The 56,522-nt window shown below is 59.5% G+C and carries 55 protein-coding genes and 1 tRNA gene (1 of these 56 running past the window's edge); 30 read left to right on the forward strand and 26 right to left on the reverse strand.

Annotated elements, in window-relative coordinates; translation table 11 throughout:
• Positions 1-174: 174 nt before the first annotated feature.
• From PMI38_RS06435 to PMI38_RS06445, 3 genes are all read right to left on the reverse strand, one after another.
• A complete protein-coding gene (locus PMI38_RS06435) occupies positions 175-1,470 on the reverse strand; it encodes an NAD(P)/FAD-dependent oxidoreductase (RefSeq protein ID WP_008091950.1) in 1,296 nt (431 codons plus the stop codon).
• A gap of 84 nt (positions 1,471-1,554) precedes the next feature.
• The gene (locus tag PMI38_RS06440; RefSeq protein ID WP_008091951.1) at positions 1,555-1,728 is read right to left on the reverse strand and encodes a DUF3094 domain-containing protein; all 174 of its coding nucleotides are present in this window, start codon (positions 1,726-1,728) and stop codon (positions 1,555-1,557) included.
• Between the two features lie 132 nt (positions 1,729-1,860).
• Positions 1,861-2,490, reverse strand: a complete 630-nt coding sequence (locus PMI38_RS06445) for a DUF1780 domain-containing protein (protein WP_008091953.1) — start codon at positions 2,488-2,490, stop codon at positions 1,861-1,863.
• Between the two features lie 74 nt (positions 2,491-2,564).
• Between PMI38_RS06445 and PMI38_RS06450 the strand changes: the two genes are divergently transcribed.
• Positions 2,565-3,272, forward strand: coding sequence for an energy-coupling factor ABC transporter permease (locus tag PMI38_RS06450; protein WP_008091955.1), 708 nt, complete (start codon positions 2,565-2,567; stop codon positions 3,270-3,272).
• Positions 3,273-3,401: 129 nt separating this feature from the next.
• Here the strand turns inward: PMI38_RS06450 and yacG are convergent, their stop codons facing one another.
• Genes yacG through PMI38_RS06470 form a run of 4 tightly spaced genes read right to left on the reverse strand, consistent with a single transcriptional unit; the run spans position 3,402 to position 6,296 of the window.
• Positions 3,402-3,602, reverse strand: a complete 201-nt coding sequence (gene yacG / locus PMI38_RS06455; RefSeq protein WP_008091956.1) for a DNA gyrase inhibitor YacG — start codon at positions 3,600-3,602, stop codon at positions 3,402-3,404.
• Complete coding sequence (coaE, locus tag PMI38_RS06460; RefSeq protein WP_008091958.1) at positions 3,599-4,222, reverse strand: dephospho-CoA kinase; 624 nt, start codon at positions 4,220-4,222, stop codon at positions 3,599-3,601. Before coaE ends, yacG begins: the two co-directional genes overlap by 4 nt.
• Complete coding sequence (locus PMI38_RS06465) at positions 4,222-5,088, reverse strand: prepilin peptidase (protein ID WP_008091960.1); 867 nt, start codon at positions 5,086-5,088, stop codon at positions 4,222-4,224. Before PMI38_RS06465 ends, coaE begins: the two co-directional genes overlap by 1 nt.
• Entirely contained in the window at positions 5,088-6,296 is a 1,209-nt protein-coding gene (locus PMI38_RS06470) for a type II secretion system F family protein (protein WP_008091963.1), read from the reverse strand. The genes PMI38_RS06465 and PMI38_RS06470 overlap by 1 nt, the downstream gene beginning before the upstream one ends.
• Positions 6,297-6,512: 216 nt before the next feature.
• On the opposite strand from PMI38_RS06470, the gene PMI38_RS06475 reads away from it, so the two are divergent.
• From PMI38_RS06475 to trfA, 6 genes are all read left to right on the forward strand, one after another.
• A complete protein-coding gene (locus PMI38_RS06475; protein ID WP_008091964.1) occupies positions 6,513-6,923 on the forward strand; it encodes a pilin in 411 nt (136 codons plus the stop codon).
• A 70-nt stretch (positions 6,924-6,993) separates the two neighbouring features.
• A tRNA-Thr gene (locus PMI38_RS06480) sits at positions 6,994-7,069 on the forward strand.
• A 165-nt stretch (positions 7,070-7,234) separates the two neighbouring features.
• Complete coding sequence (locus PMI38_RS06485) at positions 7,235-8,452, forward strand: tyrosine-type recombinase/integrase (RefSeq protein ID WP_050548574.1); 1,218 nt, start codon at positions 7,235-7,237, stop codon at positions 8,450-8,452.
• On the forward strand, positions 8,449-9,195 hold the full coding sequence (locus PMI38_RS27050; protein WP_157214854.1) for a hypothetical protein: 747 nt from the start codon (positions 8,449-8,451) through the stop codon (positions 9,193-9,195). Before PMI38_RS06485 ends, PMI38_RS27050 begins: the two co-directional genes overlap by 4 nt.
• 117 nt (positions 9,196-9,312) lie before the next feature.
• Positions 9,313-9,516 (forward strand): helix-turn-helix transcriptional regulator, encoded by a 204-nt coding sequence (locus tag PMI38_RS26470; protein WP_081502512.1) that lies wholly within the window; start codon positions 9,313-9,315, stop codon positions 9,514-9,516.
• 2 nt (positions 9,517-9,518) lie between these two features.
• Complete coding sequence (gene trfA, locus PMI38_RS26475; RefSeq protein ID WP_008091971.1) at positions 9,519-10,424, forward strand: plasmid replication initiator TrfA; 906 nt, start codon at positions 9,519-9,521, stop codon at positions 10,422-10,424.
• 526 nt (positions 10,425-10,950) lie between these two features.
• On the opposite strand, the gene PMI38_RS06490 is transcribed toward trfA, so the two are convergent.
• From PMI38_RS06490 to PMI38_RS26480, 3 genes are read right to left on the reverse strand one after another with little or no spacing between them, the layout of a single operon-like run.
• Positions 10,951-11,415 (reverse strand): hypothetical protein, encoded by a 465-nt coding sequence (locus PMI38_RS06490; RefSeq protein ID WP_043273157.1) that lies wholly within the window; start codon positions 11,413-11,415, stop codon positions 10,951-10,953.
• Positions 11,412-12,338: a site-specific integrase gene (locus PMI38_RS06495; protein WP_043273159.1), complete on the reverse strand. Its 927-nt coding sequence runs from the start codon at positions 12,336-12,338 to the stop codon at positions 11,412-11,414. Before PMI38_RS06495 ends, PMI38_RS06490 begins: the two co-directional genes overlap by 4 nt.
• Complete coding sequence (locus tag PMI38_RS26480) at positions 12,331-12,573, reverse strand: hypothetical protein (protein ID WP_008091975.1); 243 nt, start codon at positions 12,571-12,573, stop codon at positions 12,331-12,333. The genes PMI38_RS06495 and PMI38_RS26480 overlap by 8 nt, the downstream gene beginning before the upstream one ends.
• Before the next feature lie 951 nt (positions 12,574-13,524).
• Here PMI38_RS26480 and PMI38_RS06505 point away from each other — a divergent pair.
• The 6 genes from PMI38_RS06505 (at position 13,525) to PMI38_RS06525 (ending at position 20,149) form a co-directional block, all read left to right on the forward strand.
• Entirely contained in the window at positions 13,525-15,381 is a 1,857-nt protein-coding gene (locus PMI38_RS06505; protein WP_008091976.1) for a hypothetical protein, read from the forward strand.
• A 934-nt stretch (positions 15,382-16,315) separates the two neighbouring features.
• Positions 16,316-16,834, forward strand: coding sequence for a hypothetical protein (locus PMI38_RS06515; RefSeq protein ID WP_008091977.1), 519 nt, complete (start codon positions 16,316-16,318; stop codon positions 16,832-16,834).
• Between the two features lie 474 nt (positions 16,835-17,308).
• Positions 17,309-18,184: an ATP-binding protein gene (locus PMI38_RS06520; protein ID WP_008091978.1), complete on the forward strand. Its 876-nt coding sequence runs from the start codon at positions 17,309-17,311 to the stop codon at positions 18,182-18,184.
• Positions 18,185-18,195: 11 nt separating this feature from the next.
• Positions 18,196-18,546: an STAS-like domain-containing protein gene (locus PMI38_RS26485; protein ID WP_081502513.1), complete on the forward strand. Its 351-nt coding sequence runs from the start codon at positions 18,196-18,198 to the stop codon at positions 18,544-18,546.
• 1 nt (position 18,547) lies between these two features.
• Positions 18,548-19,165, forward strand: a complete 618-nt coding sequence (locus PMI38_RS26490; RefSeq protein ID WP_008091979.1) for a PIN domain-containing protein — start codon at positions 18,548-18,550, stop codon at positions 19,163-19,165.
• A gap of 147 nt (positions 19,166-19,312) precedes the next feature.
• On the forward strand, positions 19,313-20,149 hold the full coding sequence (locus PMI38_RS06525) for a hypothetical protein (protein ID WP_008091980.1): 837 nt from the start codon (positions 19,313-19,315) through the stop codon (positions 20,147-20,149).
• Positions 20,150-21,542: 1,393 nt separating this feature from the next.
• Here the strand turns inward: PMI38_RS06525 and hxsC are convergent.
• The 4 genes from hxsC to hxsA2 are packed head-to-tail and all read right to left on the reverse strand — an operon-like array spanning position 21,543 to position 24,736.
• Positions 21,543-22,706 (reverse strand): His-Xaa-Ser system radical SAM maturase HxsC, encoded by a 1,164-nt coding sequence (hxsC, locus tag PMI38_RS06535; protein WP_008091983.1) that lies wholly within the window; start codon positions 22,704-22,706, stop codon positions 21,543-21,545.
• Positions 22,700-24,157: a His-Xaa-Ser system radical SAM maturase HxsB gene (gene hxsB / locus PMI38_RS06540; protein ID WP_008091984.1), complete on the reverse strand. Its 1,458-nt coding sequence runs from the start codon at positions 24,155-24,157 to the stop codon at positions 22,700-22,702. Before hxsB ends, hxsC begins: the two co-directional genes overlap by 7 nt.
• Positions 24,150-24,452 carry a hypothetical protein gene (locus tag PMI38_RS06545; protein ID WP_008091985.1) on the reverse strand — a complete coding sequence of 101 codons (303 nt, stop codon included), beginning with the start codon at positions 24,450-24,452 and terminating at the stop codon, positions 24,150-24,152. The genes hxsB and PMI38_RS06545 overlap by 8 nt, the downstream gene beginning before the upstream one ends.
• A complete protein-coding gene (gene hxsA2, locus PMI38_RS27860; protein WP_081502514.1) occupies positions 24,452-24,736 on the reverse strand; it encodes a His-Xaa-Ser repeat protein HxsA2 in 285 nt (94 codons plus the stop codon). The genes PMI38_RS06545 and hxsA2 overlap by 1 nt, the downstream gene beginning before the upstream one ends.
• Before the next feature lie 486 nt (positions 24,737-25,222).
• Between hxsA2 and PMI38_RS27055 the strand changes: the two genes are divergently transcribed.
• The gene (locus tag PMI38_RS27055) at positions 25,223-25,360 is read left to right on the forward strand and encodes a hypothetical protein (RefSeq protein WP_008091986.1); all 138 of its coding nucleotides are present in this window, start codon (positions 25,223-25,225) and stop codon (positions 25,358-25,360) included.
• Positions 25,353-25,583 (forward strand): hypothetical protein, encoded by a 231-nt coding sequence (locus PMI38_RS06550; protein ID WP_008091988.1) that lies wholly within the window; start codon positions 25,353-25,355, stop codon positions 25,581-25,583. Before PMI38_RS27055 ends, PMI38_RS06550 begins: the two co-directional genes overlap by 8 nt.
• A 44-nt stretch (positions 25,584-25,627) precedes the next feature.
• Here PMI38_RS06550 and PMI38_RS06555 read toward each other — a convergent pair whose 3' ends face one another.
• A complete protein-coding gene (locus tag PMI38_RS06555; RefSeq protein ID WP_008091989.1) occupies positions 25,628-26,548 on the reverse strand; it encodes a LysR family transcriptional regulator in 921 nt (306 codons plus the stop codon).
• Positions 26,549-26,674: 126 nt separating this feature from the next.
• Between PMI38_RS06555 and PMI38_RS06560 the strand changes: the two genes are divergently transcribed.
• Both PMI38_RS06560 and PMI38_RS06565 read left to right on the forward strand, forming a co-directional pair.
• Positions 26,675-27,799, forward strand: coding sequence for a M20 family metallopeptidase (locus PMI38_RS06560; protein ID WP_008091990.1), 1,125 nt, complete (start codon positions 26,675-26,677; stop codon positions 27,797-27,799).
• Positions 27,800-27,828: 29 nt separating this feature from the next.
• Positions 27,829-29,235, forward strand: coding sequence for a YfcC family protein (locus tag PMI38_RS06565; protein WP_008091991.1), 1,407 nt, complete (start codon positions 27,829-27,831; stop codon positions 29,233-29,235).
• 203 nt (positions 29,236-29,438) lie between these two features.
• Here the strand turns inward: PMI38_RS06565 and PMI38_RS06570 are convergent, their stop codons facing one another.
• The 3 genes from PMI38_RS06570 to PMI38_RS06580 all read right to left on the reverse strand — a co-directional run bounded on the left by PMI38_RS06570 (position 29,439) and on the right by PMI38_RS06580 (position 35,869).
• The gene (locus tag PMI38_RS06570; protein ID WP_008091992.1) at positions 29,439-30,395 is read right to left on the reverse strand and encodes an arsenic resistance protein; all 957 of its coding nucleotides are present in this window, start codon (positions 30,393-30,395) and stop codon (positions 29,439-29,441) included.
• 114 nt (positions 30,396-30,509) lie between these two features.
• Positions 30,510-31,763, reverse strand: a complete 1,254-nt coding sequence (gene glyA, locus PMI38_RS06575) for a serine hydroxymethyltransferase (protein ID WP_008091993.1) — start codon at positions 31,761-31,763, stop codon at positions 30,510-30,512.
• 275 nt (positions 31,764-32,038) lie between these two features.
• A complete protein-coding gene (locus PMI38_RS06580; RefSeq protein ID WP_008091994.1) occupies positions 32,039-35,869 on the reverse strand; it encodes a sensor domain-containing protein in 3,831 nt (1,276 codons plus the stop codon).
• Between the two features lie 251 nt (positions 35,870-36,120).
• On the opposite strand from PMI38_RS06580, the gene PMI38_RS06585 reads away from it, so the two are divergent.
• The 3 genes from PMI38_RS06585 to gdhA all read left to right on the forward strand — a co-directional run bounded on the left by PMI38_RS06585 (position 36,121) and on the right by gdhA (position 40,129).
• Positions 36,121-36,516: a hypothetical protein gene (locus PMI38_RS06585; protein WP_008091995.1), complete on the forward strand. Its 396-nt coding sequence runs from the start codon at positions 36,121-36,123 to the stop codon at positions 36,514-36,516.
• A 279-nt stretch (positions 36,517-36,795) separates the two neighbouring features.
• Positions 36,796-38,463 (forward strand): energy-dependent translational throttle protein EttA, encoded by a 1,668-nt coding sequence (gene ettA, locus PMI38_RS06590; protein WP_008091996.1) that lies wholly within the window; start codon positions 36,796-36,798, stop codon positions 38,461-38,463.
• Positions 38,464-38,788: 325 nt separating this feature from the next.
• Positions 38,789-40,129: an NADP-specific glutamate dehydrogenase gene (gdhA, locus tag PMI38_RS06595; protein ID WP_008091997.1), complete on the forward strand. Its 1,341-nt coding sequence runs from the start codon at positions 38,789-38,791 to the stop codon at positions 40,127-40,129.
• Between the two features lie 138 nt (positions 40,130-40,267).
• On the opposite strand, the gene PMI38_RS06600 is transcribed toward gdhA, so the two are convergent.
• The 4 genes from PMI38_RS06600 to PMI38_RS06615 all read right to left on the reverse strand — a co-directional run bounded on the left by PMI38_RS06600 (position 40,268) and on the right by PMI38_RS06615 (position 43,816).
• Positions 40,268-40,765, reverse strand: coding sequence for a GreA/GreB family elongation factor (locus PMI38_RS06600; RefSeq protein ID WP_008091998.1), 498 nt, complete (start codon positions 40,763-40,765; stop codon positions 40,268-40,270).
• A 68-nt stretch (positions 40,766-40,833) separates the two neighbouring features.
• Positions 40,834-41,190, reverse strand: a complete 357-nt coding sequence (locus tag PMI38_RS06605; RefSeq protein WP_008091999.1) for a hypothetical protein — start codon at positions 41,188-41,190, stop codon at positions 40,834-40,836.
• Positions 41,191-41,401: 211 nt separating this feature from the next.
• Positions 41,402-43,255, reverse strand: a complete 1,854-nt coding sequence (locus tag PMI38_RS06610; protein ID WP_008092000.1) for an Lnb N-terminal periplasmic domain-containing protein — start codon at positions 43,253-43,255, stop codon at positions 41,402-41,404.
• A gap of 72 nt (positions 43,256-43,327) precedes the next feature.
• A complete protein-coding gene (locus tag PMI38_RS06615) occupies positions 43,328-43,816 on the reverse strand; it encodes a DUF3015 domain-containing protein (protein ID WP_008092003.1) in 489 nt (162 codons plus the stop codon).
• A 254-nt stretch (positions 43,817-44,070) separates the two neighbouring features.
• On the opposite strand from PMI38_RS06615, the gene PMI38_RS06620 reads away from it, so the two are divergent.
• The 5 genes from PMI38_RS06620 to PMI38_RS06640 all read left to right on the forward strand — a co-directional run bounded on the left by PMI38_RS06620 (position 44,071) and on the right by PMI38_RS06640 (position 48,896).
• A complete protein-coding gene (locus PMI38_RS06620) occupies positions 44,071-46,509 on the forward strand; it encodes a Lon protease family protein (RefSeq protein WP_008092005.1) in 2,439 nt (812 codons plus the stop codon).
• 163 nt (positions 46,510-46,672) lie between these two features.
• Positions 46,673-47,011: a PA4575 family protein gene (locus PMI38_RS06625; RefSeq protein WP_008092007.1), complete on the forward strand. Its 339-nt coding sequence runs from the start codon at positions 46,673-46,675 to the stop codon at positions 47,009-47,011.
• 149 nt (positions 47,012-47,160) lie between these two features.
• Positions 47,161-47,649 (forward strand): TIGR00645 family protein, encoded by a 489-nt coding sequence (locus PMI38_RS06630; protein ID WP_008092009.1) that lies wholly within the window; start codon positions 47,161-47,163, stop codon positions 47,647-47,649.
• A 238-nt stretch (positions 47,650-47,887) separates the two neighbouring features.
• The gene (locus tag PMI38_RS06635; protein ID WP_008092011.1) at positions 47,888-48,193 is read left to right on the forward strand and encodes a DUF6482 family protein; all 306 of its coding nucleotides are present in this window, start codon (positions 47,888-47,890) and stop codon (positions 48,191-48,193) included.
• A gap of 85 nt (positions 48,194-48,278) precedes the next feature.
• A complete protein-coding gene (locus PMI38_RS06640; protein ID WP_008092012.1) occupies positions 48,279-48,896 on the forward strand; it encodes an FKBP-type peptidyl-prolyl cis-trans isomerase in 618 nt (205 codons plus the stop codon).
• Positions 48,897-49,025: 129 nt separating this feature from the next.
• On the opposite strand, the gene PMI38_RS06645 is transcribed toward PMI38_RS06640, so the two are convergent.
• The 3 genes from PMI38_RS06645 to PMI38_RS06655 form a co-directional block, all read right to left on the reverse strand.
• Positions 49,026-49,271, reverse strand: coding sequence for a PA4570 family protein (locus PMI38_RS06645; RefSeq protein ID WP_008092014.1), 246 nt, complete (start codon positions 49,269-49,271; stop codon positions 49,026-49,028).
• A gap of 83 nt (positions 49,272-49,354) precedes the next feature.
• Positions 49,355-49,696 (reverse strand): zinc ribbon domain-containing protein YjdM, encoded by a 342-nt coding sequence (locus PMI38_RS06650; protein ID WP_008092017.1) that lies wholly within the window; start codon positions 49,694-49,696, stop codon positions 49,355-49,357.
• Positions 49,697-49,860: 164 nt separating this feature from the next.
• Entirely contained in the window at positions 49,861-50,829 is a 969-nt protein-coding gene (locus PMI38_RS06655; RefSeq protein ID WP_008092019.1) for a polyprenyl synthetase family protein, read from the reverse strand.
• Between the two features lie 245 nt (positions 50,830-51,074).
• Here PMI38_RS06655 and rplU point away from each other — a divergent pair, with 245 nt between their 5' ends.
• From rplU to PMI38_RS06680, 5 genes are all read left to right on the forward strand, one after another.
• Positions 51,075-51,389: a 50S ribosomal protein L21 gene (gene rplU, locus PMI38_RS06660; RefSeq protein WP_008092021.1), complete on the forward strand. Its 315-nt coding sequence runs from the start codon at positions 51,075-51,077 to the stop codon at positions 51,387-51,389.
• A 38-nt stretch (positions 51,390-51,427) separates the two neighbouring features.
• Positions 51,428-51,685, forward strand: a complete 258-nt coding sequence (rpmA, locus tag PMI38_RS06665) for a 50S ribosomal protein L27 (protein WP_008092023.1) — start codon at positions 51,428-51,430, stop codon at positions 51,683-51,685.
• 190 nt (positions 51,686-51,875) lie between these two features.
• Complete coding sequence (cgtA, locus tag PMI38_RS06670; protein ID WP_008092024.1) at positions 51,876-53,102, forward strand: Obg family GTPase CgtA; 1,227 nt, start codon at positions 51,876-51,878, stop codon at positions 53,100-53,102.
• Between the two features lie 87 nt (positions 53,103-53,189).
• Positions 53,190-54,308 (forward strand): glutamate 5-kinase, encoded by a 1,119-nt coding sequence (proB, locus tag PMI38_RS06675; protein ID WP_008092025.1) that lies wholly within the window; start codon positions 53,190-53,192, stop codon positions 54,306-54,308.
• A gap of 17 nt (positions 54,309-54,325) precedes the next feature.
• Positions 54,326-54,766 (forward strand): CreA family protein, encoded by a 441-nt coding sequence (locus tag PMI38_RS06680; protein WP_177324902.1) that lies wholly within the window; start codon positions 54,326-54,328, stop codon positions 54,764-54,766.
• 164 nt (positions 54,767-54,930) lie between these two features.
• On the opposite strand, the gene mksF is transcribed toward PMI38_RS06680, so the two are convergent.
• Positions 54,931-56,522: the 3' portion of an Mks condensin complex protein MksF gene (mksF, locus tag PMI38_RS06685; protein WP_008092027.1), read on the reverse strand. The gene runs 1,240 nt beyond the window's last position; only the last 1,592 of its 2,832 coding nucleotides appear in the window; its start codon lies off the right edge, out of view; it ends in the stop codon at positions 54,931-54,933.

Below are 56,522 nucleotides of genomic sequence, written 5' to 3' on the forward strand. Positions count from 1 at the left end.
TACACGACGCTCTAAGCCGGCTCCCACAGGTGTTTCACAAGCCTTGAATGCTGTGCGCTCCCTGTGGGAGCAACTGTCTTGCTCAATTTCTGATAGTTGACGCGATTCCTGTGGGAGCCGGCTTGCCGGCGATGAGGCCAGTGCAATCAACCTGACCTCAAGCCACTTCCGAAATCAGTGCAGCTTCAACCGCGGCTCAGTGCCCCGCCCAATCTTGCTACCCAGCATCATCAGCGCCGTGCGGAAGAACCCATAAAGCGCCATCTGGTGCATCCGGTACAGCGACACATAGAACATCCGCGCCAGCCAGCCCTCCAGCTTCACGCTGCCCATCAGGTTACCCATCAAGTTGCCCACCGCCGAGAAGCGCGACAGCGACACGAGCGAGCCGTAATCCTTGTACTCGTAAGTCGGCAGCGCTTTGTTCTCCAGCCGCGCCTTCAAGCTCTGCGCCAGCATCGAAGCCTGCTGGTGCGCCGCCTGGGCCCGTGGCGGCACGTTACGGTCGCTGCCCGGTTGCGGGCACGCGGCGCAGTCACCGAAGGCGAAGATGTTGTCGTCGCGGGTGGTCTGCAGAGTAGGGCGCACCACCAACTGGTTGATACGGTTGGTTTCCAGCCCATCGATGTCCTTCAGGAAGCCCGGCGCACGGATACCCGCCGCCCACACCTTCAGGCTGGCCTGGATTACTTCACCGTCTTTGGTCTTCAGCCCGTCTTCGGTCACTTCGCTGACCGCAGCATTGGTCATCACCTTCACCCCGAGTTTTTCCAGGGTCTTGTGCACCGGCACACTGATGCGCTCAGGCAGGGCAGGCAGTACCCGCGGGCCGGCCTCGATCAGGGTGATGTGCATGTCCTGGGGCTGGATGCGATCCAGGCCATAGGCCGCCAGTTCGTGGGCCGCGTGGTGCAGCTCGGCCGCCAGTTCCACACCGGTGGCACCGGCGCCGACGATGGCCACACTGATCTTCTCGCTGGCCACGTCGCCAGCATGGGCGCGCAGGTAGTGATTGAGCAGCTGCTGGTGGAAGCGTTCCGCCTGCTTGCGGGTATCCAGGAACAGGCAGTGCTGCGCCGCGCCCAGAGTGCCGAAGTCGTTGGTGTTGCTGCCCACGGCGATCACCAGGGTGTCGTACGCCAGGGTGCGCGCAGGCAACAGCTCGCGGCCCTCTTCGTCGAGGGTGGCGGCCAGTTGGATCTGCTTGCCTTCACGGTCCAGCCCGCTCATGCGCCCCAGCTGGAAATTGAAGTGATTCCACTTGGCCTGGGCCACGTAGTTCAGTTCGTCATCCGAGGAGTTCAGCGAGCCGGCGGCCACTTCGTGCAGCAACGGCTTCCAGATGTGCGTGAGGTTGGCGTCGACCAGGGTGATTTCGGCCTGCTTGCGCTTGCCCAGGCTTTTACCCAGGCGGGTCGCCAGTTCCAGGCCGCCGGCGCCGCCGCCGACAATCACGATGCGATGAGTCATGGGGATATCTCATAAGGTTTACGGAATTCGTGGCCATGGCGGCCGGCCGCAAACTGCACGAGGGGAGGGCGAGCGCGAAGCAGCTCATAGCACCAGTCCACTCAACAGGCGGCTGATGAGACCCAACCCGATGGTCACCGCCAGCACCAGCACAAGGAGCAACCAAGGCCGGAATGGCCTGCGCTCGACTTGGTGCTGGGGGGCTCGCAGATACTCATCGACACGACGCTGATCTTCCGGATTCAGTCGGCTGGTCATGGTGGGCCTCGTCAGGTAGACGTATGTGACTGCATGGACGCTACAGCGTTCATGCAAGCGCTTGAATCAAATGATAATGCTTTCTATCCCTGGCGCCGAGTGTACGCCATCGCAAAGACTCTCGGCACTGGATCAAAGACTGATGCCCACGTCGAAAACGATGCTGCGCCCCAGGTTGCCGCGCAGGAAATCCGGCGCGTCGGGGTGGGCAAACAGCACCCGGGCAAACGTCGGCCCGACCAGCGACAGCGAGCGCCAGCCCTGGCGCAGGTATTCGGTGGGCGGCGGAAAGTGGGTGTTCAGGTCGAGCACTTCGCGCTTGAGGCTGGCGAAGGCGATGATGTCCAGCTCGTTCAGGTCCAGCCCACGTTCACGGTAGTTATGCGCCTTCTTGCGCAAGGTCGGTGCCAGCCGTGCCAGCAGCTCGCTGGCGGCGATCCGCCTGGGCCGCGCCTCGCGGCGTACCAGCTGGGCCAGGGAAAAGGCGCTGCGCCGACGCTGCAGTTCTTCGCGCCATTCGTCATTGAGCCGGCGCCCTTCATCCAGCACGAAAAACACCTCGAATGCGGCATCGCGGAACAGCACGTCCGGCGGCTCCTGGCCGGCCGGGGTGAAGTCCTCGCTGCGATAGGGAATGTTCAGCCCCTGCAGCAGACGCTGGCATACCCAACGTTCCCGCTCCCACTTGCGTGCATTGGAGAGGAAAGCATTGGCTTGTTCGGCCTGGATGGTGAGCAGGCGCAGGTAGTCTGAGTCATCCATGGAGACAAGCTTAGTCGCTAAACCATGACGATAAGATGCTGTTTTCCAATGGGTGTAGACTCAGGCATATCCACATGGCAGCAAGGGGCATGCGTCAGGTGATCAGTGCGCAGGTGTTGTCCGACACCAGCCTCAGCGTCGGCTGGCTGGTTTACGTTCCTTTGTTGCTGTGGGCAGCCAGTCGCACCCGCTGGGTGGAACTGTTCGCCGACAGGCGCAGGCAGCACCTGCTTTTCGGCACGGTGTTCTGCCTGTTTGCCCTGTGGCTGGTGCGGCGAGACTTCGATACCGGCGTGTCGTATCACTTCATTGGCATGACCGCGGTGACCTTGCTGCTGGATTGGCCGCTGGCGATTCTGGGGGGATTCTTCGCCCAGCTCGGGTTGCTGGCGCTTGGGCGGCAGGACCTGGCGGCGCTGGGCGTGAACGGGTTGTTGCTGGTGGGGCTGCCGGTGCTGATTACCGAGGTGTGCGCCATCCTGGTCGAGCGTGCGCAGCCGCGTAACCTGTTCGTCTATATCTTCTGTTCGGGTTTTTTCCCGGCCGCGCTTACGGTGTTGGTGTGCCTGTTGGCGGCGCTGGGTTTGCTGTGGCTGGACGGGCGCTTCGCCATGCCGGAGTGGCTGAGCGACTTTGTGGGCTACCTGTGGTTGATGATGTTCCCGGAGGCGTTCATCAACGGCATGGTGATCAGTGCCTTGGTGGTGTTTTGCCCGGAATGGCTGGAAACGTTCAACCGCACCCGATATCTGCAGGCGCCGTGGAAGGATGATGAGCGATAATTTTGTAGTGGCTTGGCTGGCCTCTTCGCGGGACAAGCCCGCTCCCACAGGATGACCACAGCTTCCAGAATCTGAGGTGTACCTGTGGGAGCGGGCTTGTCCCGCGAAGAGGCCGCAACAGGCAGCTGCTTAGTGCCGCGGCTCCAGATCCCCCGAATACAGCTCATCCTCAGACTCTTCAGCCCCCGGAATCTTGTGCTCCTCAGCCGCCCAGGCCCCCAGATCGATCAACTTGCAACGATCAGAACAGAACGGCCGGAACGCGTTCTTCTCGTTCCATTCCACAGGTGCGCCACAGGTCGGGCAATCGACGGTCAATGGCTTGCTCATGGCTGGCCTCCTCGTAAAGTCAGGTAAAAGTGGTGCAATCGGTCGATCTGCCCATGCAACGCGGCCAGGTCGCTGTCGTTGACCACCACATCATCGGCATGGCGCAGGCGCTCCTCGCGGGCCAGCTGGGCCTTGAGAATCGCCTGCACCTGCTCGGCGCTGGTGTTGTCGCGCTGCAAGGTGCGTGACACCTGCAACGCCTGCGGCGCATCGATCACCAGCACGCGCTGGGTCTTAAGGTGCTGGCCAGACTCGATCAGCAGCGGCGACACATACACCGCATAAGGCGATTCGGCCTTGGCCAGGTAGCTGAAGATCTCCTGCCCGATCAGCGGGTGCAGCAGCTGCTCCAGCCATTTGCGCTGAGCCGGGTCGGCAAAGATCAGCTGGCGCAAGGCCGCACGGTCGAGCTGGCCGTCTTCCAGCAATACGCCAGGGCCGAAGCGCTCGACGATGCTGGCCAGGGCCGGGCGGCCAGGCTCGACGACCCAGCGCGCCGCCTGGTCGGCATCGACCAGGTGCACGCCAAGCTCGACGAAGCGTTCGGCGGCAGCGCTCTTGCCGCTGCCAATGCCGCCTGTAAGGCCGAGAATCCAGGGTGTGAAGGCTGGAGTGGTCATCAGAATCCAAGCAGTTGCAGGTATGAGGCGTATATTTCATCACCCCAGAGCACAGCAATCCACCCCGCAATGGCCAGATAAGGGCCAAAGGGTATCGCCACGCTCACCGGACGATGTCGCAGGCGCAGCAGGCACAGGCCGATAATCGCGCCCAGCAGCGACGACAGCAGCAGGGTCAAAGGCAATATCTGCCAACCTGCCCAGGCACCGATCAGCGCCAGCAGCTTGAAGTCGCCGTACCCCATGCCTTCCTTGCCGGTCACCAGCTTGAACAGCCAGTACACCGTCCACAGGCTGAGGTACCCGGCCACCGCGCCCCACAGGGCCTCGGTCAATGGCACGAAGATGCCGAAGGCATTGACGATCAGCCCCAGCCACAGCATCGGCAGCACCAGCACGTCCGGCAACAGGCCGTGGTCGGCATCGATCAGGCTCAGGGCCAGCAGGCACCAGGTCAAGGGCAGCGCCAGCAAGGCTTCGAGCGAGGCGCCGAAACGCCAGGCCACCACCAGAGACAGCAACGCGCAGGCAACTTCCACCAGTGGATAACGCAGGCGGATCGCGCCTTTGCAGGCCGAGCAGCGTCCGCGCAGCGCCAGGTAGCTCAGCAGCGGGATGTTCTCCCACGCGCGAATGCGGTGCCCGCAATGCGGGCAATGGGAGGCGGGCAGGCACAGATCGAAGCGCGCGTGCTCATCGGGTACCAGCCCCAGCACCTCCTGGGCTTCACGCTGCCATTGCCGGTTCAGCATGATCGGCAGGCGATACACCAGCACGTTGAGAAAGCTGCCCACCAACAGGCCGAGCAAGGTCGCCAAGGTGATGAAGTACGCCGGCTGCTCAGCCAGGAAAGTCGATAAAGTCATCAGATCAAACTACCCAACTGGAAGATCGGCAGGTACATCGCCACTACCAGGCCGCCTACCAGCACGCCCAGGATCGCCACGATGGCCGGCTCCAGCAGGCTGGTCAACTGGTCCAGCGACTGGCTGACCTGTTCCTCGTAATGGCTGGCGGCTTTATCCAGCATCTGGTCCAGGGTGCCGCTGGATTCGCCGATGGCCGTGAGCTGAATCAGCAGCGGTGGAAACATCGGTTCTGCCGCCATCGCCTGGTGTAGTCCCTGACCATTGGCCATGCCCTGGCGCAGGCGCAGCACCGCCTGTTGCTGCAGGTCGCCACCACAGGCACCGGCCACAGTGCCCAACGCATCCAGCAACGGCACCCCGGCGGCATACGCCGTCCCCAGGCTGCGGGCAAAGCGCGCCAGCGCGGCCTGCCCAATCAACCGGCCGAACACCGGTAAACGCAGCACCTGTCGAGATATCCACAGGCGTGCTGGCGCATGCTTGCGATACAGCGCATTCACACCCAGGCACAGCGCCACGGAAGTTATCAACAACAGCGGCGCATGGCGCCCCAGCCCTGTGGATAAATCGATGACCCATTGGGTGAAGGCCGGCAATGCCGCATCGAAGCCGGCGAAAAGGCTCTGAAAACGTGGAATCACTTCCAGCAACAAGATCGCCGATACGCCCAGGCCGGTGAGCAACAGCAGCAGGGGATAGAGCATCGCCTTGCGCACTTTCTTGAACAGCGCCTGACGTTGCTCCAGCATGCCCGCCAGCTGTTCCAGTTGCCGGTCCAGCGTGCCGGACTGCTCACCCACCCGCACCAGGTTGCAGTACAACCCATCGAACCAGCTCGGCTGGCGCTGCATCGCATCCGCCATCCCCAGCCCCGCGCCTACATCCTGTTGCAACCGCTGCAGCAACGCCGCTTGCCCGGCATCGCAGCCGCTGCGGCCCATCACCTCAAATGCTTGCAGCAGCGGCACGCCCGCCTTGAGCAACGTCGCCAACTGCCGGCTGAAACCCGCCGGGTCACGTTTCTCCCGCGCCTTCGGCCAGCGCCAGTCCAGCCCCCCGGCCGGCCGCAAGCGCGCAACGCGAATGCCCTGGCGCTGCAGCCCGGCACGCACATACGCCGGGCTGCGCCCGCTCATCTGGCCACTGACGGCTGCGCCACTGGCATCGGTGCCGTGCCAGGCGTAACGCTGAGTCGAATGCTTCATGCAAAAGGTCCTTTTTTGCCCGTGCGACAAGCCTGGAAACAGCTTGCCGAGTCCCTGAAGGGGCGCACTTCCCTGATGCTCACTAGAGTAGTTCAGCGACGCTGACGCCCGGACGGGCAGGGGTGACAAAAGGTGTCTGTTCAGGCCTACTGCGCCGCTGCCAGCCGGGGTCGAGCCTGACCTCACCGAGTATGCGAATCAAAAAGGAAAACGTTCATGAAAGGGCAACGCGGTATCACCCTGATCGAACTGATGATCGTCGTGGCGATCATCGGCATTCTGGCGACCATCGCCATCCCGATGTACACCAACCACCAGGCCCGCGCCAAGGCCGCTGCCGGGTTGCTGGAGATTTCCGCGCTGAAGACCGCGATGGACCTGCGCTTGAACGAAGGCAAGGACGTTGCCGACGTAGCGGCGTTGGGCGGGCAGGCTGCCACTTCCCATTGCGCCATTACTGCACGCGGCACCGCCGCCACCGGCAGCGCCACTATCGATTGCACCCTGGCCGATGCGCCGGCCATTGTGCTCGGCAAGACCCTGACGCTGACCCGTTCGGCCACGGGGTGGAGTTGCACGACCAACATCGAGGAAGACCTGGCGCCGAACGGCTGCAAGGCATCTTGAGGGCGGGGTAATTAGTCAGGGGAAACAGGGGTTTGCGTAACGGCTGCGGCAGTGGTACGTTGCGCTACACGCCGGTGTAGCTCAGTCGGTAGAGCAGCGCACTCGTAACGCGAAGGTCGCAGGTTCGATTCCTGTCTCCGGCACCAGTCAATAGGTTCATGCAGTGCCAAGCAGTTGCATGAAACCCCTCAGAAGCCCGCCTATTGCGGGCTTTCTGTTTCATGCGGTGCCATCCGATCCCATCCCAGCCCTTGCTATCTGAGTACCCCAGCGAGTACCTTTGCGCTGTTCAATAATCTATGGGTACTCGCATGCCTTTGACAGTGCTGCAAGTGAAGAACGCTGCACCCCGCGAAAAGGACTTTGGCCTTCCTGACGGAGGTGGCTTATTCCTCTGGATTCGAGCCGGCGGCGGCAAGTCTTGGCGCTTCCGTTTCAGGCTGGACGGTAAGCAGTCACACATTTCTTTGGGCACTATCGACAACGTTACGTTGGCGCAGGCTCGCCAGCTTGCATTTGATGCACGCCAGCTGGTTTCACAGGGGCGGCATCCGGGCCTTGAGAGAAAGGTCGCTCGGGCCCAGGCGGCAATTTCTCGTGCCAATACCTTCAAAAGTCTCGCATTGGAGTGGCATCAGCATAAGTCTGCACGCTGGTCAGAAGGGTATGCGACTGACGTCATCGAGGCTTTTGAGCTGGACATCTTTCCGCAGGTTGGAAGCTTGCCTCTGTCTGAGATCAAGCCTATGCAGTGGTTACAGGTCTTCCGGCGAATAGAGTCACGTGGGGCTTTGGAAAAGCTACGCAAGGTTCGACAGCGCTGCCAAGAGGTGTACCGCTTTGCGATTGCCACCGGCAGGGTCGAGTACAACCCCATTGCAGATATCGGAGGGGCACTTCAAACGCCTACCTCACGGCACTACCCCTTCCTTCCTATCGCGGAAATCCCAGATCTGATTCGAGGCTTCCAGGCGTGCCCAGGGCATGACGTGGTAAAAATTGCTACCCGTTTGCTGATTCTCACTGGTGTACGGACTGCTGAGCTCAGAGGGGCGCCGTGGTCTGAGTTTGACCTCGAAAATGCCCTTTGGACGATTCCGGCTCAGCGGATGAAAATGCGCCGGGCCCATCTAGTTCCTCTGCCGAAACAAGCTGTGTCTGCACTGCGTGAGCTAGAAAGCATCACCGGTGGCTACACGCTCGCATTTCCTGGTCGGAATGACCCCGCTAAGCCGATGAGCGAGGCCGCCATCAATCAGCTGCTGAAACGCTCGGGTTACGACGGCAGAGCCACAGGGCATGGATTCCGTCACACAATGTCCACCACCCTGCATGAGCAGGGGTACCGCAGCGAGTGGGTGGAAACCCAACTGGCGCATGTGGACAAGAACAGTATTCGAGGAACCTATAATCACGCTCAGTACCTTGAAGGGCGTCGTGAAATGCTTCAGTGGTATGCCAACCATTTAGATGCTTTGTCGTGTGGGGCTGCCGAGATTTCTATTAAAGGAAGAGAGTGTGCACAGTGAGTGATGATTTTATGCGCCTGTGTGATCTGGTGCCGAGATACGCTCGATTCCACAAAATTAGACCGCAAGAAGCTGCATACGCGCTGTATGAACTGATTGAGAGATTATATGTCGAGTACGGTGTAAATCGGTTTCTTCCCAATTCGGTTAATGATGTTTTTTGGGTTGGTTGTTTTGGAAGTCATGACCGATCCCCCAGAACTCATGTGATCTATTTTCAGGAGTTGAGCAAGTATTTCTACGAGCTTTTTTGCTCGCCGAGCAAAGGTGATAAAAATAAACTGAGCTGCTATTGTGAGGAGGCACAGCGGTCGATAGATGTTCCTGATAGTGTAGTTTATTTTTCAGGGTCCGTCTTAGTAGAGTGGATTTTGAATGCAGGGTTTGAAAGTCCAGATTTTCTGTTAAGTACTAATTTAGCTGAGAAAGCTAAGGGTAGGAGCGATGGCGGGCTCAACGAGCAGGAGTTGGGTACTGTCATCAAGATTGTAAATGGTCTGGTTGATATAATAAAGGCAGTTGATAAGGCTCATCGCGAGTCGCCGACTAATTATGATGATAAGGTTAGCTCAAGTAATATCAAACGTTATGCCTGTACGCTCAGTAACCCGCCGCGTAAGAATTCTGATGTGTGCTCTACCTTGATAGCTCTCGCGGAGGAGGCTGGAGTTGACATGCCTTCATATCATGGAACCATGCGAAAATATATGGGTATCCAGTCCAAGTCCGATACAAAGGCGTGACTTATCCATAGCGAAAATCTTGAGGAACCCTATGAGAATTTGAGGTTCCTCATGACTCCTCTACTGCGGTGCCATTGAATGCCTAGCCATCCAATCCGGCCTCAGGAGGCCCTATAGATGGCTAACCAATCTGTTTCACCTTTGTTGCTTCGCCTGCCGGGAGTCTGTGCCCTAGTAGGGCTAAGCAAGTCTCAGATCTACCGTTTGATTCGAGCCGGCGAGTTTCCTCCTGGAATCTCTCTCGGAGCGAATTCTGTAGCATGGCCTGCCGAGCAGGTACAGGCTTGGGTAGCGGATAAAATCAGTTCCTCTGTTCGTTAACGATGGCTACAAATCCGCCACTTCCACCACGCGTAAATATCAAGATAGAGGAGCTTAGAAAGAGCTCTATTGCTAGGCGTAAAGAAAAAGATAAGTACGTTGAGGTCGAGCTTGAAGCCAAGCGAGAATCACTACCAAACTGGTCCGACTCAGTTAGGCGTGTACCTAATGTGGCTCTTAGATCGGCGTTGTTTGGGGCCATGAGGAAGGGGGCGCGTCCTTATGTTGAACAAATGGAGGTCAATGCGCTAGGTAGTGTCAGTATCCTCTATACAGGTGCTCTCCTTGATCAAGGTGATTTGGACGTTTGGGCAGCAGTTCTACATTTGGCGCGAATGCAAGAGTTGGGAGTGGAGTGCAGAATTACTGCCTACCGCATTTTAAAAGTTTTGGGGAAAACCGATTCGGGTAAAAATCGTCGTGTCTTGGACCTGAGCATCAGCCGCTTGAAAGCCACGGCTTTGCAGGTTAAGGTTGGTCGGTACGCATATGAAGGCAGCTTGATTCATGAGGTTTATCGCGATCATCATGAGCGTAGTGAACGAATTTATGTCGTACGATTAAATCCGAAGCTCGGAGTGTTCTTTCGTGAAGATCAATTCACCGATGTAGATTTGTCAATAAGGTATGCGCTGCGCGGTAAGCCGCTTGCACAGTGGCTACATGGGTTTTATTCCAGTCACGCACGGCCATATGATCTTAAAGTCGAAACTTTGCATAGGTTGTGCAGAAGTCGTGCAAGCTCCTTGATTGATTTTAAAAAGGACTTGCTGAAGTCTCTTGAGGCAGTAAAGCAAGCAAGTGCCAATGTTGGTAGACCGTTTAGCTATCTTGTTGAAGCTCATTTGGTCCAAGTTAAGACGACTCCTAGCGCCTCTCAAAAGCGGCACCTAGATAAGAAACGCTGATACCGTCCCAGTCCCGCTGGTACCGTTTCAGCACTCCTGCTCGTAACGTACCAGCCTTCTACTTATAAAGTTCCAGCACTCCTGCCGATGCCGTTCCAGTGCTCCTGTCGATACCGTTCCAGCACTCCTGCCGATGCCGTTCCAGCACCCCTGTCGATACCGTTCCAGCGCTCCTGCCGATACCGTTCCAGCGCTCCTGTCGATACCGTTCCAGCACCCCTGCCGATACCGTTCCAGCACTCCTGCCGATACCGTTCCAGCACCCCTGCCGATACCGTTCCAGCGCTCCTGTCGATACCGTTCCAGCACCCCTGCCGATGCCGTTCCAGCACCCCTGAATACCGTTCTAGCACCCTTAGAATACCGTTCTGACACCCCCGCCATTACCGTTCCAGCACCCCTTGGACGACTTGAAAAATCGCGCTCCAGCCCAGTAGGAATAGGGTGTCGGCCGTACCACGGGAGGCTGCTAATCTCTTACTAATCAAATCTAATCGCTGCTTTGCAGTTGGGTTCTAGTAACTGACTATGAGAAGAGATTGCGATCCCTCTGGAGGGCTTGTTTCACGACTGCGGCCGTCGCATCGTCGCCAGTAGCCCATGTCTCCATCAGCACGTTTAGGTAAGCGATGCGGTCGTGCATCAACTTGACCTGTCTCTGATCGTCAGAGGCGGCCTTAATCGCGGCGTCTCGCTCTTGGTCTGCGATACCGAGAATCTGCATAAGGCTAGCTACCTCACGTCGATGATGCGTTGCAGTTGCAGCTAAGCGCTCAAGGTGCAGCTGTTCGAGAGCTTCAATTTCTTCGCCTTGTTCTCTGTGCAGAGCTAGCTGTCGCTGAGTGCTGGCATCCAGCAATGTTTCAGTTTGCGATATAGCTTTTTTGCTCTCGATAAGTAGGAGGAGGAGCACGACAATTAGAATGAGCGAAGCACCTAAAACGAAGAGAAGGCAGCTGTGAATCAGGGTTGGATCGACGGGGGTGCTCAACGTAGATAGACCTCGGTAATCTCAGGGCGGAAGTGGCCCAGTTCCTGTGAGACCACCTCCAAGGCTTGTTTCCGTGGGAGATGACGTTGTAGTGAAGCCATTCGCTCTTGAGCGTACGTGTGCCGTAATCCATGTGCGCCATTTGACCAGCCGAGAGCTTCCTTCGAGGCAGTGCTGACGCTTTTGCTCCAAGGCTGGCCGCCGCCTATTGCATAGAATTGCTGGTAGTTGATGCCGCGATCCGTTACGACCCGTGGTGCCGCCAGCCGGGTCCTCTCTAATCGTTGAGCCAGCGGAATCGGGATACGCACCTCACGAACCAGTCCACCTTTGCCGTGAACGGTGTAGCTGATCGTGGTTTCCCGAATTCCCGTAAATTTCATCGCGTGCGTTGGACGTTCATCCGCTACACGGCGATGAGTTCTTTGGAGGCTCAGCAATTCATGAGCACGGAGACCCGCTGCGTATGCAATCTCTGTCGCGAGCGAGTTGTGAGGAGCTTGCCGAGAGGCGATCAGCGTCATCTGCTCGCGGTTATATGCTCGTGTTTGGTTGGCCAAACGGCGACCCAAAGTCGGGTGCTCTTTCGTGCTAGTACGAGCGGTCGCGCTGCTCTTGATTACTTCTAGAGTCTGGCCTAGCGGCAGTTTTAGGGTGACGTGCTGCATCATGGCCTGGAGAGCCTGACGCTCCATATCCAATGTTTTCTGGCCCACGGTCGTCGCTCTTTGCTGCAGGTAGCTAATAGCGCGATCAGGAGTCATTTCACGAAGGCTGCCTAAGCGATGCTCCTGTAGGTAAGCGGTGATGCGTACCAACCGCTGCTCGTAGTTACGGACAGTGCCCACGGATCGAATGTGGGTGCCCTGGAGCTTTTTCATCACGGATGCAGCTTGCTTTGTAGGCTTGGCAAACTTAGCCACTCAGGCGATTCCGATGTAGCCATCGGTGCACTGTAGAGCGCTGAATCTTGATACCTTTTTCTGCTATCCAGCGTTGCAGTTCAGTGCCATTGCAGCCTGCGGAATCAAGCTGCAACAGCTCGTACTTATAGTTATCCAGCAATGAGCGACGTTGGGCATAGGTTCGGGGTTTTCTCCGAATCCTAGATTCGGCCTTGAGGCGTGCAGTAATGCTCTGCGCATCGAATTCGCTCATGGGATTCTCTCTATCAGGTGTAAGAACTCCTGACCGTTGCCGGTTCAGCGACACACCATCCGTAGATGGTTCGTTGTGTGCCTGTTCGCCCCCCTTAGTATGAGATGCAGGCGGGGACTGTTCACGCCTACTCGGATTCTCCGAGTGAGTTCCTGAGTGTCCGCTCAGGTTCGGCTGCCATTGGGTCTGGCTGACCATGTTGGGTTGTCTTCTCTCCTCAAGTGATTGGCCGTTGATGGTCCCGATATGTAGTCGGCGTTGGGCCGGGCACACACGCGATGACGCAAGTGTGGCCGATGGGCTAATGCCCGCGATGACGCAGGCCGAGCCCCCTGCCACTGTCCCAACCCATGAATCACATGGGTAACGAGACTGCCGGGCAGTGCGGTTTGGTTCGTGATCAGCTTACGAAAATGGGGGAGGGCAAACAACGCAACTGCGCTGCGTTGTATTTGTTGCGCGAAATCAAACCGTTCGATGGGGCCCGCTATGTGGCGCGACGTTTAGGAGCGTTACATAGCGGGCACGGGGCGCGAGCAGAACCAGTAGCAGTAACTACATAGGGTTCGGTAGAACCGCAGCCAGTGGATTCATAGGATCGATACGTATCCTTTATCACTGGAGTGATGTGACGATGAAAATCGCGATTTTCTTGGACTGGGTTCAGATGCGTATGCCATTCCTTACCAGGTGGGCGGGGCGGCTGGGATTGCTCCTAGGCCCCGTTCTTTGCGTTCTACATCTGATCGCCGCATCAATTTTTCCACCATATGGGAAACTCGTACTCGCCCAATATGATGCGGTCCAGCTCACCGGAAGCCTCCTAGCCGCTCCGACTGCGCAGTATTTCATTCTGTTGGGCGCGGTCTTCGGTGTCCTCTGGGTGTTCCTTTGGGCTGTCCGGTGTGGCTTGGCTCTGCGTAGTTGGATCATCTGTCGGCGGGCGGCCTGATGAGCATTGGCACGGCTGAGGATTTCGCCGGATTCAATTGGGTATTCGGGCTGTGGGAAAACGTTGCGTTGACGATCCTGACTGCCACCGAGCCGCTATTTGTCGCATTCAACGAAACCAGCAACGCGCTTATCGTTGCGGTTGGATTTGGATGGATGCTGCTCGTTGCATTGCGCGTGGGGCAAGGAGCTGCGCGAACGGTGTTGTCAGGAATTATGATTTTCCTGGTTGTGGCGTACGGAATGAGACCCGTGACCGTGACTCTTCCAAGCGGAGCAACGGTCCGGCTGGTCGAAGCTCAGGCGGTGCCGCTCAGTTTCGTGATGACGATTCACAAAATCTACAGAGAGGCTTTTGATCAGGTCCTGAGTGATCAAACAGTGGCCGGGACAATCGTCCCTGCGCAGTCCGCGATTGACAACATGGTAGGTCGATCAGCCGAAGTGTTTGCCGGCAGTGATTTGGCCCGGCTGATTAGAGATTACAACGCCAGTTGTGCCCCGGCGCCGGCTGAGCTTGCCGGTCCCGAGCACGCGGCCAAAGTGGAAGCTTTGCAAGCTATCGGGCTGCTCGGCGGTGGTGGCTTGGGGATACCGGATGAAGAAGTCGGCGTGATAGCACAAGCACGCACCGCTATTGGCGGCGCGTGGACATATGTGTTCGGTTCAGCCGAAGAAAATGGAGGTTGGGGAGCTTATCTGTTAGGCGGCGGGGCTGCCCGGACTAGTCTGGGTCAGGTGCTTGACCAGAGAGCTATCCAGTCGCGTCGTGAGGCCGGGATTCGTGCTCTTGAATCTGCCGGGCCGTTCATGGGGGACCGCTATGCACTGCCAACACAAGCGCATTGGGCCGCCAAGCTTGCAGGCGAATCTCAAGCTACGCCGTCTTACTTGTCGATCAGCACAGTGTCAGGTCAGGAGTCGGCTATCGTCGGCGACGATCAAGGAATAATGTTTCGACCCACCAGTTGCATCGAGGCATACAAAATTGCCCAGATGGGCGCTGAGCAGGCGTATCAGGCGTTGCGCGAGTCGGGTGCGGTTATAGCAGGTGGGCAGAGAGTAAGCGCTGAGGTGGGGGCTGTCAGTACAGCGACAGCTTGGCAGAGATTCATGGCTGGTTCTTTGCAGAAAACGGCGGGCCTCTCTCGTGGGGATAGTGAGGTTGCTGGGAGCTTCTTAGCCGCGGCTCAGATGTGGAAGAACTTCAGCGGGTGGCTTGATCTGCAAACGCTGTTACCTGGTTATGTGATCATGTCAGCCTGGTTGTTTTGGATTGTGTTACTCCTCGCGCCGTTCTTCTTGATGCTCGCACCTCTCAGGGGCGGTAGGATGTTGACCAATTGGCTGTCGCTGCTGATGCTGCCGGTCATCTCCGTCATGACCGCACAGATGATCACTGTTGCGGTGTCCCAGACTGTGGCTGCTGTTGCGGTTGCCCAAGCGGGGGCTGCTAGTGGGTGGTCAGGCGTCGGAGCGGACTATGACGGTCTTCGTGGGTTGATGTCAGCTATTGCAGCTGTATCACTGGGCATTTCCACCTGGATCACTTCGAGTATGCTAGGTGTATCGTTGGGGGGGTTGGCTGGTAGCCTGTCCGGCGCTGTGGCAACTGCCAGCGATGTAGGACGCCTAGGTATGAAAGCGGTTGGCTTTGCCATGATGGGCTCCCGAATTGCTAGCATAGCGGGAGCGGCCTCGACTGGGCGCAGGCGTGGCTCTAAAACTCAGTCGGGCAACGAAACCCCTCCATCCATGCCACCGTCAGCCAATCCGGTTGGGCCTAGCTCGATTCCCACATTTCGGCCCGGTAGCCCTGGTGTGAGATCGCTAAACCCACCGAAAGCCGGACGTTAGAGTTCGGGCAAGGGGGGCGGCGCTGACCGCCCTGGTACAGGTGATGACGTCGCTTTTTGCGGGGCTCATCTGTACAAGCCCTCCATTTCCGAAAGAAGCCAACAGATGCATTCGCGGCGCCCTAAAAACTCAATTGGGGGCACCGCTTTTGCGTTGCCGAAGCAGTTGGCCGCACAAGCTCGCAACTGCCGTTCCAGTGACTCGCCTTTGAGGCTCCCCTGAGATGAGTCTCTGATTCTTCGCCCTGCCATTGGCATGGCGTCGCCAGACCCAATCAAGCCTGCGCCACACCAGTGGCTATCCAGCGAAAATCTCCGAAAAACCACTGAGAATCATCGGCGCACCCTCTCGTGCTTTGGGGGACTGTTGATACACCCCGGCTTATCTTTGAGATCCGCCAAGAACTCCTCGATTCCCACTTGGGGTAGTGAGCATTTTTTTCCGGGGCCCGATGACACCATGCCAAGTGGTGTTTTGCTTCCCCCTCTACTGGGAGTGGAGATAAGCATGAAGACTCTTTTGATCACGGTTATATGCGCTGGGGGAGGGTATTGGCTGGGAGCGAATCGCTTAGTACCTCCTTGGCTGGTAATCGGATTGGCAATTTTGGGCGTGGGGTTATGGGCCATTGCCGAGTGGATTGAGCTCCGGGAAGGGAATGACGAGGGCAAACCATGATGTATGCCGATATGAAGGATCTCGCTGTGCTATCTGCAATGTTTCCTTCCTGGAGTTGGAGATTGGCGGTGAGACGACGGGTATTTGTGGCGTCGGAAGGACCGGTCATCCGACTCTACTGGATGCCAGCCCTTTTGAGCCTTGACGAGTTTCGTGCGCAGCTTTTTGTGAGGGAGCTCAACGCCTTAGGCGCGTCTGGTGGCTCAAGACAGGGGGAGTGGTGATAATGGCAAATTGTTATCAAGGAGCGTGCTGTGTGAAAAAATGGAAACTGGTGATGCTGGCCGTGGCATCCGCCTCCCTTGCCGGGTGCTGGCAGAGCGATTACGCCTTTGAGGGGAAATACTTCGCTGCGGAGGGAGAGGAGTGCGCGACCCCTACTAGCGCCTCGGATCGCGAGCAATATCTTCTGGATATCACCAAGCAGGTCCACGATGGTAAAGCCTTGTACTCGGCCAGATTCCCAATCGCTGCGAAGCTGGGAGCTCCTCTCACCAGCGAACAGAGCGTGGCTGCAACAGACGATAATGAGCTGACTTTCCGGTTCACTAAACCTGAGGTCTCCGGAGTGTTTTCAGGAAGCCCGGCAGTGGAAATCGAGCTTACTGTCGTGCCGAACAAGAGCAGGAAAGATCATCTCTGGATGAAAAAAGCAACGTTCACCAGCGTTCGAGACGGGAAGCTCATCGAACGAGATTTCTTAACAACTCTGAGAGCTGCAAGCAAGGTCGGGGAGTCCGGTGCTTGTTTGAGAAAGGATAGCGTCACTCGTTGACGTCTAGAGCGTTGCCAAAATCAGAGAGGGAGCGTCAAGGCGCTCCTTTTTGTTACCAAACTAGACTGGCCGTCATGCTTGCCGAGATCTTAAAAATCTGGGCGGAAAGCTGTTCAGGGCCTAGCTCAAGGCCAGGAGCGGGACCCAGCTCAAATTAAGCCTGCTAGGGCCTACAAAAGGTGGCATGCGGACCGCGAGCGTACGTCAGCGTTTCTGAAATGCTGAGCAGCGGTAGCACCTTGTCGGAGGTATGCTCATCTACTTGTGTATTTCTGTCAGTACCTGACATTGGTCGGGGCAAGCCGTATGCCGAAGCGTATGTGTTTCACTATCTTTTTTTTTGTTCCATAGCCCTTTTTTTCTTGCAGAATGGAGCCGATCGACCGAGAGACAGCCTGCGTGCGAGCTGCTAGATTCTGCTCAAGCAAGGATAATCGGTGAACCCACCGCGAGCATGATGAAGGAGCGCGAAACGTGCAGAATGTGCTGGTGCCTACTCTCAATGACGGCCAGTATGATTTTCTCCGCCTCTTCCAGATCTGGGAGGCAGTCAGCTCTGCCCCTCAAGGAACACGGTTCGACTTCACGTACTGCACGTTCCTACGGCCGAATGCCGTGGCTTTTCTCGGAGGGCTCGCGCGCCTCGCCCAGCATCACAACTATCCGGTGACATTTGCTTGGGAGACCATAGGTGGCGCTGTGATGGCAAACCTTTGTCAGAATGGGTTTGCCAGCAGCTTCGGACACCCATCCCCCGGATGGAATGGAAATTCGATTCCGTTTCGAGAGGACCGGGTTTCGGCAACCGATCCGATACTCGACTATCTCACCGACCTCTGGCTTGGCCGTGGGTGGGTGCAGGTAAGCCCTTTGTTAAAGGATGCGATTGTCGGAAAGGTGTGGGAAATTTACACAAACTCGTTCGAGCATAGTGGGTCTAGCGTGGGTGTGTACTCGTGTGGGCAGTATTACCAAGCTATGAACCAACTCGTGCTCACTGTGGTCGATTTTGGTATGGGGATACCTAACAAAATCCGGGGCTACCTACAAAGTGATCCGCGCGCCGCGAATCTGCTGTCTAGTTCATGTCTTGAGTGGGCATTCCAGAGTGGCAATACCACCAGCCACAAACCTGGGGTCGCGCGGGGGTTGGGACTAGATCTTCTTAAAGAATTTGTTCGGGTTAATCAAGGTTCGTTGGAAATTTACAGCAACAATGCTTACGCCATAGTCGATAGAAACGGTCAGCGTTTCCAGGATATGAACGGTAGTTTCGCAGGCACGGCGGTACTGATTAAGCTGAACTGCGATGAAACGCTCTATCATTTTCGAGGCGAATTTCCAAGTTGAGGAGAAGATGTATGAGATTAGTTATCAGTGAGACAATAGGTACTCGGTGCATAGTCGCTGAAGATGGCCAGAAACTTCATGACGCGGTTGTAGGCCATCTTCGTGACAAGGAGGATGTATTCCTTGATTTTTCTGAGGTAAGGCAATTTGCATCACCTTTTTTCAATTTTTCAATCGGGCAGTTGTTGAATGACGTATCAGAAGAAAATCTACGGAAATTCCTTCATCTAGAAGGGCTGAATGAGACCGGACGTATCGTTGTGGATCGCGTGATTGCGAATGCTTCGAGATATCAAAATAATGAAGATTATCGAAAGATAGTTGATGATATTCTTGAGCAGCAAGCGAGGGGAGAGGACTAAGATGGCTCTTAACTTGAAGGTTAATGCAGATGTTGTTGACATTTCGAGTGATACCCCAAAGCCTCAAGATGTATTTCTTGTCGATACCAATGTTTGGTATTGGATGACTTATTCCCGTGCAAGCACAGCTGGCGCAAAGGTTTATCAGGTACGAAGCTACCCGACCTATACTAATAATGCGCTGGCGGCTAATTCAACTATTTATCAATCTGGTGTCAGTATTGCAGAGCTTTCGCACATTATTGAAAAGTCAGAGCGTGAGATTTTCAATAAAGCTAATCCGCAGGTTAGCACGAAAGAATACCGTCACAACTTCCCTGCGGAGCGAGCTAATGTTTGTTTGGAAATAGATTCCGCCTGCAAGCAAGTGCTTGCTCTCGGGGAGTCAATGAACGTGTCTATCGATTCGAACATGGTAAAATCATCACTTGCTCGTCTAAAGACCTGCTCGGTAGATGGTTACGATCTTTTCATCCTCGAAGCGATGGCTGCAAGCGGAGTTACTCAGGTCATCACTGACGATGGAGATTTTGCTACTGTACCTGGTATCACGGTATTTACGGCAAACCGGACAATTGTTCAGGCAGCCAAAGCACAAGGCAAGCTCATCGTCCGCTAAACCGAGGGTTACCCGGGCTACATTCTGCATGAAACAACCCGCGCGATATCTGATCCCATTTTTTTGCGGTTATAAAAACGGGGGCTCGCTTGTGCGCGGCCCGCTGGAAAGCACTGGTCTATATTTCTTATGCTAACGGATGTGTAAATGGAAGACGCATTGGGCTTGGTCTGGTCCGTACTGAAGACGTCGGTTACATCCGCAGCGATGGTGCTCGCTTTCGCATGGCTATTTCGTACATGGATAGGCGAGAAAATAAAGGCCAGCCTCAAGTATGAATACGATGAGCGAATGGAGCAGCTAAGATCCGAACTAAAATCCCAGGGGGACGCTAGTTTAGCTGTTCTCAGATCCGAGATGGAGCGTCAGGCCGATAAGCTCAAAATCGCTTCAGCCTCATTTTCTGAAGTTCAAAAAGCGACTATCAGTAAAAAGATTGAAGCTGTAGATGCGGTCTGGGGTGGTGTGATTAAGTCTCGTGCGTCATTCCCTAGTGATATCTCTATCACTGATATACTAACCAATGAGGAGCTGCGGGGCTTTTACACCGATTCGCGGATGTATAAATATTCTTCACAAGTGCACTCCATCGATGAGCTAGCATTCTTTAATGTTGGCCTGGAATCTGTGCAGCTAATGCGTCCCCACTTAGGAGAATACATCTGGGCTTTATATGCCACTTACCGATCTATCCTTGGTAGGTCAATTTACTTGGTCAAGCGGGGGCGAAATGAAGAAGATAAGCTCGTATGGTTTGAAGATTTCAATATTCAGCGACTAGTTGAGTCTGCATTCGGTTCTGAGAAATTAGTGGAGTTTCAGAGATTAAATGGTGGCCGGTACCAGTGGCTGCACAACCAATTTGACACTTTGCTGTTCAAAGCGATTGATACACTCCTAACGGGAAAAAGCTTTGGTGATGCAGCGCTTAGACAGGCTCAAGAAATGGAGTGGCAGATATCGGCGGGTAGAGTGATATCTTGATTCACTGATGCTGAAATGGGGGTAAGGTTTGCCAGTCCACTCTGCGCTGAGCCATGGTGTGCTTTCGCGTGCTGCGCAGGAGATTTCTGGTTCACTCATTCGGAGATTACGAAAACGCTTTCCTCGCGCTCAGAGTAGTTGCCAATCATGTACGTGGCCAAGGCACTCGCTATCCGCTCGGACTGTGGGCTAACCATCGCATTAATCAGGTGGACGTAGCGCGTGAATGGCTGGGGGACGTCACCTTATGCGTCCGGCGATTTGCATACGGAGCTGAGTGACTGTGTTGAACGACTGCATCAGCGTGGTGAGGCTCTTTCCCCCGAGTAGGTTCTCTCACCCCATTTCCCAAGGCATCCACGGCTTGAACACTGCGGACCCAAGCTGTGGTGCGGGAGATTTCTATACTTGGCTTTTCGACCGCAACATCAGGTCCCGAATTCGCCTACTGCAGCACTGATGGCCCGTTTCGACTCCTATATCGTCTCTGACGTTATGCCGTGCTCGTTCAGCGAGAAGCTAGGAGTGATCAGAAATGGCTGAGTACCTTAATGAGTATCCTTATTAATTTTGAATCTGTGAAGATGCACATTTTCAAAGGCCTGCATCGCCCGGATTCGATTCCTGTCTCCGGCACCACATCCAGATGGCCCGATGCAGCTTTCCTTGTTTCCGGCCCCTCCAAAAAAGCCCGCCTTGTGCGGGCTTTTTTGTCTCCTTCATTCCCCTCCTGGCCGCTCCAGCTCACGACTACTTTCGAGTTAGCGGTAAGCCGATTTTCACTTCCGGTTGCACGGCTTTCAAGATAATGCTTAGCTGCAGTTCAGCTTTCGCCCAATGTTTTCAGGGTGTTTTGCGAAAATTTTAAAGATAGTTGTTTTCCTGTTTAGAGATAATTTCTAGATGGCCACATTTTTTCATCACGATCTCCAGCTGCTGAACCCGTCCTTCGACTCGCCTCTGGCGTCGCATCGGAGAGTTAGGCGATTGGCAGCTGAAAGTAAGTGACGAGAAACACCGGCTGTTCCACTTCTTCCCCTGCAGTAGCAGGGTTAGTGCGTGCCAGACACTGGTTTCGACCTTCAGGTAGCAATCGGCCAGAAGGAGGCTCCAGCAAGCAGCGATGAAGCCAAGGATGGTCATTGGACTGAGTCGGCAACCATCATAGTGAGGATTCTGAACATGCGTCGCGCCGCTAGCTGCAAAGCCTTATCACCGCAGTAGAGCCAGTGCATAATCGAAAAGTACGTACGGTTACAACGGGCCAGAATGGAGCCACCAAGATCTCCTAACCGAGCGCTATCACCCTCGACGCTATTCCCTCTTTATCAATACAGATTAAGGCCGTGCATACACCGGGGACGCCATGCGGCTCACCAAGTTAGTCCTGAAGTTAGAATGGGGCTAGGTGCTTGCTATAGCCGAATTTCACCCCTGATGCAAAGAACCCCCCGCAGTCGCTTTTTTTTGTACAGCTCTGGCACTCCGGCGCGTACTCATTCTTCCAGTCGCTGATTGATTTGCGGTAATAGGGATGGATGTCCGGATTAACCAAGCACAGCTGATGGTTGTAGACCGAGATATTCATGTCATATTTAGCCAGAATGCCAACCGATTTGCTGAGTGTGTCTTTGTATTCGATTGGGTCGACCCACAGCTCATCGAGATTAGCCCTGGTGAATCCCATCATTTCAAGGCCCATCAGAGCCACATGATCAACAAATAGCAAATTGCGAGCAATAAACTCACACAGTTCAGGCAGGCGCTGCACTGATAGCTTATGAATGACGACTCGGATCTCAACCTTCTGGCCCAAGCGCTTCAGATTGAGTATTCCCTGAATGGTTTCATCGAATGCGCCTTGGGCCTGGACAATGTAGTCATGCAGCGTCGGATCGTCTGAATAAATAGGAATTCCTATCATCGCGTCGGGCAATTTAATTTCCGCATACTTGTCAGTGAACGCTGGGTCTTTGAAGCTACGTCCATTCGATAGAATGTGAATTGTGGTCCTTGGCAGATAACTTTTTGTCAGGCTAATAATCTTAAGGAAACGTTCCCGGTTGGTCGTCGGCTCGCCCCCAGTAAACCCCAACTCGCGGGTATCTTTGGGGATTAGTGGAATCAAACTCTCGACTTCGTCAAGTATCCACGAGTCATCAGCGACTTTAGGTGGTTGCGAACACATAAGGCAGTAATGATTGCATTGCTCGGTGATCAGGATGCTGTTGTGCGGCGACGATGCCCGAAACAGCACGCGTATACGTTGGCGATCTGCTGAAAGCCGGACAACGTCGTTATCCCCGATGTAGCTGTAGTCATTCGGCAGGACAGAGTAATCAGCGTCTGAAGGCAGCATATCAACCAACTGCCGATGCTTTTCAAGCAGAAGATAGTGTGCGAATCCTTGGGGGATCTGGTGATCGGAAACCAGATAGGCCATTTGCCGTCGCAAGACTTCAGGTAGATTTCTGCTGGTAGAAACCTTGACCAAGGTGAGGTCCTTGTGAACATCCACCGCATGGATCCGGATAATTTTTCCGCCGAGTTTTAGCATCGATTGGCCCAACCCATAAAAATCCGTTTCGTGTGGTCATCGCTTTTCATCAACTCAATGAGATGCTTGAAAATCGCCATATTTCGCTTGCAGAATGAAGATTCAGGTTTTCTTGCCACTACGTCTTTGTGGATGGCGTGATGGTAAACGGGCTCAGCGCCACAATAAGGTTCAAATGCACAGTCAGAGCACATTGGCACGCTTAAGGTGAACGAATTTTCCAGTGCGTCCAAAAGCTGATCAGAGAGGATGACCTCCTCATATGAATGCTCAAGAATGTTACCCAGCCGGAACGTATGGTCACCCATTTCAGCAAGCATACGGCTTTCATCCGAGGCATAGACCGATCCGTCGTAGTTGAATACGATGGCTGCGATACCGGCACCGGCAGGGTTCATTAAATCAACAAACCCTGGGTCTCCGGATGTCAGCATTTTTGTCAGCACGAGCGCGGAATACTGCTCAACAAATCGTATGCCAGACTTGTTCAGCTCAATGATGTACTCAAGCCCTTCCTTGAAAAATTCCAGCCAGCGCTCGGTGTCATACGACATGAATTTCTTGGTCTTGATTGCAAAGCCGTAAGGGGAGAGCGTGCGGAGGAAGATGCCATCAAAGCCCAAGCGCAAGTATTCATCAATGATGTCGCGTGCTCGTGGCAGGCTTTTCTCCGTGGTTGTCATCAGGGCTGACACTTGGTCATAACCGAGGACTGCACGGGCTTTCTTCAAGCCTTCCTCGAAACGCTGGTGACTATCTCGGCCTGGCCGTGGGCGATTCGCATTATGCAGATCCATTGGCCCATCGAGCGAAGATGAAAGCACGATGTTGTGCTGCTTACAGAAATCGAGTATGTCTTCGTTCAGGAGCGACAGCGTGGTCGCAATGACGAATTGCAGGTCACGGCCTTCCTGTAGATTGCGCTTCTTTGCCTCAATAACGACGTACTTCACCATCTCGAAATTGAGCAGTGGCTCGCCACCCTGAAATTCGATTTTTATAGCTGGATTCGGAGACCTAAAAACAAAATCTAACGACTTGTCTGCCATCTCCGTGGTCATATCGAATTCGCCTTTGCTCTCTGACTGCCTCGATACCTGGCAATACGGGCAGCTATGGTCGCAGCGGAGAGTCACTACAAAGATATGCAAATTGGTGAACTGAGCCAATCTTGACAATCGTGTACGGATCTTCAGAGCGAGAAGCTGAAGCGGTGCCTGCTCATTGGGAAAACGAATAAACTGCTTGGACCGGAGCGTAGGGATGAGCCCTGATGAGAGCGGAAGCGTCCTGCTTATGATCGGCTCAAGCATCGGCACCGGTATGACGTGAAATTCACCTGCCATATTGGTGATGACGTACTCGTCGTCATTCAGGCGGTCAAACTTGAAGGGCAGCAACTCGTAGGGATGTTGCTGCGCGTAGAACTCTAGTTTTTGAAATTTACTCACTAGTGAGCCCAGTTTTTGAAAAAGCCAGTCCGAGAATCAGATTCTTGATCGGCAGCGTTTCGATTGCTAGTCGGTGGCGTAGCTGATAATCAAGTGCATCCTTTTTGAACTCTTGGACGGCATGCAGAAAAGACTGCTCGTCGACGTCGATATTCGATGACAAAGCGCAGATCAACTGCCCCCCATCGGAGACGATATCAACCGTCAGGGCATTGATCGATCGATAAGCAGCTTTCTGTAGAACCTGTGCGTCATAAAGCCGCTCATCAAAGACGAGGGTATCCGAGAGTGACATTAGGAGCCTGAATAGTGGGAGCGATGGGAACTGTGCGAAGCGTGGGAGCTATGAGAGCTGTGGTAAGCCATCATTTGACCCTGGTCTCCACGCTTCAGAACAAAAGCGAATTGATCATTGCCACTGCGAACCGAAAGGTCCTCACTTTGAGCTTCCGCTTGGAATGTGTTTGTGGTGTCGGTGCTAGGTTCGATAACCTCGTGGGTAGCAACGGCTGAAGCTTGTTCACCAGCTATTGCCGCTGCCAGGCTTGCCATCGATACCAAAAAGGAGCGTTTTTTCATCACGGGTTTCCCTATTTTTTTTGGGGTTTTGGTGAGTTTCCTTGATGCTTTTCCGTGATGTCAATATGAAATCGACTGATGGCCTTTTACTCGTAATCAAAGCGACAGACGACACGTCTCGGACCATGTACGGTTGTAGGGCTAGAGGCAAAGTGCTTCCTGCTCTGATTCTTTTCCTACAATAAATGAGGCCTTAGCTCAAGGCTCAAAAACTTGCACAACCAGAGCCAGAGGGATAAATTGCCCAGGTCGTCGAAGCATCGGCGACGCGACCTTGGCCGGTCGGAATCGAAAGGCGCAGCAGCGCCAAGTCTTCATCGCAGGCGCTTTTTTTGTGCCCGCGATGTTGCGTTATGGCGGTGGTGCGCGGGACACCTTCGGGTGTGCCGGGCTCCTTTCGTCCCGGTCGGCCAACCCGCGTACTGCTGCCACCCCAACTTGCTTGGCCGCGAGCGGTGGCAGTTCCACAACGAAAGGAACTCATGCATGACCATCAGAAATCCGTTCAAGATCCTCGCATTCGTTCTCCGCCGCCGCACCCCTCCGGCGCCTCCCAAACCCCACCGTTTCTACCCCATCTGCAACCAGTCGCACCCAACCCCCAAGCAGGTGCCCCATGACTGACCACGAACGCTTATCCACCCTCCAAAGCTACGCCTGGACACTCGAACTGCTCGGTGAAGCCCTGGTCCAGCACGATGAAGTGCTCGAGTGCGAACACAACCCGCACCTGAGCTTCCGCAACACCGCCGGCATCCACCAGGCGATTAGGATCATCAGCCGACTGGCCAGCGAGCAGTGTGGAAAAGTGAGCTTGTTGCAGGACGAAGAGGGGGAGGGAGAGTAGGGCCGATTGGGTAACCGGCAACCGGCGCAATGCGGATGCGGGCCTTACACAGCCCCTTCGTTTTGCGCCCTTTCCAGGTTGTTCACCAGCAACCACCACAGATGCTCAGCGGCGGGATGCAGCCGGCGATCCGAGCTTCGCAAGATGTGGCACTGCGAGCCCCTCGCGATCGGGTGATCCAGTGGTATCGCCGAAAGCGAATTCCCGCCCTGTTGCCCAAGCGCTTGAGCGGTCATGAAACCCACCCCCAGCCCTGCTTGGCATAAAGCGATCGCGACCGACTGCTGGTTACAGCGATAGGCAGGGGTAAACACCACGTTCTCCGACTCGAACATCTTGTTGATGTAGCGCTGTATGCCGTAGCTGTTGGTCAGCGCGATAAGCCTGTGCTGCGCCAGCGCTTTGATGGGAATGCTGGTGAAGTCGTTCAAGGGATGGTCGTTGGGAACGATGGCGCAGATGGGGCCTCGGGTGAAACTGCGACGTTGCAGCGAAACGTTTTCGATAGGCCCGAAAGACAAGGCCATATCGACTTCCCCGCGCACCAGCATCATCAGCGTCGCACTCATGTCGCCTGAACTGATGTCGACGAAAACATCCGGGTAGACCTTGGAAAACTCACGCAACTCGTTGGCCACAAAGTTTGCAACCATGCCTGGCCCAATCCGCAGGTTCACCGTCCCGCCCTTCATGTAGCGAAGGTCATTCAAGTGCCTGCTCAGCAGTTCGCGGCGTTCCTGGGTTTCCGCATAGTGATCCGAAAGCAGCTTGCCGGCCTCGGTCAACACCACGTTTCGTCCACGGCGCTCAAGCAGCGGTAGATGCAAGCTGCGTTCGAGCAGCGCCACCTGGCGGCTGATCACGGAAGGATTGACGTTCAGGACATCGGCTGCCTTGCGGATACCTCCGTGAAGCCCGACTTCGTGGAGATAGCCCAGACGCTTTTCCTGCAGTTCATTGTCCATTTTCGTGACCTACGGCGGCAGCTAACTGTTGACCTGAGGGCAACAATCTAGTGGTGTGCCTCGTATTTTTCAAGCCAGGATGCCCTCCCATACTGGGGCTTCATCAAGCGCATCACAGGCCAAGACATGAGTAGCGTGCAAGCGTACCTTCAGGAGCATTCCGACAGCCTTTTCGCCGATTTGAGGCTGCTGGTCAGTGCGGAATCACCTTCTACAGATAAACGTGCGGTCGATGCCTGCGGGGAGGTGCTTCGGGAAATCATGGCGCAGCGTCTTGGCGCTAGCGTCGAAGTCGTTCCTCGTGAAGCGTACGGTAACCATCTCGTTTTCACGGTCGGTAAAGGCTCGAAGCGCACGGCTATCCTCGGGCACTTCGACACAGTCTGGGATATCGGGCGCCTGCCCATGAAAATCGAGGACGGCAAGTTTTACGGCCCGGGTGTATTGGACATGAAGGCCGGACTTGTTCAGGCCATTTGGGCGACCAAGGCCCTCATTGATCTTGGATTGCTCAATGACCGGGAGATCCGTTTCTTGTGCTCCAGCGATGAAGAACTCGGTAGCCCGAGTTCTCGCGAGTGGATCGAAAGCGAAGCGGTGCAGTGTGAGCAGGTGCTTGTCGTCGAACCGGCTACCTCGCATACCAACGCGCTCAAGATCGAGCGCAAAGGAACCGGGCGTTTCGACATCAAGATCAAGGGCCGTGCGGCCCACGCCGGCAACAACCCGGAGGACGGGGTCAGTGCCGTGCACGAGATGGCCGAGCAGATCCTGTTCCTGCATGGCCTGAACGCTCCAGAGTTGGGGACCACCCTGAACGTGGGGATCGCCAAGGGTGGTCAGCGAACCAACGTCGTTGCCGACAGTGCCGAATTGAGTGTCGATTTGCGCGTCAGCAGTGTGTCGGAGGCAAGGCGTATCGAAGGGTTGGTCAATGCAATGAAGCCCTGCCTGGCGGGGGCGCAGGTTTCTGTAACGGGTGGCCTGGTGCGCCCGCCGCTTGAATATACGCCTGCAAACCAAGCGCTATTCGCGGTTGCCCAGGAAGCAGCAACCGCGCTGGGTATTCAGATCGAAGGTGCCTCGGTGGGCGGGGGAAGTGATGGAAACTTCACGTCCGCAGTCGGCGTGCCCACGTTGGATGGGCTTGGCGCTACGGGTGTCGGGCCACATGCCATTCATGAACACATCATTATCTCGGACTTGCCAGTACGCGCTGCACTTCTGGCCGAGCTCATTCAGAGACTTTGAATCTACCGAGAACATTTAGAGTAATGGCTATGATAAATACAAAATCGGCCCTTGAGGCGGCGAGCGACGCCTCGAAAAGCGCAAAGCAAGAAACCAAGAGCCCCTATGTTTTTCTGTTCGTCGTCCTGGTCTTCGCCGCTATTGCGACCTGGATAATTCCGGCTGGGTCTTTTGACCGTGAAATGCGCGATGGCATTTCATTCGTGATTTCGGGAAGCCTTCATCCGGTCGCCCAGAACGGCGCTCTGCCCCTGGAAGTTTTTACAGCGATAGCCACAGGCTTGCAGAAGTCGGCACCGATCATTTTCCTGATCCTGTTCACGGGCGGTGCGTTGGCAGTACTGGAGCGCACCGGGGCCATTCATCAAGCGTTGAATGGCATCGCCAACAGCACCCGGCTCAATGACTTCTTGATCGTTGCCATGTTCGGTCTGATTTTTGGGGCACTCGGCACGACGGGCGTTGTGGTCAATGCGGTGGTCGCATTCGTTCCGATTGGCCTGCTGGTGGCCAAGTCCCTGGGTTTGAACCCTATCTTCGGGGTGTCGCTGGTCTACCTGACGTGTGCCTCGGGTTTCAACGTGGCGCTTACCAACCCGGTCACCACCGGGCTTACCCAGCGACTTGCACACCTTCCGCTGTTTTCCGGCTTTGGGCTGCGCGGGATCACGTCGGCGCTGTTCATTCTCGCGTGCATTGTTTTCCTGACGCTGTATGTGCGTGCTTGCCGCAAGAACGGAGAACGGCGGCCTGAAGTTTCCGAGGTAACCGGGCAGGGGGAAAAGGCGACAGCCCGTCACTGGGTGATTCTGGCCTTCGCCTCGCTTTGCCTGGGGGCTTTCATCTACGGTGCCATGACCCTGAAATGGGGTGAAGTCGAAATGACGGCGATGTTTGTCTTCATGGCGATGGTGGCGGGGATGATTGGCAGGCTTTCGGCGTCCGACATTGCCAACAGTTTTCTGGGTGGATGCTCTCGGATCGTATCAGGGGCGCTGATCGTCGGCATGGCACGTGCCATCTCGATCGTCCTTGAAAACGGCCACATCCTTGACCCCATTGTCGGCTTCCTGGCTGATGTATTAGCCCCGCTGCATCCTGCGATGGCAGCGCTCGGCATGTATGTCAGTGCGGCGCTGATGCACTTTGCGATTTCTTCCGGGTCGGGCGAGTCGGCGTTGCTTATTCCTATCTATGTGCCTATCGGCGACATGATCGGGTTGACGCGGCAAGTGGTGGTACATGCGGTGTTGTTTGGTGAGGGGATCGTCAACTGTATCAATCCAACATCCGGCGTGCTGATGGGCGTGTTGGCTGTGGCAGGCATTCCGTTTGGCAAGTGGGTGAAGTTTGTAGCGCCGTTGATTGCTGTGTGGATGGTGATTTGCGTGGTCGTTTTGATTGTTGGTGTGGAAATAAAGTGGGGGCCGTTCTAACAGGCATTCACGTCTGTAGAGGCTGTAGAGGAACCTGTGGGAGCCGGCTTGCCCCGCGAAACAGGCAGCGCGGAGCATGGCACCGGCTTCGCCGGTGTTCGCGGGACAAGCCCGCTCCCACAGGATTTGCGCCAGCTTTTAGAAATTGAGCAAGACAGTTGCTCCCACAGGTAACCATAGCTTTCAAAATTTGGGGTGTAGCATCAGTCGCGTAGCAGGGCTGGGATGGCTCTTACGTAAACCAGCTCACTCACCAACTCCACCAACGTCTGGGTAATCACTGCCGCCGCCGCCAACCCGCGCAATTCCTCCGGCAGCGCCAACGCCAACGGCAACACCACCAGTGAATTGCGCGTCGAGGCGCTGAAGGTCACCGAGCGCGCCTCGGCCACCGGCAACCGCAGCACCCGCGCGGCGACGAAGCCAAGCACTGGTGCCAGCAGCATGAAGCCGATGTACACCGGAATCACCGGCAGCAACCGGTCGAAATCGCGCCACACCACGGCAATCTGCGAGCCGATCACCGCCACCAGCACCAATGCCATCGCCGGCACCGGCATCCACGCCCAGCCGTCGTTCCAGGCCGATACCGCACGCGAACGACGAGCCCCGGCGCTGGTGAGCACGGCAAGGACCATCGGCAACACGATCAGCAACGCAAACGCTTCCACGAATGGCGCGATGGCAATCGTCACCTCGCTGCCATCACCCAGCATCACCGCCAGGTACACCGGTAACAGCACCAGTTGCACCAACAGCAGTACGGGCGTTGCGGCGAGGGTCAGGCGCGAGTCGCCTTTGCCGATGTGGGTGAACACCACCACGTAGTCGATACACGGCGTCAGCAACACCAGCAGGGCGCCGATGAGGATCGCGGGGTGTTCGACCAGGCCACGGGTGATGGCCCATACCAGCAATGGCACCAGGATGAAGTTGGCGAGCAGCAGGGCGGTCATGAAGCGGCGGTTGCCCAGGCCTTGGCGCAGGTCGAGGAAAGGGATCTGCAGGAACATCGCGTACATCAGCACGGCAATGGCGGGGGTGACCAAAGCTTCGAGGTGATGCGCGGCGCCGGGGGCCAGCAGGCCGAAGGCGACGGCGGCGATCACCACGGCGAAGTAGATCGGGATCTGCTGGGTTTCGAGTTGCTCTCTGGTCAAAGCGGGGCCTGTACGCGGTGGACTGAAGCGGCACAGGGTAATACGCGAGGGCGGGCTGTAGAACAAAAAAGCCCGGCACTAAGGCCGGGCTTTTTCACATCAGGCGTTTGCCGATCAGTTGCCGTAAACCGGCAGCTTCTTGCAGATGGCCTTGACCTTCTCACGCACGGCGTCGATCACCGCTTCGTTGTTCAGGTCGGCGAGGATGTCGCAGATCCAGCCAGCCAGTTCCTGGCACTCGGCTTCCTTGAAGCCACGGGTGGTGACGGCTGGGGTGCCGAAACGCAGGCCCGAGGTCACGAACGGCGAACGTGGGTCGTTCGGCACCGAGTTCTTGTTGACGGTGATGAAGGCTTTGCCCAGCGCGGCGTCGGCGTCCTTACCGGAGATTTCCTGCTTGATCAGCGACAGCAGGAACAGGTGGTTCTGGGTGCCGCCGGAAACGACGTCGAAACCACGCTCGATGAACACGCTGGCCATGGCCTGGGCGTTCTTCACCACTTGCTGCTGGTAGGCCTTGAACTCAGGCTGCAGGGCTTCTTTGAAGCAGATGGCCTTGGCGGCGATCACGTGCTCCAGCGGGCCGCCCTGGGCGCCTGGGAAGACGGCGGAGTTCAGCTTCTTCTCGATGTCGGCGTTGGCACGGGCCAGGATCAGGCCGCCACGTGGACCGCGCAGGGTCTTGTGGGTGGTGGTGGTGACCACGTCGGCGAACGGCACCGGGTTCGGGTACACGCCTGCGGCAACCAGGCCAGCGACGTGGGCCATGTCGACGAACAGGTAGGCACCGACCTTGTCGGCGATGGCGCGGAAGCGTGGGAAGTCCAGCACTTGCGAGTAGGCCGAGAAGCCGGCAACGATCATCTTCGGCTTGTGCTCGACAGCCAGGCGCTCGACTTCGTCGTAGTCGATCAGGCCGTTGGCGTCGATGCCGTACTGGATGGCGTTGTACAGCTTGCCCGAGGAGCTGACGGAAGCACCGTGGGTCAGGTGGCCACCGTGGGCCAGGCTCATGCCCAGGATGGTGTCACCGGCCGACAGCAGGGCCAGGTAGACGGCGGCGTTGGCCTGGGAGCCGGCGTGCGGCTGGACGTTGGCGTAGTCGGCGCCGAACAGTTCCTTGGCGCGGTCGATGGCCAGTTGCTCGACCACGTCGACGTACTCGCAACCACCGTAGTAACGCTTGCCTGGGTAGCCTTCGGCGTACTTGTTGGTCAGCACCGAGCCCTGGGCTTCCATGACGGCTGGGCTGGTGTAGTTTTCCGAAGCGATCAGCTCGATATGCTCTTCCTGGCGCAGAGCTTCTTGCTGCATGGCTTCGAAGAGCTCGGCGTCGTACTTGGCAATGGTCAAATCACGGCTGAACATAACGGTCCTCAAGGATCGGGCGGGATTGGGGGGGCATTCTAACCGATTGATTCGCGCCTGGCATATGAACTGGCATCAAGTCGCGGACCAATGGGCTTCATGTTGCATCCCGCGCCGTTTCTGGGCTGGCGTGGGGGCGCGAGTTGACTTTGGGGTCCGGTTTTGGGGGCGCTTTGCACCCCAATCGCCGGCAAGCCGGCTCCCACAAAGTACAAGGCACCACCTCACCCCCTGTGGGAGCCGGCTTGCCGGCGATGAGGCCGGTGCAGACCCCCTCAATGGAACATGAACAGCGTCTCGTTGGAGAACTGCGCCTCGAACTGGTTCGCCGGCATCGGCCGTCCGAACAGATACCCCTGCACCTCGTCACAACCATGCTCGCGCAGGAACTCCAGTTGCTCATGGGTTTCCACCCCCTCGGCGATCACCGCCAGGTTGAGGCTGTGGGCCATGGCGATGATCGCCCGGGCAATCTGCGCGTCCTGCTCGCCTTCGGGCAGGCCGTCGACGAAGGTGCGGTCGATCTTCAGCACATCGATGGGGAACTGCTTGAGGTAGTTGAGCGACGAGTAGCCCGTGCCGAAGTCGTCGACCGCAATGCTCAGCCCCAGCACTTTCAGGCCGTCGAGTATCTGCATCGCTTCGTAGACGTCGCGCATCAGGATACTTTCGGTCAGCTCCAGTTCCAGGCACGCCGGCGGCAGCCCGGTTTCCTCGAGGATCCTGGCGATGCGGTTGCCCAGCTGGCCGTCGGAGAACTGCCGCGCCGAGATGTTCACCGACACCTTCGGCACGCGCACCTTGGCCTTGTGCCAGGCCTTGAGCTGGCGGCTGGCCTCGCGCAGTACCCAGTCGCCGACGTCCACCACCAGGCCCAATTCCTCGATCACCGGGATGAAGTCGCCCGGCGGCACCAGGCCGCGGGTCGGGTGGCGCCAGCGCAGCAGCGCCTCGGCACCGGTCAGGCGCTTGCCGTCACCGCTGAACTGCGGCTGGTAGTAGAGGATGAACTCGTTCTGCTCCAGGGCGTGGCGCAGGTCGCTTTCCAGCTCAAGGCGCTCCAGGGCGCTGGCGTTCATTTCGGCCTGGTAGAACTGGAAGTTGTTCTTGCCGCGCTCCTTGGCGTGGTACATGGCCGTGTCGGCGTTTTTCATCAGCTGGCTCAGCTCGCTGCCGTCCTGCGGGCTGAGGGCGATGCCGATACTGGCCGTGACGAAGAACTCGCGGTTTTCCAGCACGAACGGCCGCACCAGGCTGGCGAGGATGTTCTCGGCCACATGGATGGCGCGGTTGAGCGCCATCTCGCGGGTGGCGCGCGGTTGCAGCAGCAGGGTGAACTCGTCGCCGCCCATGCGTGCCACGGTGTCGTCATCGTCGACGCAGGCCAGCAGGCGCAGGGCCATGTCCTTGAGCATGCGATCGCCTGCGGCGTGGCCCAGGGAGTCGTTGATCGGCTTGAAGCGGTCGAGGTCGAGGAACATCAGTACCACCCACGACTTCTGCCGCTCGGCCTGCTGCAGCGCTGTGTGCAAACGGTCCTGGAACAGCGTGCGGTTGGGCAGGTGGGTGAGGGCGTCGTAGTAGGCCAGGCGGTGGATGCGCTGTTCGCTAGCCTTGCGCTCGCTGATGTCGGTGAAGAAGCACACGTAGCTGGCCAGGTCGCCCTCGTCGTCCAGCACCGCGGTAATGCCGACCCAGGCCGGGTAGTGGTCGCCGTCGCGGCGCTTGAGCCACACTTCGCCTTCCCAGCTGCCCCGCAGGTGCAGCTGCTTGAGCACATAGCGCAGATGGCTTTCCTGCTGCTCGTCGACCGTGAGCATGCCGGGCAACTGGTCCAGCACGTCGCTCACCGCATAGCCGCTGACGCGGCTGAAGGCTTCGTTGGCCTGCACGATGTAGCCGGCCGGGTCGGTGATGAGGATCGCCGAGGTGGAGTGCTCGAACACCGTCGCGGCCATGCGCAGGTCTTTTTCCGCACGGCGCTGCTGGCTGATGTCGCGGCCCACGCCGAGCACGCCCTCGAAGCGTTCGTTATCGTCCCATACCAGCACCAGGCGCAGCTCGATGGGGATCTTGCGGCCGTCGGCGCGCAGGCAGTCGAACAGGAACAGCTGGGTTGGCAGATGCTGGCGCAGTTGCGCCAGTTGTTCGCGGTCGCCCATGGCCCGGCTGACCCGCTCCATCAGGCTGTAGATGCCGGTGAGCTGGGCGGGGTTGGCGACGATCGATTGCCAGCCGTTGTCGAAGATCCACTCGGCCGGGTAGCCCAGCACCGCTTTCACCGAGGGGCTTACATAGTTGAGCTGCAGCCGGCTGTCGGTGGAGAAGATCACGTCGCTGATGCTTTCGGCGAGCATGCGGTAGCGCTGCTCGCTGTCGCGCAGCGACTGGCTGGCTTCGATCTGCACGGTGACGTCCTTGCCCACGCCGATGATGCGGGTGACCTGGCCGTCGCTGTCGCGGGTAAGCACTTGTTCGCGAATGTCGTAGCAGCGCCAGCCGCCGTCGCGGTGGCGGAAGCGCAGTTGGGTATGCAGCGCCTGGCTGTGGCCGTTGCCGCGCTGCTGCTGGCGCAGGGCCTGGTAGTTGGCGGCGTCCTCGGGGTGCAGCAGCAGCTCCCAGAAGCGCTCGCCCATCTGCGTCAGCTCGGTGCGGTCGTAGCCCAGGGTCTGGCCGAGGTGGCGGTTGGCGAAGATCATCCGCTGGCTGAGCACGTCCTGCACGTACAGCTGGTCGGGGACGGTGCGCACCACGTCCGACCAGAAGCTTTCGCGCTCCAGCAGCGACAGCTCCACCTGCTTGCGGCTGGTGATGTCGCTGATGCTGAGGATCACCGCCTGGTAGTCACGGCGCTGCTGCGGCAGGCGCGCCATCAGCCACAGGTGCAGCTCGCCACCCAGCGGCGCCGGCAGGCGCACCTCCAGTTCAAGCAACGGGCGCTGTTCGATCAGCGCGTCGATCAGTTGCATGCCGATGCTGTCGCGGCCATCGCCGCTGCCATCGATCAGCCGTTGCCAGGCGCCTTCGTGGCACTCGACGTTGAGCAGCTGGCGCGCCACCTGGTTGATTTCGGTGATCTTCAGCTCGTGCAGCAACGTGCGCCGCAGGTTGCTGTCCAGGGCCAGGCTCTGCTTGAGCGCCGCGCGGTTGCGCAGGTGGTAGCGGTCGAGCTGCCCGGGCAGGCTGGCCAGGTCGAGCACGCACAGGGCCACGCCGGTGCCCTCGAAGATTTCCTGATAGCGCCGGCGGTCTTCCTGCAGCGCGCGCTGGCGGCGGCGCATCTTGAACAGCGCCAACACCGGCAGCAGGGCGCAGAACAACGCCAGCAGGCACTTGCCGAGCAACGCCGGCAGCAGCTTTTCGCGGGCCAGGGCGGCGTCGTACAGGCCGCGAAGCTGCCAGGTGCTGTTGTCGATGAAGGCCAGCATCACGCTTTGCAGGGGCTCGTCGCTGGTCGCTGCCGGGCCATGGCGTTCCAGCACTTCGCCGCTGCGGCTGTTTTCCAGCAACCACAGCGGGTGGCCGGGGCCGTCCAGGTGCACGGTCAGGGTGCGGTAATAGTCGCTGGACAGGCGCAGCAGCCAGTAGCCGCGGTCCTGTTCGCTGGCCTGGCGCAGCAACAGGTAGAGGGTGCGGTTGTCTGGCGAGTTGGTGAAGAAGAACGAACGGCCCTGGTTCAGCATCAACAGCTCGTCAATCAGCTGGCGGTCGGGGCTGCCGGCCAGGCTGTCGCTGCTCAGTTGTCCGCTGTGCTCGATCCAGGCCACGTCGCGCAGGCTGGGCAGGCGTTCGCGCAGGGTGGCCAGCAGGCTGGGCAGGGCTGCCGGTGTCGGCGCCTTGACGTAGGGCTGCACCACATTCAGCGCCTGCTGGGCCTGCAGCGCCATGTTCAGGCTCAGGTGGTCGGCAAGTTCCGCGCTCGCCTCCAGGTTCTGCTGGCGCTGGTCGGCCTGTGTATGGCGAAACTGGGCGAACAGTTGCCACAGCAGCAGGCCCAGCAGGACCAACGCGAGCAGGGCCAACGCACCCTTGATCGAACCGCGCAGGGACGCGACCGGGGCCGAGGTAGCAGGGCACAGCGACGACGGATGATTGAGATTGGTCAAACGTTGGTCCTGCGATTGGGCTGGCGATGGCAGGTTTTGTTATGCACGGCGTGTGCCGGCCAATACGAAGGCCGGGACCGTGGTGGCGCACTATAAGCCGGGCACCCGAAACGAACCAGTATTATGGCAAAGTGCCAGTTCGCTTGTCTGCTGCCGACGGTCGTGCTCGCGGGCGGTGGGTTCGGCAAGACCCTGCTTCCTGTGCGAGAATGCCGGCCGCTTCAATGACAACGCTTCGGAGATGTTCGGTTTTGGTTACTCACTTTTCCACCAATGGCCTCGATTCCGCCTGTGGGCGCAGCAGTCAGACCCTTGTCAGCACTGCCGTGACCGAGGACGTATCGTGCAAGTCGTGCCAGCGCTCGCTGGTCAAGCCTGAGGCGGCAGCTGCCGCGAAGAACAAGACGCCATCGCTGGCCGAACTGCGCAAGACCGCCAAGGCGGCGGCAGAGCCGGCTGCGGTTGCAGCCGTGGCCAAGCCTGCGGCCAAGGTCGCCAGCGCACCGGCTGCCAAGCCGGCCAAGGCCGTTGAGCAGCCTGCCCGCAGTGGCGGCTTCAGCGTGAAGGCCGCCTATGCCGCGCGCCTGGCCGAGCAGGGCGACCGTTGCCGGTTGCCGCGGGGCAAGGCCAAGCAGCGCCACGTCTGAGCCTTCTCTAGCATCTGCGCCGGCCTCTTCGCGGGGCAAGCCCGCTCCCACAAAAGGCCCGCTAGCTCCAGGCCTGCGGTGAACATGTGGGAGCGGGCTTGTCCCGCGAATGGGCCGCACAGCGGCCCCCATCCCCCCACCATCCGACCACCCTGTGAAACGCCGCGCGTTGGCGTAGAATGGGCGTCTTTGTTCATTCACACCCCGTAAACACATCGCCCTGGCCTTTTGCCGGGGCGATCGTCGATGTCTTTATCTATCTATTTAGAGGGCTTGGTTTTGGCTCAATACGTCTACACCATGCATCGGCTGAGCAAAGTCGTGCCGCCGAAGCGGGAAATTCTCAAGAACATTTCCCTGTCGTTCTTCCCTGGCGCCAAGATCGGCGTGCTCGGCCTGAACGGCGCGGGTAAGTCGACCCTGCTGCGGATCATGGCGGGCGTCGACAAGGAATTCGACGGCGAAGCCCGTCCGATGCCCGACATCAACGTTGGCTACCTGCCCCAGGAGCCGCAGCTGGACCCGAACAAGACCGTGCGTGAAGTGGTCGAGGAAGCGGTCAGCGTGATCAAGGACGCCCAGGCTCGCCTGGACGAGGTCTACGCGGCCTACGCCGAACCGGATGCCGACTTCGACAAGCTGGCTGCCGAGCAGGCCAAGCTCGAATCCATCCTGCAGGCGGCCGACGGCCACAACCTGGAGCGTCAGCTGGACGTCGCCGCCGACGCCCTGCGCCTGCCCGCCTGGGATGCCCGCATCGAACACCTGTCCGGTGGCGAGAAGCGCCGTGTGGCGCTGTGCCGCCTGCTGCTGTCGGCCCCCGACATGCTGCTGCTCGACGAACCGACCAACCACCTGGACGCCGACTCGGTAGCCTGGCTTGAGCGCTTCCTGCACGACTTCCCGGGCACCGTGGTGGCGATCACCCACGACCGTTACTTCCTCGACAACGTCGCCGGCTGGATCCTCGAACTGGACCGCGGCGCCGGCATCCCGTACGAAGGCAACTACTCGGGCTGGCTGGAAGCCAAGTCGGACCGTCTGGCGCAGGAATCCAAGCAGCAGAGCGCCCACGAGAAGGCCATGAAAGAGGAACTGGAGTGGGTGCGCAAAGGCGCCAAGGCCCGCCAGTCCAAATCCAAGGCCCGTCTGCAGCGCTTCGAAGAAATGCAATCGCAGGAATTCCAGAAGCGCAGCGAAACCAACGAGATCTACATCCCGGCCGGTCCGCGCCTGGGCGACAAGGTCATCGAATTCAAGAACGTCAGCAAGGGCTATGGCGATCGCGTGCTGATCGACAACCTGTCGTTCGCCATGCCTAAAGGCGCGATCGTCGGCGTGATCGGTGGTAACGGTGCCGGTAAGTCGACCCTGTTCCGCATGCTGATGGGCAAGGAACAACCGGATTCGGGCAGCATCGAGATCGGTGAAACCGTGCAGCTGGCCTGCGTGGACCAGAGCCGTGAAGACCTGGACGGTGGCAAGACCGTGTTCCAGCAGGTTTCCGACGGTTCGGACATGATCCGCATCGGCAACTACGAGATCCCGTCGCGTACCTACGTTGGCCGCTTCAACTTCAAGGGCGGCGACCAGCAGAAGTTCGTCAAGGACCTCTCCGGTGGTGAGCGTGGCCGTCTGCACCTGGCCCTGACCCTGAAGGAGGGCGGCAACGTCCTGCTGCTCGACGAACCGTCCAACGACCTCGACGTCGAAACCCTGCGTTCGCTGGAAGAAGCCCTGCTGGACTTCCCGGGCGCTGCGATCGTGATTTCCCACGACCGTTGGTTCCTGGACCGTGTGGCTACCCACATCCTGGCTTACGAAGACGACTCGAACGTGGTGTTCTTCGAGGGCAACTACACCGAGTACGAAGCGGATCGCAAGAAGCGCTTGGGCGACGCTGCTGCCCAGCCGCACCGTGTACGGCACAAGAAGCTGGCGCAGTAAGCCGGTTTCGGATGCACAAGAATGGGGCCCTCAGGGGCCCCATTTTTGTGCCTGGGGTAAAAGGGTGGTGTCCCTTCGCGGGGCAAGCCCGCTCCCACAGAATCTCCCACGATTTCAGGGGTTCTGGAGTCCCCCTGTGGGAGCGGGCTTGCCCCGCGAAGAGGCCAGATTTGCCAACACGAATCGTGGTGTTTTGTATACATTTATATAAAACGCACCAAATAATTTCAAAAAAACGACATTTCGCCCTATTCCCGTGCGATTGCTTCTTGGTACATTGCGGAAAAAACCAATAAGTCCAATCCCTCTTGGTGAGATGTCTACCATGATCGAATCTGTCGACCATTTCCTTGCGCGTCTGAAACAACGCGATCCTGCCCAGCCTGAATTCCACCAGGCCGTCGAAGAGGTGCTACGCAGCCTCTGGCCGTTCCTCGAAGCCAACCCTCACTACCTGCAAGCCGGCATTCTCGAACGCATGGTCGAGCCCGAGCGCGCCGTGCTGTTCCGCGTGTCGTGGGTCGATGACCAGGGCAAGGTCCAGGTCAACCGCGGCTACCGCATCCAGATGAGCAGCGCCATCGGCCCGTACAAGGGCGGCCTGCGCTTCCACCCGTCGGTGAACCTGGGCGTGCTCAAGTTCCTGGCCTTCGAGCAGGTGTTCAAGAACTCCCTGACCTCGCTGCCCATGGGCGGCGGCAAAGGTGGCTCGGACTTCGATCCGAAGGGCAAGAGCGATGCCGAAGTCATGCGCTTCTGCCAGGCCTTCATGAGCGAGCTGTACCGCCACATCGGCGCCGACGTCGACGTGCCGGCCGGTGACATCGGCGTGGGTGCCCGCGAGATCGGCTTCATGTTCGGCCAGTACAAGCGCCTGGCCAACCAGTTCACTTCGGTGCTGACCGGCAAGGGCATGACCTACGGCGGCAGCCTGATCCGCCCTGAAGCCACCGGCTACGGCTGCGTGTACTTCGCCGAAGAAATGCTCAAGCGTCGCGATCTGCGCATCGATGGCCGCCGCGTGGCCGTCTCCGGTTCCGGCAACGTTGCCCAGTACGCTGCGCGCAAGGTCATGGACCTGGGCGGCAAGGTGATCTCGCTGTCGGATTCCGAAGGCACCCTGTACGCCGAAGCGGGCCTGACCGACGCCCAGTGGGACGCGCTGATGGAGCTGAAGAACGTCAAGCGTGGCCGTATCAGCGAGCTGGCCGAGCAGTTCGGGCTGGAGTTCCGCAAGGGCCAGACCCCGTGGAGCCTGCCGTGCGACATCGCCCTGCCGTGCGCCACGCAGAACGAGCTGGACAGCGAAGACGCCCGCACCCTGCTGCGCAACGGCTGCATCTGCGTCGCCGAAGGCGCCAACATGCCGACCACCCTGGAAGCTGTGGATATCTTCATCGAAGCCGGCATCCTGTATGCCCCGGGCAAGGCCTCCAACGCCGGTGGCGTTGCGGTGTCGGGCCTGGAGATGTCGCAGAACGCCATGCGCCTGCTGTGGACCGCCGGTGAAGTGGACAGCAAGCTGCACAACATCATGCAGTCGATCCACCATGCTTGCGTGCACTACGGTGAAGAGGCCGATGGCACGATCAACTATGTGAAGGGCGCCAACATCGCGGGCTTCGTCAAGGTAGCCGACGCCATGCTGGCTCAGGGCGTGGTCTGATGTAATAGTTGGGGCTGCTTTGCAGCCCAATCGCCGCGGTTCGTCGCCACGACAAGCCGGCTCCCACAGTATCAGCGGCGCTGCTGTACCTGTGGGAGCCGGCTTGCCGGCGATTGGGGCGCGCAGCGGCCCCGCCTTTCAGGCTTCAATACCAATCTCGATGATCTCGATCGACTGATCCCCCGCAGGCCGCCGCCACACCACTTCATCCCCAGCCTCGGCGCCCAACAACGCCCGCCCAAGCGGCGACCCCCAATTGATCAGCCCCCGGCCAGCATCGGCCTCATCCTCCCCCACCAGTTGCACCACATGCTCCTGGTCCTGCTCATCGACAAACCTCACCCGGCTACCGATCTGCACCTTGTCCGTCGAGGTGGCGGCAGGCACCACCTGCGCGCTCTGCACCCGGGCGCTGAAGTAGCGCAGATCGCGCTCGGTATCCGCCAGGCGCTGCTTGTCCGCACCCTCACCCTGGGCCTGCAGTTCACTGCGTAGCGCATTGAGCTCGGCCACGCGCTGCTGCAGCTGGCGCAGGCCACTGGCGGTGAGGTAGTTGGGTTGGTCGCTGACGCGCCGCTCCACGGGTTGATCGGCCTGGGCGGCGGCCTGGTCCTCGTTGACGAATGCTCGGCTCATGGGCGGGCCTCCTTGTGCTGGAGACCATGGTGACAGGTCGCAGGTTTCAACGGATGTCCGTTTGCGACCTAGTCGTGACGATAGGCACGCGCGGCGTCGCGGTCTTTCTCCTGCTGCCATTCGCGGTCACGCTCGTCCCAGTAGCGGTCACGGTACTGGCGTTCATCCTCGCCATTCTTCATGGCATTGCACTGGCGAAAACCATCGTCCCAGCCGGTTTCGTACTGGCGGTTGTGCAGGTAGCGCGGGACATCCTTGCGAAAGTCGCCAGCCATGACCCCGGCGGCCTGGCGGCCGCTGCTGCAGCCGTCCTGGAAGCCGTCGGCGTAGGAGGGCGGGTAGCCTTGGCTGAGCATCTGCTCGTGGGTGGTTTCGCAAGCTGACAGCAACAAGGCAATGCATAAGCCGAACCAGTACCGCGACATGACCTTCGAGACCCTCTGAGTGATACAGGAAAGTCTAGGTGGGCAGTTGTCGTGGGGCTGTCAAAACAGTGTCAAAGCGTCGGTTGGTTCACATTGAATATTCTGTGGTCTGTGCCGGCCCTTTCGCGGGGCAAGCCCGCTCCCACAAGGTTCACCACAAGTACCCTGTGGGAGCGGGCTTGCCCCGCGAAAGGGCCAGTACAGGCCACCATCAATAGTGATACCACTTGAGTTCCAGCATCACCTCATTCTGCGCCGTCGCCAAATGGCTGAACTCCCGCGAAGCACTAAGCCTCAGCCCGAGGTTCTGGCTGATCTCCCACTGCTGGTTCAGGCTCACACTGCGCCGCACCTCGCCATTGGTGAAGTAATCGCCCTTGGCCTCCAGCGTCAGGTTGCCCAGCCCGTTGCGCCACAACAGCCCGCTATTGAACCCCGCCGCCGGTGCGATGAACTGGGCGAAGTCGTTGTGGTGCTCGATCCGCACCGTCCCCAGGGCAAAGCCCAGCAAGCCATCGGCCAGCTGCCAGGTGCCCCCGGCACCGCCGTTCACATGACTCACCAGCACCTCGTCGTCATGCTTGCCCGGTACCCGCTCCAGGCCGCCGGCAACCTGCCACGACCAGGGCTTGAGCAGCGCGTTGCGCGGCGTCAGCGAGCGAATGGTGGCCAGGTCCAGGCGCTGCACCTGCCAGTCGTTGCCTTCGTACTGGCGCAGCTTGAGCTGGAGGATTTCAATCTGGGCACCCAGGGGGAAGCCATAGGCGTTGTCGTTGAGGTCGTGATAGGCCATGCGCAGGCCGTACTCGGCATAAGCGCGGTCTTCACGGGTACCGGCCCCCAGCTGCCAGGTGCGCGAGTCATGCCCGTCCTCAGGCAGGCCGGGGCGTTCGATTTCCAGTGGCGGCGGCGGGTTGCGGTTGATCGCCCGCAGCAGCTCGAAGCTGCGGGCTGCCTGGCCGGGGTCGCGCTCCTGGCCGTTGGCGCGGTAGCGCTCCAGGCGGTAGGCGGCATCCTGCACCAGCGCCTGGCGTTCGCGGGGCAGGGCGGTGAACGCGGGGCTTTGCAGTTGCGCCGTGTCGGCACTCACGGCCAGCACCTGGCGTTTTTCGTCGGGGTCCAGCGGCTCGGCGCGGGCCAGCAGTTCGCGTTCGCGCGAAGGGCGGTAGGTCTCGCTGGCCACCAGGCCCGATTGCTTGACGGCCTTGACCGTATCGGTGGGGATGGCGGTGATCGGGAACTGCGAGGTCAGGTCCAGGCTCGGCCGGGCCACTTGCAGTAGCTCCAGCAGGCGGTAGGAGCAGTTTTCGTCGAAGAAGAAGTAGTCGAACTGGATCTGCTTGAGCTCCCACACATGCTCGACCATGCGCCCGGTTTCCTCGGGCGTCAGGTCCAGCTGGTACTCCCACAGGTCGCGGTTCTCCAGGCTGCGGTATTCGGAGAGTTTTTCCTGGTAGGGCATCAGCGCGAACAGGCCCGGGTAGCCACCCATCAGGCCTTTCCAGGCATACAGAATGCTGTTGTCGCTGCCTTCGATATAGGCACCGAAGTTGATCGCGTAGCTCAGCAGCGTGGTGTCGTCGCTGCGGGTCGTGGACTGATCGATGCGCAGCAGGGTATGGCCGAACATCGACGACGGGCTGTTCAGGTAGGCCGCCGGGAAGATCAACGCGGCGCTGTGCGGGTCGATCGACTGGTACCAGGTCTTGAACTCCTGGCAGTCCGGCTGCGGCAGGCCTTGGAGGTCAAGCTGCTCGCGCAGCCAGCGGGTACGCGCGGGGAACACGCATTGGGCGTGTTTGTCGCCCAGGTTGGCCGGGGCGTACAGCGCCTGCACCGTGGCCCGCAGTTCCTGGTCCGGGTGGTGCGCGCCGTCCTCGGCGAGGAAGAATGCGTCATCGTCCACATAGCTGCGCCAACCACCGAGCTTGGCGGTTTCGTAATGACCCAAGGCGATCCAGTAGGGGGTGTTGGCCAGTTGTTGCACACGGGCGTCGTCCAGCACCGGTGCAGCCTGAACGGGGGCGCAGATACACAGCGCCAGGTAAGCGAGGCGTTTGAGCATGTCGGGCAACTACTTCTTAACGATGCCGAAAAAGGCGAAACCCGCCCCGGGGTGGGGCGGGAGTAGCTGCGTTTAGGCCTCGGTAGCGTACTTGGCCAGGCGCGGGTCGTTCTTCAGAACGGCGAGGGTGTTGTTGTGGACAGTCTCGGCAGTCACGTCGGCGCTGCTGAAGATCTGGCTGAAATGCTGGTGGGCAACCGAGGCGAAGTAGCCGCGGTCTTCCGGTGCCACGCCCAGGACCACGGCGTAGGTGGTCAGGGCTTCGCCCTGGCCCATGGCCATGTCTTCGGACAGTTCGTTCATCATGCCGTTCATGGCGAACCAGGACTTGCCACCGTAGGTCAGCGAGGCCTTGGTGGAACAGCCGTTGGTGCCGGAGGTCATGCCGAACGTGGCGTTGCCGGAGGTGCCGTTGGTGGTGGAGGCCAGGAAGTGAGCCGGGGTGCCGCGCTGGCCTTCGAACAGCATGTTGCCCCAGCCGCAGTTCGGGCCACCTGGCGCTTCGGCCATGGCGTTGAGGGAGACCACGGTGAACAGAGTACCCAGAAGAATCCGTTTCATAGCATTTGTTCTCTATTTGTCTTAACCAAGGGTCAGGGTTTCTGGCAACTCGGTTGCCAGGTCGGGAAAGCGTTTCACCCACCCGCGCAGCTTGGAGTTTAGGCACGATCTAAAGGTTGCGTCGTTCATTGCGAAAAATTTGCTCCTGTACTACCGCGTGGGCGCTGCGACATAAAGTCCCGCCGAGCCTTGCAACGCGCGCGCGGGCAGCGCCAGAATGCTGCGTATCCGCCCCGCCGAAGTAAGGAAACCCAATGCCCGATCCTGTCGCTGCGCGCCTGCGTCTCGCGCCTGAAGCCCTGACCCGGCGTTTCTCCCCCGAGCAGTTTGCCTTTACCCATACCGACGATCTGGAGCCGTTTCGTGGCGTCCTGGGCCAGGAGCGTGCCGTCGAGGCCCTGCAATTCGGCGTGGCCATGCCGCGCCCTGGCTACAACGTGTATGTAATGGGCGAGCCCGGCACCGGCCGCTTCTCGTTCGTCAAGCGCTACCTCAAGGCCGAGGGCAAGCGCCAACAGACCCCGGCCGACTGGCTCTACGTCAACCACTACGACGATGCACGCGAGCCGCGTGCCCTGGAGCTGCCCTCCGGCAGCGCCGCGGCGTTCATCAGCGACATGGGCGGGCTGATCGACAACCTGCTGGCCACCTTCCCGGCGGTGTTCGAGCACCCGTCGTACCAGCAGAAGAAAGGCGCCATCGACCGCGCCTTCAATCAGCGTTACGACCGCGCCCTGGATGTGATCGAGCGCGCTTCGCTGGAAAAGGACGTGGCCCTGTACCGCGATGCCAGCAATGTCGCCTTCACCCCGATGGCCGACGGCAAGGCGCTGGACGAGGCCGAGTTCGGCCAGCTGCCGGAAGAGGTGCGTGAACAGTTCCACGAGGACATCGCCCTGCTTGAAGAGCGCCTCAACGAGGAACTGGCGAGCCTGCCGCAATGGAAGCGCGAGTCGAACAACCAGCTGCGCCAGCTCAACGAAGAAACCATCACGCTGGCCCTGCAACCCCTGCTGGCGCCGCTGTCGGAAAAGTACGCCGAGAACGCGGCGGTGTGTGCCTACCTGCAGTCCGTGCAGCTGAACCTGCTGCGTACCGTGGTCGAGCAACTGGTCGATGACAGCAAGACCGACGCCGCCGCGCGCAAGCTGCTCGAAGAGCAGTACGCCCCGAGCCTGGTGGTGGGCCACAACGCTGACGGTGGCGCACCTGTGGTGTTCGAGCCGCACCCGACCTACGACAACCTGTTCGGCCGGATCGAATACAGCACCGACCAGGGCGCGCTGTACACCTCCTACCGCCAGCTGCGCCCGGGTGCGTTGCACCGTGCCAACGGCGGGTTCCTGATCCTCGAAGCCGAGAAAATGCTCGGCGAGCCGTTCGTGTGGGATGCGCTCAAGCGTGCCCTGCAGTCGCGCAAGCTGAAGATGGAGTCGCCGCTGGGCGAGCTGGGCCGGGTCGCCACCGTCAGCCTGACGCCGCAGATGATCCCGCTCAACGTCAAGCTGGTGATCATCGGCTCGCGCCAGCTGTACTACGCGCTGCAGGACCACGACTCGGACTTCCAGGAGATGTTCCGGGTGCTGGTGGACTTCGACGAAGACATGCCGATGGTCGACGAGAACCTGGAGCAGTTCGCCCAGTTGCTGCGCACCCGCACCAACGAGGAGGGCATGGCGCCGCTGACCAGCGATGCGGTAGCGCGCCTGGCCACCTACAGCGCGCGCCTGGCGGAAAACCAGTCGCGCCTGTCGGCACGTATCGGTGATTTGTTCCAGCTGGTCAGCGAGGCCGATTTCATTCGCCAGCTGGCCAGTGACGAGATGACCGACGCCGGGCATATCGAACGTGCGCTGAAGGCCAAGGCCACCCGCACCGGTCGCGTCTCGCAGCGGGTGCTCGACGACATGCTCGCCGGCATCATCCTGATCGACACCGAGGGGGCGGCAATCGGCAAGTGCAACGGGCTCACCGTGCTGGAAGTCGGCGACTCGGCGTTCGGTATGCCGGCGCGTATTTCCGCCACCGTCTACCCGGGCGGCAGCGGCATCGTCGACATCGAGCGCGAGGTCAACCTGGGCCAGCCGATCCACTCCAAAGGGGTGATGATCCTCACCGGTTACCTGGGCAGCCGCTATGCCCAGGAATTCCCCCTGGCGATTTCGGCGAGCATCGCCCTGGAGCAGTCCTACGGCTATGTGGACGGCGACAGCGCTTCGCTGGGTGAGGCCTGCACGCTGATCTCGGCACTCTCGCGCACACCGCTCAAGCAGTGCTTCGCCATCACCGGTTCGATCAACCAGTTCGGTGAAGTGCAGGCGGTGGGCGGGGTCAACGAGAAGATCGAGGGCTTCTTCCGCCTCTGCGAGGCCCGTGGCCTGACCGGCGAGCAGGGGGTGATCATCCCGCGCGCCAACGTCGCTACCTTGATGCTCGATGAGCGGGTGCTGCAGGCGGTGGAGAACGGCCAGTTCCATGTCTACGCGGTCAGCCAGGCTGACGAGGCGCTGAGCCTGCTGGTGGGCGAGGACGCCGGGGAGCTGGACGACAAGGGCCAGTTCACCGAAGGCAGCGTCAATGCCCGGGTGGTCGAGCGCCTGCGCGAGATCGCCGAGATGATCAGCGAAGAAGAGATCGAGCGTGCGGAAAAGGAGCGCCTGGAAGAGGTGATTGCCCAGGCCAAACCCGCCTGAGTCAATAAATCGGCGCTGGCGGCCATGTGCTACCGTTCAGCGCCGGTTTTCAAACTTTCTGTGCTGTTCTTCTATGATGGAACCTAAGGACGGCATCAGCGTTCAGGATGGAAACAGCCTGGGAGCTTCGGGCTGAACAGGGCTCATTGGAGGGGACGCGGCCATGCGCAACCTCAGCCTTACTCGCCAGTGCCTGGGCCTGGTGACCCGTATCGAATGCAGCATCCGTCCGCTGGCCGGGGACAACGGCATGTGGACCTTGCTGTTCGCCGCCGGCATGTCCGGTGAACAACCCTCGGCGATCAAGGCACAGGGTCCATTCCATGGGCCGCTGGTGGCCGAGTCGGTGCTCAACGCCATCGTCGACAGCCTGACCCTGCATGGGTATCAGGTGACCGAGGGGCCGCAGATCTGGACCTTGCATTTGCAGGCTCAGTTGCGACGAATCAATGGCGAGCGCTGCCGCAACCTTGGGGACTACCAGTTCCATCCTGAATCCTGAGAGCAGGGCGCAACGCAGTCTCTGTGGGAGCCGGCTTGCCGGCGATTGGGCTGCATCGCACCCCCTCCAATCCGGGCTTTTGCTGTCACAGGCGGCTGGCTATACTCGCGCTCGCTTTTCCAGTCACCTGACGAGTCCCAAAACCCTCCATGGAACGTATTCTCGAAAACGCGATGTATGCCTCGCGCTGGCTGCTCGCCCCCATCTACTTCGGTTTGTCCCTCGGCCTGCTGGCCCTGGCGCTGAAATTCTTCCAGGAAGTCATCCACGTCCTGCCCAACGTCTTCGCCCTGAGCGAAGCCGACCTGATCCTGGTGATCCTCTCGCTGATCGACATGTCGCTGGTCGGCGGCCTGCTGGTGATGGTGATGATCTCGGGCTACGAGAACTTCGTGTCGCAGCTGGACATCGACGACAGCAAGGAGAAGCTCAACTGGTTGGGCAAGATGGACTCCTCGTCGCTGAAGATGAAGGTGGCCGCCTCGATCGTGGCGATTTCCTCCATCCACCTGCTGCGGGTGTTCATGGATGCGCAGAACATCTCCACCGATTACCTGATGTGGTACGTGATCATCCACATGACCTTCGTGGTGTCGGCGTTCTGCATGGGCTACCTGGACAAGCTCACCAAGCACTGAGCCTTCTCGGGCCCTTTCGCGGGACAAGCCCGCTCCCACAAGTACGGTGCAGAACTTGTGGGAGCAACTGTCTTGCTCAATTTCCAGAAGCTGGCGCGATTCCTGTGGGAGCGGGCTTGTCCCGCGAAGCGGCCACCACGGTAAAACTGACGAGCGGCGTCAGTTATGCCTTGTGTATTCCCCGCCCCCGTACAAAAAATGAGCACTCATGCGTGGTTCCCACCAGCGAGGTGCTCCCATGAACCTGCATCAGCTCAATACCGAGGCCAGGGCCGGCCATGTCGACGAAGTCAACCTGATCGCCATCGAAGGCGGTGACTATCTGATCGAGGCCCGGGTCAAGGGTCGCGCCCACCCCTTGGCCGACACCCGTGGCGAGCGCCTGCGGGTACATTCGGTGGAGGATGCGCGCAAGTTGTTGCAGACCATCCCGATGGTCTCGATGAACCTGGTGCACTGGTCCGTGCAGGATGAAATGTGCGGTATGGGTTCCCACCCCGAAGAAGACCTCAAGGTGCCGATTTCCCAGCGTTCGGCCTGGTAGCTGCTCGCAGCTTCCCAGTGTGCTAGGCTGCTCGCCCTTTTCATCAAGGGCGCGGCTGCACTGCGCCCTGCAGTGGAGCACGACAATGTCCGAACTCAACCTGTCTACCGACGAAACCCGCGTTAGCTACGGCATCGGCCGTCAGCTGGGCGGCCAGCTGCGCGACAACCCGCCACCGGGCGTGAGCCTGGAAGCCATCCTGGCCGGCCTGACCGACGCCTTCAACGGCGCCGACAGCCGCGTCAACGAAGCCGACCTGTCGGCCAGCTTCAAGGTCATCCGTGAACTGATGCAAGCCGAAGCTGCCGCCAAGGCTGAAGCTGCTGCTGCCTCGGGCAAGGAATTCCTGGCCGAGAACGCCAAGCGCGAAGGCATCACCACCCTGGCTTCGGGCCTGCAGTTCGAAGTGCTGACCGCAGGTGACGGCGCCAAGCCGACCCGCGAAAGCAACGTGCGCACCCACTACCACGGCACCCTGATCGACGGCACCGTCTTCGACAGCTCGTACGATCGTGGCCAGCCAGCTGAATTCCCGGTTGGCGGCGTGATCGCTGGCTGGACCGAAGCACTGCAGCTGATGAATGCCGGCAGCAAATGGCGCCTGTACGTGCCGAGCGAGCTGGCTTACGGCGCCCAGGGCGTTGGCAGCATCCCGCCGCACAGCGTACTGGTGTTCGACGTCGAGCTGCTCGACGTTCTGTAATGCCCTTGGGGCCGCTCTGCGGCCCATTCGCGGGACAAGCCCGCTCCCACAGGTACATCACAGGGCTTGGAAACTGTGGTGTATCTGTGGGAGCGGGCTTGTCCCGCGAACAGGCCGGGCCTGCCGTCCTCAGTTCCAGTCCGTTCCCGCAGGGCGCAACGCCCGCGCATAGCAGAACAGAAACAGATTTCGCACCAACTCCTTGAGCACCACCGGCTCGCTCGAATTCAGCCCTTCAAGGTCCAGGTCACCCTGGTCGCGCAGTTCATCCAGCGCTTCTTCTTCGAGCACGGCGCACACTTCACCGGTTTCACGGTGCAGGATGCGCAGGTAGGGGTGGGGGCGGTCCAGCCAGGCGTCGATCAGATAAGTCATGGCTATTCTCCTTGGATAGCGGCTCCAATGAGAATAATTCTTATTATCAGAATAGCAAGCGCCAATTGGCGGATTTTGCGCAATCAGACCTTGCGCACGAATTCCGACTTCAGCTTCATGGCGCCGATGCCGTCGATCTTGCAGTCGATGTCGTGGTCGCCGTCGCACAGGCGGATGTTCTTGACCTTGGTGCCGACCTTGACCACCAGGGACGAACCCTTGACCTTGAGGTCCTTGATCACGGTGACGGTGTCACCGTCCTGCAGCACGTTGCCGACCGAATCCTTCTTCACCACGTCGTCGCTGGCGGCTTCGGCTTCGCCGTTGGCCGACCACTCGTGGGCGCATTCGGGGCAGATCAGTTGAGTGCCATCCTCATAGGTGTATTCGGAATTGCATTTGGGACAGGCTGGCAGAGTGCTCACTTCGGTTCCTTAAACAGACAGGCGGTAAAGGCCCATATTGTATAAGGTTTTCTCCAGGAAGTGTTTCGTCTGCACAAAAGCATCGCGGGACAAGCCCGCTCCTGCAGGAGGCTATGCAGGTCCTGTGGGAGCGGGCTTGTCCCGCGAAGAGGGCGACGCGATTTTCAGTGCGTACGCGCTACGGCAAACTCGCTCAGCTCAACCAGTGCATCCCGGTATTCGCTGGCCGGCAGCACTTCCAGGCACTCGATGGCCTTGGCCACGTAGTCGCGCGCCAGCTGCGCGGTGTAGTCCAGGGCGCCGGAGGCTTCCACCGCCACACGAATCTGCTCCAGGTCTTCCAGGCCACCCTTCTGGATCGCCTGGCGAACCAGTGCCGCCTGCTCAGGCGTGCCTTCGCGCATGGTGTAGATCAGCGGCAGGGTCGGTTTGCCTTCGGCCAGGTCGTCGCCGACGTTCTTGCCCAGGGTCTGCGAGTCGCCCTTGTAGTCGAGCAGGTCGTCGACCAGCTGGAAGGCCACGCCCAGGTGGTCACCAAAGGTGCGCAGGGCCTCGCGCTGCTCCTCGGTGGCCTCGGCCAGCGCGGCGGCGCTGTGGGTCGAAGCTTCGAACAGCATCGCGGTCTTGCCGCGGATGACTTCCATGTAGACGTCTTCGGTGGTGCTGGCATCGCGAACACGCGACAGCTGCAGCACTTCGCCCTCGGCGATCACACGGGTGGCCTTGGACAGAATCTGCATGACCGGCATCGAGCCCAGCTCGACCATCATTTCGAACGAACGCGAATAAAGGAAGTCGCCCACCAGCACGCTCGGCGCGTTGCCCCACAGCGCGTTGGCGGTGGAACGGCCACGGCGCATGCCGGACATGTCGACCACGTCGTCATGCAGCAGGGTGGCGGTGTGCAGGAATTCGATGGTCGCGGCCAGCAGGCGCAGGTCATCGCCCTCGCGACCCAAGGCCTTGCCGCACAGCAGCACCAGCAGGGGGCGCAGGCGTTTGCCGCCGGCGGACGTGATATAGTCGCCGATCTTCGATACCAGCGGCACGCGCGAGGTCAGCTGCTTCTTGATGATCTCGTCGACGGCGCTGAAATCGTCAGCTACCGCGCGGTAGAAGGTTTGGGGTTGCATCGGCTGCTCCAGTGAGGTTGCGCGGCATGCTAGGTCGCGGGTCCCGGTGTGTCAAGGCGCGCTGCCCGTGGGCCGGGGCCGGCACTTGCAAGCAAAAGCCGGGTTGCGTACAATCGCGCACCCTAACTTCCTGGGCAGCACCTGCCTTACGCAATTGCACAGGGCCGTTCCAGCCCCATGCAGCCATGCCAGCCAATACTCATCATATAAAGCGCTGGGTGAGCAGGATTATCGGAGAAATACCCATGTCTTACGCAGTAATCGTTACCGGCGGCAAGCAGTACAAAGTCGCTGAAGGTGAATTCCTCAAGATCGAAAAACTGGAAATCGCCACTGGCGAATCCGTGACTTTCGATCGCGTTCTGCTGGTTGCCAACGGTGAAGAAGTCACCATCGGCGCACCAGTCGTCGCTGGCGCTAAAGTTGTTGCCGAAGTCGTTTCGCAAGGCCGTCACGATAAAGTACGCATCATCAAGTTCCGTCGCCGTAAGCACCACATGAAGCGTATGGGCCACCGCCAGTGGTTCACCGAGATCAAAATCACCGGCATCCAGGCTTAATCCCCTAGATCCCCTGAATTTATTTGGAGAATTGAACCATGGCTCACAAGAAGGCTGGTGGTAGTACCCGTAACGGTCGCGACTCAGAATCGAAACGCCTTGGCGTGAAGATGTATGGCAGCCAGGTCGTCAAGGCCGGCAACATCATCGTCCGTCAGCGCGGCACCCAGTTCCACGCCGGCTACGGCGTTGGCATGGGCAAGGATCACACCCTGTTCGCCAAGATCGAAGGCGTGATCAAGTTCGAGAAGAAAGGCGAGTTCAACCGCCGTTACGTGAGCATCGTCGCCGCTTAATCGCGACGTCGCTCCAGAAGCCCCGTCATGCGACGGGGCTTTTTCGTTTGTGGTGAGCCTCTTGCAAAGCTGTTTGTATGGGCTGCCGGCGTGGGTTTCTACGGTCGTACGGGGCCGCCGCGCTCATTTTTGCAAGAGCCTCAGGTTTTTTAAGTCTTCAACTCGTCGATCGACGAGAGGCGGTTTTTGAATGAAGTTTGTTGACGAAGTATCCATTCGGGTCAAGGCCGGTGACGGCGGTAACGGTTGCATGAGCTTCCGTCGCGAGAAGTTCATCGAGAACGGTGGCCCCAACGGCGGTGACGGTGGCGATGGCGGCTCGGTGTACATGGTTGCCGACGAAAACCTCAACACCCTGGTGGACTATCGCTACACCCGTCACCACGAAGCCCAACGCGGCTCCAACGGTGGCAGCACCGACTGCACCGGCAAGAAGGGCGAAGACCTGTTCCTGCGCGTACCGGTCGGCACCACCGTGATCGACGCCTCGACCCAGGAAGTGATCGGCGACCTGGTCACCCCAGGTCAGAAGCTGATGGTCGCCCAAGGCGGCTGGCACGGCCTGGGCAACACCCGTTTCAAGTCCAGCACCAACCGTGCGCCGCGCCAGACCACCCCAGGCAAGCCGGGTGATCAGCGCGACTTGAAAATGGAACTGAAGGTACTGGCCGACGTTGGCCTGCTGGGCTTGCCGAATGCCGGCAAGAGCACCTTCATCCGTTCGGTCTCGGCCGCCAAGCCGAAAGTTGCCGACTACCCGTTCACCACCCTGGTGCCAAACCTGGGCGTGGTCAGCGTCGACCGCTGGAAGAGCTTCGTCATCGCCGACATCCCCGGCCTGATCGAAGGCGCCTCCGACGGTGCCGGCCTGGGTATCCGCTTCCTCAAGCACCTGGCGCGTACCCGCGTGCTGCTGCACCTGGTCGACCTGGCGCCGCTGGACGGCAGCAGCCCGGCCGATGCCGCCGAGGTCATCATCAACGAGCTGACCCGCTTCAGCCCGTCGCTGACCGACCGTGAGCGCTGGCTGGTGCTGAACAAGGCCGACATGCTGATGGACGACGAGCGCGACGAGCGCGTCAAGGAAGTCGTCGAGCGCCTGCAGTGGGAAGGCCCGGTCTACGTGATCTCGGCCATCTCCAAGCAGGGCACCGAGCAGCTCAGCCACGACCTGATGCGCTACATCGAAGACCGCGCCGACCGCCTGGCCAACGACCCGGCCTACGCCGAAGAGCTGGCCGAGCTCGACCAGCGCATCGAAGACGAAGCCCGTGCCCAGCTGCAGGCCCTGGACGACGCCCGCACCCTGCGCCGTACCGGCGTCAAGAGCGTGCACGACATCGGCGACGACGATGCCTGGGACGATGATTTCGAGGACGACGAAGACGGCCCGGAAATCATTTACGTGCGCGACTGATCGGTTGCAGTACACTAAACGCCGCTCTTTGGAGCGGCGTTTTTGTATCTACGGTATCTACAGATTCGACATAGGTTGGAAGACAAGATGCGAAGCAAGGTGACTGGCGCCAAGCGCTGGGTCGTGAAGATCGGTAGTGCGCTGCTCACGGCGGATGGCAAGGGCCTCGACCGTGGCGCCATGGCTGTGTGGGTCGAGCAGATGGTCGCGCTGCGTGAAGCAGGCGTGGAGTTGGTACTGGTCTCCTCCGGGGCCGTGGCTGCCGGCATGAGCCAGCTGGGCTGGACCTCGCGACCGAGCGCGATGAACGAGCTGCAGGCCGCTGCCTCGATCGGCCAGATGCGCCTGGTGCAAGCCTGGGAGTCGAGCTTCGGCGAGCACGGCAAGCACACCGCGCAGATCCTTCTGACCCATGACGACCTGTCCGACCGCAAGCGTTACCTGAACGCGCGCAGCACCCTGCGTACTTTGGTCGACCTCGAAGTGGTGCCGGTGATCAACGAAAACGACACCGTGGTCACCGACGAAATCCGCTTCGGCGACAACGACACCCTGGCCGCGCTGGTGGCCAACCTGGTCGAAGCCGACCTGCTGGTGATCCTCACCGACCGCGACGGCATGTTCGACGCCGACCCGCGCAACAACCCCGAAGCGCAGCTTATCTACGAAGCCCGTGCCGACGACCCATCGCTCGACGCCGTGGCCGGTGGTACCGGTGGCGCGCTGGGCCGTGGCGGCATGCAGACCAAGCTGCGCGCCGCGCGCCTGGCGGCCCGTTCCGGCGCCCACACCATCATCATCGGTGGCCGCATCGAGCGCGTGCTCGACCGTCTCAAGGCCGGCGAACGCCTGGGCACGCTGCTGTCGCCCGAGCGCGGCATGCTGGCGGCGCGCAAGCAATGGCTGGCGGGCCACCTGCAGACCCGCGGCACCCTGGTCCTCGACGCCGGTGCCGTGCAGGCGCTGCGTGAGGCCAACAAGAGCCTGCTGCCGGTCGGCGTGAAGACCGTACAGGGCAGCTTCCGCCGTGGCGAGATGGTGGTCTGCGTCGGCCCGGATGGTCTTGAAGTGGCCCGTGGCCTGGCCAACTACAGTGCGCTGGAAGCGCAGAAGATCATCGGTCAGCCGTCCGATGCCATCGAGTCCCTGCTCGGTTACAGCGCAGAGCCGGAGCTTGTGCACCGCGACAACCTGGTGCTGGTATGAGCGTGCTGAAGCGGGCGATGGCCGTGCTGGCACTGGCCTTGCCGATGGTTGCCGGGGCCGAGGAAATTGGCCAGGTGTCCACCGTGTTCAAGTTCGTCGGGCCGAATGATCGCATCGTCGTCGAGGCCTTCGATGACCCGAAGGTTCAGGGCGTGACCTGCTACCTGTCGCGGGCCAAGACCGGTGGTGTGAAAGGCGGCCTGGGGTTGGCCGAAGATCGGGCGGAGGCGTCGATTGCCTGCCGTCAGGTCGGGCCGATCAGCTTCAGCGGGGAGTTGAAGGACGGCGAGGAAGTGTTCAAGGAGCGCACTTCGCTGGTGTTCAAGACCATGCAGGTGGTGCGCTTCCTGGACAAGAAGCGCAATACGCTGGTGTACCTGGTGTATAGCGATCGCATGATCGAAGGCAGCCCGCAGAATGCGGTGACGGCGATACCGATTCTGCCTTGGGCGCACTGATACCGCGTTGAGTTAGGGGAGGCCTTCGGCCTCCATTCGCGGGACAAGTCGGATCGCCGCACCGCCGCTCCCACAGGTTCCCCGCAGACCTTGAGTCTGGTGTAGTCCTGTGGGAGCGGGCTTGCCCCGCGAATGGGCCGCAAAGCGGCCCCTCTGCGCAGAACCTAGGCCAATTCCTCGGCCTCATCCTCGCGCACGACCGCCTTCACCTCATCCAGGCGACTGATGAACTTCCAGTCCGCCTCGTCGATGTAGATGCCATTCGGCCCGCTACCGCCTTCCAGATCGATCGCCACCTGTGCCGACACCTGCGGCTTCACGCTCGCCAGAATCGGCACGAAGCCCAGCTGCAGGCTGGTCTCCAGCAACGCCGCCTGGTTGCGTTCGTCGATGTCCGCCGCCTCGTCGAGGTAGTACGGCAAGCGAATGCGCCCGGCCAGGTCGCGGTCCATCAGGTGCAGCAACAGGTACATGTTGGTCAGCGCCTTGATGGTCATGGTGGTGCCGTTGGAGGCAGCGCCATCGATGTCGGCGTGGATCACCGGCTGGCTGTTGATCTTGGTGATCTCGAAAGCCAGTTCGAACAGGTCTTTCAGACCCAGCTGGTTGTGGTTGGCCGCCACCAGCCGTGCCAGGTACTCCTTGGCCTCTTCGTTCTTGTGGTCCTGATCGGTACTTTGCGTCAGGTCGAACACCGACAGGGTCTCGCCTTCCTCGTACTGGCCGGCGCTGTGGATGATCTGGTCGATGTGCTTGAGCGCTTCCTTGTTCGGCGCCAGCACCACGCGGAAGCTCTCCAGGTTGGACACCTGGCGCTTGTTGATCTCGCGGTTGAACAGGGCCAGCTGGTGCTCGAGGCTGTCGTAGTCGCTGCGGATGTTGCGCAGGGTACGGGCGATGTCGGTGACGGCGGCGCGGCGCGCCTTGGCCAGGGTCAGGGCCTCGTCGGTACGGTGCGCATAGGCGTTCACCAGCAGCTGCAGGCGGCGCTCCATGTCGTCTTCGCTGTCGAACTTGGCCACGCCCTTGAGGCGCACCTGGGCGTACAGCGCTTCGATCTGGTTGTCGACGCGCTGCAGGCCCTGCCAGCTGTCCTGGTAGTCGTTGAGCAGCGGCAGCAGGTTATCCATGGAGTCGTCGACCGCTTCCATGAACGGCGTGCCATACGGCAGGTCGGCCGGCAGCAGCTGGCGACGACGCAGGGCATCTTCCAGGGTGCGCTGCTTGGACTCCAGGTCGCCGATCTGGCGGCCGACCAGCTGCAGCTTGGCCGACAGTTGCTGGACGCGCTCGGTGAACGCATCGCTGGAGCGCTTGAGCTCGTCCTGGGCAGCTTCCAGCTGCGCCAATTGCTCCAGCTTCTCGGGCTCTTCGGCAGCCAGGGTTTCGCTGCGGCGGTAGTCTTCCAGCGCCTTCTGGGCATCCAGTACCTGTTGGTACAGGGCTTCGGTCTGCGCCTTGGAGGCGGTACGGTCGGCGGCCACCGACTGCTGGGTCTTGAGCTGCTTGAGCTCGCGATCCAGGCGGTCTTTCTGGTCACGCAGCGCGGCGCGGTCGGCCAGGGCCTGCAGGGCCGGCGGGTCGATGTGCGAGATATCGATGGAAATGCCAGGCGCTTCGAAGCGTTCGCCCTTGAAGCCATCGAGCACCGCTTCCAGGGATTTCACCCACAGGTCGCTGTCGTCCAGCTCGATGCCGCGGTCGCCCAGCGGCAGGCTGAACAGCGCACCGTTGAACAGGCGCATCAGGCGGTCGA

Origin of the sequence: Pseudomonas sp. GM84, from assembly GCF_000282535.1 — a bacterium.
In the GTDB taxonomy this organism is placed as follows: domain Bacteria; phylum Pseudomonadota; class Gammaproteobacteria; order Pseudomonadales; family Pseudomonadaceae; genus Aquipseudomonas.

Excerpts from the sequence above, each read along its gene's own strand:
- PMI38_RS06435 (WP_008091950.1), bottom strand. The coding sequence starts at position 1,470 with ATGACTCATCGCATCGTGATTGTCGGCGGCGGCGCCGGCGGCCTGGAA.
- PMI38_RS06440 (WP_008091951.1), bottom strand. The coding sequence starts at position 1,728 with ATGACCAGCCGACTGAATCCGGAAGATCAGCGTCGTGTCGATGAGTAT.
- PMI38_RS06445 (WP_008091953.1), bottom strand. The coding sequence starts at position 2,490 with ATGGATGACTCAGACTACCTGCGCCTGCTCACCATCCAGGCCGAACAA.
- PMI38_RS06450 (WP_008091955.1), top strand. The coding sequence starts at position 2,565 with ATGGCAGCAAGGGGCATGCGTCAGGTGATCAGTGCGCAGGTGTTGTCC.
- yacG (WP_008091956.1), bottom strand. The coding sequence starts at position 3,602 with ATGAGCAAGCCATTGACCGTCGATTGCCCGACCTGTGGCGCACCTGTG.
- coaE (WP_008091958.1), bottom strand. The coding sequence starts at position 4,222 with ATGACCACTCCAGCCTTCACACCCTGGATTCTCGGCCTTACAGGCGGC.
- PMI38_RS06465 (WP_008091960.1), bottom strand. The coding sequence starts at position 5,088 with ATGACTTTATCGACTTTCCTGGCTGAGCAGCCGGCGTACTTCATCACC.
- PMI38_RS06470 (WP_008091963.1), bottom strand. The coding sequence starts at position 6,296 with ATGAAGCATTCGACTCAGCGTTACGCCTGGCACGGCACCGATGCCAGT.
- PMI38_RS06475 (WP_008091964.1), top strand. The coding sequence starts at position 6,513 with ATGAAAGGGCAACGCGGTATCACCCTGATCGAACTGATGATCGTCGTG.
- PMI38_RS06485 (WP_050548574.1), top strand. The coding sequence starts at position 7,235 with ATGCCTTTGACAGTGCTGCAAGTGAAGAACGCTGCACCCCGCGAAAAG.
- PMI38_RS26470 (WP_081502512.1), top strand. The coding sequence starts at position 9,313 with ATGGCTAACCAATCTGTTTCACCTTTGTTGCTTCGCCTGCCGGGAGTC.
- trfA (WP_008091971.1), top strand. The coding sequence starts at position 9,519 with ATGGCTACAAATCCGCCACTTCCACCACGCGTAAATATCAAGATAGAG.
- PMI38_RS26480 (WP_008091975.1), bottom strand. The coding sequence starts at position 12,573 with ATGAGCGAATTCGATGCGCAGAGCATTACTGCACGCCTCAAGGCCGAA.
- PMI38_RS06505 (WP_008091976.1), top strand. The coding sequence starts at position 13,525 with ATGAGCATTGGCACGGCTGAGGATTTCGCCGGATTCAATTGGGTATTC.
- PMI38_RS26485 (WP_081502513.1), top strand. The coding sequence starts at position 18,196 with ATGAGATTAGTTATCAGTGAGACAATAGGTACTCGGTGCATAGTCGCT.
- PMI38_RS26490 (WP_008091979.1), top strand. The coding sequence starts at position 18,548 with ATGGCTCTTAACTTGAAGGTTAATGCAGATGTTGTTGACATTTCGAGT.
- PMI38_RS06525 (WP_008091980.1), top strand. The coding sequence starts at position 19,313 with ATGGAAGACGCATTGGGCTTGGTCTGGTCCGTACTGAAGACGTCGGTT.
- hxsC (WP_008091983.1), bottom strand. The coding sequence starts at position 22,706 with ATGCTAAAACTCGGCGGAAAAATTATCCGGATCCATGCGGTGGATGTT.
- PMI38_RS06545 (WP_008091985.1), bottom strand. The coding sequence starts at position 24,452 with ATGTCACTCTCGGATACCCTCGTCTTTGATGAGCGGCTTTATGACGCA.
- hxsA2 (WP_081502514.1), bottom strand. The coding sequence starts at position 24,736 with ATGAAAAAACGCTCCTTTTTGGTATCGATGGCAAGCCTGGCAGCGGCA.
- PMI38_RS27055 (WP_008091986.1), top strand. The coding sequence starts at position 25,223 with ATGACCATCAGAAATCCGTTCAAGATCCTCGCATTCGTTCTCCGCCGC.
- PMI38_RS06550 (WP_008091988.1), top strand. The coding sequence starts at position 25,353 with ATGACTGACCACGAACGCTTATCCACCCTCCAAAGCTACGCCTGGACA.
- PMI38_RS06555 (WP_008091989.1), bottom strand. The coding sequence starts at position 26,548 with ATGGACAATGAACTGCAGGAAAAGCGTCTGGGCTATCTCCACGAAGTC.
- PMI38_RS06560 (WP_008091990.1), top strand. The coding sequence starts at position 26,675 with ATGAGTAGCGTGCAAGCGTACCTTCAGGAGCATTCCGACAGCCTTTTC.
- PMI38_RS06565 (WP_008091991.1), top strand. The coding sequence starts at position 27,829 with ATGATAAATACAAAATCGGCCCTTGAGGCGGCGAGCGACGCCTCGAAA.
- glyA (WP_008091993.1), bottom strand. The coding sequence starts at position 31,763 with ATGTTCAGCCGTGATTTGACCATTGCCAAGTACGACGCCGAGCTCTTC.
- gdhA (WP_008091997.1), top strand. The coding sequence starts at position 38,789 with ATGATCGAATCTGTCGACCATTTCCTTGCGCGTCTGAAACAACGCGAT.
- PMI38_RS06600 (WP_008091998.1), bottom strand. The coding sequence starts at position 40,765 with ATGAGCCGAGCATTCGTCAACGAGGACCAGGCCGCCGCCCAGGCCGAT.
- PMI38_RS06605 (WP_008091999.1), bottom strand. The coding sequence starts at position 41,190 with ATGTCGCGGTACTGGTTCGGCTTATGCATTGCCTTGTTGCTGTCAGCT.
- PMI38_RS06610 (WP_008092000.1), bottom strand. The coding sequence starts at position 43,255 with ATGCTCAAACGCCTCGCTTACCTGGCGCTGTGTATCTGCGCCCCCGTT.
- PMI38_RS06615 (WP_008092003.1), bottom strand. The coding sequence starts at position 43,816 with ATGAAACGGATTCTTCTGGGTACTCTGTTCACCGTGGTCTCCCTCAAC.
- PMI38_RS06620 (WP_008092005.1), top strand. The coding sequence starts at position 44,071 with ATGCCCGATCCTGTCGCTGCGCGCCTGCGTCTCGCGCCTGAAGCCCTG.
- PMI38_RS06625 (WP_008092007.1), top strand. The coding sequence starts at position 46,673 with ATGCGCAACCTCAGCCTTACTCGCCAGTGCCTGGGCCTGGTGACCCGT.
- PMI38_RS06630 (WP_008092009.1), top strand. The coding sequence starts at position 47,161 with ATGGAACGTATTCTCGAAAACGCGATGTATGCCTCGCGCTGGCTGCTC.
- PMI38_RS06635 (WP_008092011.1), top strand. The coding sequence starts at position 47,888 with ATGAACCTGCATCAGCTCAATACCGAGGCCAGGGCCGGCCATGTCGAC.
- PMI38_RS06640 (WP_008092012.1), top strand. The coding sequence starts at position 48,279 with ATGTCCGAACTCAACCTGTCTACCGACGAAACCCGCGTTAGCTACGGC.
- PMI38_RS06645 (WP_008092014.1), bottom strand. The coding sequence starts at position 49,271 with ATGACTTATCTGATCGACGCCTGGCTGGACCGCCCCCACCCCTACCTG.
- PMI38_RS06655 (WP_008092019.1), bottom strand. The coding sequence starts at position 50,829 with ATGCAACCCCAAACCTTCTACCGCGCGGTAGCTGACGATTTCAGCGCC.
- rplU (WP_008092021.1), top strand. The coding sequence starts at position 51,075 with ATGTCTTACGCAGTAATCGTTACCGGCGGCAAGCAGTACAAAGTCGCT.
- rpmA (WP_008092023.1), top strand. The coding sequence starts at position 51,428 with ATGGCTCACAAGAAGGCTGGTGGTAGTACCCGTAACGGTCGCGACTCA.
- cgtA (WP_008092024.1), top strand. The coding sequence starts at position 51,876 with ATGAAGTTTGTTGACGAAGTATCCATTCGGGTCAAGGCCGGTGACGGC.
- proB (WP_008092025.1), top strand. The coding sequence starts at position 53,190 with ATGCGAAGCAAGGTGACTGGCGCCAAGCGCTGGGTCGTGAAGATCGGT.
- PMI38_RS06680 (WP_177324902.1), top strand. The coding sequence starts at position 54,326 with ATGGCCGTGCTGGCACTGGCCTTGCCGATGGTTGCCGGGGCCGAGGAA.